Annotated in this window: 53 protein-coding genes and 1 tRNA gene; 17 read left to right on the forward strand and 37 right to left on the reverse strand. The window is 61.6% G+C overall.

What is annotated here, in order from left to right; translation table 11 throughout:
- On the reverse strand, nt 1–332 hold a 332-nt coding region (locus CSC73_RS16630; RefSeq protein WP_211840915.1), incomplete at its 3' end, for a CDP-alcohol phosphatidyltransferase family protein.
- A gap of 90 nt (nt 333–422) precedes the next feature.
- On the opposite strand from CSC73_RS16630, the gene CSC73_RS16635 reads away from it, so the two are divergent.
- From CSC73_RS16635 to CSC73_RS16650, 4 genes are all read left to right on the forward strand, one after another.
- A complete protein-coding gene (locus CSC73_RS16635; RefSeq protein WP_163842673.1) occupies nt 423–827 on the forward strand; it encodes a DUF4124 domain-containing protein in 405 nt (134 codons plus the stop codon).
- Between the two features lie 3 nt (nt 828–830).
- Nucleotides 831–1,109 (forward strand): DUF4124 domain-containing protein, encoded by a 279-nt coding sequence (locus CSC73_RS16640; RefSeq protein ID WP_163842675.1) that lies wholly within the window; start codon nt 831–833, stop codon nt 1,107–1,109.
- Between the two features lie 71 nt (nt 1,110–1,180).
- Nucleotides 1,181–2,875, forward strand: a complete 1,695-nt coding sequence (locus tag CSC73_RS16645) for a proline--tRNA ligase (protein ID WP_163842830.1) — start codon at nt 1,181–1,183, stop codon at nt 2,873–2,875.
- A 503-nt stretch (nt 2,876–3,378) separates the two neighbouring features.
- On the forward strand, nt 3,379–3,675 hold the full coding sequence (locus CSC73_RS16650) for a hypothetical protein (protein ID WP_163842678.1): 297 nt from the start codon (nt 3,379–3,381) through the stop codon (nt 3,673–3,675).
- A 46-nt stretch (nt 3,676–3,721) separates the two neighbouring features.
- Here the strand turns inward: CSC73_RS16650 and CSC73_RS16655 are convergent, their stop codons facing one another.
- Entirely contained in the window at nt 3,722–4,981 is a 1,260-nt protein-coding gene (locus CSC73_RS16655; RefSeq protein WP_163842680.1) for a threonine/serine exporter family protein, read from the reverse strand.
- A 132-nt stretch (nt 4,982–5,113) separates the two neighbouring features.
- Between CSC73_RS16655 and CSC73_RS16660 the strand changes: the two genes are divergently transcribed.
- The 4 genes from CSC73_RS16660 to CSC73_RS16675 all read left to right on the forward strand — a co-directional run bounded on the left by CSC73_RS16660 (nt 5,114) and on the right by CSC73_RS16675 (nt 8,723).
- The gene (locus CSC73_RS16660) at nt 5,114–6,229 is read left to right on the forward strand and encodes an ABC transporter permease (protein WP_163842683.1); all 1,116 of its coding nucleotides are present in this window, start codon (nt 5,114–5,116) and stop codon (nt 6,227–6,229) included.
- 81 nt (nt 6,230–6,310) lie between these two features.
- Nucleotides 6,311–7,150, forward strand: coding sequence for an ABC transporter ATP-binding protein (locus CSC73_RS16665; RefSeq protein ID WP_163842687.1), 840 nt, complete (start codon nt 6,311–6,313; stop codon nt 7,148–7,150).
- Between the two features lie 2 nt (nt 7,151–7,152).
- Nucleotides 7,153–8,079 (forward strand): MlaD family protein, encoded by a 927-nt coding sequence (locus tag CSC73_RS16670; RefSeq protein ID WP_163842690.1) that lies wholly within the window; start codon nt 7,153–7,155, stop codon nt 8,077–8,079.
- A complete protein-coding gene (locus CSC73_RS16675) occupies nt 8,076–8,723 on the forward strand; it encodes an ABC-type transport auxiliary lipoprotein family protein (protein WP_163842693.1) in 648 nt (215 codons plus the stop codon). The genes CSC73_RS16670 and CSC73_RS16675 overlap by 4 nt, the downstream gene beginning before the upstream one ends.
- 172 nt (nt 8,724–8,895) lie before the next feature.
- Here CSC73_RS16675 and CSC73_RS16680 read toward each other — a convergent pair whose 3' ends face one another.
- A complete protein-coding gene (locus CSC73_RS16680) occupies nt 8,896–9,510 on the reverse strand; it encodes an alpha-ketoglutarate-dependent dioxygenase AlkB family protein (RefSeq protein WP_163842696.1) in 615 nt (204 codons plus the stop codon).
- A 68-nt stretch (nt 9,511–9,578) separates the two neighbouring features.
- On the opposite strand from CSC73_RS16680, the gene CSC73_RS16685 reads away from it, so the two are divergent.
- Nucleotides 9,579–11,198: an electron transfer flavoprotein-ubiquinone oxidoreductase gene (locus tag CSC73_RS16685; protein WP_163842698.1), complete on the forward strand. Its 1,620-nt coding sequence runs from the start codon at nt 9,579–9,581 to the stop codon at nt 11,196–11,198.
- A gap of 7 nt (nt 11,199–11,205) precedes the next feature.
- The gene (locus CSC73_RS16690) at nt 11,206–13,281 is read left to right on the forward strand and encodes a glycoside hydrolase family 99-like domain-containing protein (RefSeq protein ID WP_163842701.1); all 2,076 of its coding nucleotides are present in this window, start codon (nt 11,206–11,208) and stop codon (nt 13,279–13,281) included.
- 119 nt (nt 13,282–13,400) lie between these two features.
- Here the strand turns inward: CSC73_RS16690 and CSC73_RS16695 are convergent, their stop codons facing one another.
- The 3 genes from CSC73_RS16695 to CSC73_RS16705 form a co-directional block, all read right to left on the reverse strand.
- Nucleotides 13,401–15,743: a reprolysin-like metallopeptidase gene (locus CSC73_RS16695; protein ID WP_163842703.1), complete on the reverse strand. Its 2,343-nt coding sequence runs from the start codon at nt 15,741–15,743 to the stop codon at nt 13,401–13,403.
- Between the two features lie 145 nt (nt 15,744–15,888).
- Nucleotides 15,889–16,515, reverse strand: coding sequence for a CoA transferase subunit B (locus CSC73_RS16700; RefSeq protein ID WP_163842706.1), 627 nt, complete (start codon nt 16,513–16,515; stop codon nt 15,889–15,891).
- A complete protein-coding gene (locus tag CSC73_RS16705; protein ID WP_163842709.1) occupies nt 16,515–17,261 on the reverse strand; it encodes a CoA transferase subunit A in 747 nt (248 codons plus the stop codon). The genes CSC73_RS16700 and CSC73_RS16705 overlap by 1 nt, the downstream gene beginning before the upstream one ends.
- Before the next feature lie 111 nt (nt 17,262–17,372).
- Between CSC73_RS16705 and CSC73_RS16710 the strand changes: the two genes are divergently transcribed.
- The 3 genes from CSC73_RS16710 to CSC73_RS16720 all read left to right on the forward strand — a co-directional run bounded on the left by CSC73_RS16710 (nt 17,373) and on the right by CSC73_RS16720 (nt 20,069).
- Complete coding sequence (locus CSC73_RS16710; RefSeq protein WP_163842711.1) at nt 17,373–18,275, forward strand: ATP-grasp domain-containing protein; 903 nt, start codon at nt 17,373–17,375, stop codon at nt 18,273–18,275.
- Nucleotides 18,276–18,384: 109 nt separating this feature from the next.
- Complete coding sequence (locus tag CSC73_RS16715; protein ID WP_163842714.1) at nt 18,385–19,131, forward strand: electron transfer flavoprotein subunit beta/FixA family protein; 747 nt, start codon at nt 18,385–18,387, stop codon at nt 19,129–19,131.
- Nucleotides 19,131–20,069, forward strand: a complete 939-nt coding sequence (locus CSC73_RS16720) for an electron transfer flavoprotein subunit alpha/FixB family protein (protein WP_163842717.1) — start codon at nt 19,131–19,133, stop codon at nt 20,067–20,069. Before CSC73_RS16715 ends, CSC73_RS16720 begins: the two co-directional genes overlap by 1 nt.
- Before the next feature lie 119 nt (nt 20,070–20,188).
- On the opposite strand, the gene CSC73_RS16725 is transcribed toward CSC73_RS16720, so the two are convergent.
- The 14 genes from CSC73_RS16725 to CSC73_RS16790 all read right to left on the reverse strand — a co-directional run bounded on the left by CSC73_RS16725 (nt 20,189) and on the right by CSC73_RS16790 (nt 40,025).
- Nucleotides 20,189–20,755, reverse strand: a complete 567-nt coding sequence (locus CSC73_RS16725) for a methyltransferase domain-containing protein (RefSeq protein WP_211840916.1) — start codon at nt 20,753–20,755, stop codon at nt 20,189–20,191.
- A gap of 50 nt (nt 20,756–20,805) precedes the next feature.
- The gene (locus CSC73_RS16730; protein WP_163842722.1) at nt 20,806–21,438 is read right to left on the reverse strand and encodes a CmcI family methyltransferase; all 633 of its coding nucleotides are present in this window, start codon (nt 21,436–21,438) and stop codon (nt 20,806–20,808) included.
- A 40-nt stretch (nt 21,439–21,478) separates the two neighbouring features.
- Nucleotides 21,479–23,608, reverse strand: a complete 2,130-nt coding sequence (locus CSC73_RS16735; protein ID WP_163842725.1) for a glycosyltransferase family 2 protein — start codon at nt 23,606–23,608, stop codon at nt 21,479–21,481.
- Between the two features lie 98 nt (nt 23,609–23,706).
- Complete coding sequence (locus tag CSC73_RS16740; RefSeq protein WP_163842728.1) at nt 23,707–24,135, reverse strand: hypothetical protein; 429 nt, start codon at nt 24,133–24,135, stop codon at nt 23,707–23,709.
- 35 nt (nt 24,136–24,170) lie between these two features.
- On the reverse strand, nt 24,171–25,916 hold the full coding sequence (locus tag CSC73_RS16745; RefSeq protein ID WP_163842731.1) for a methyltransferase domain-containing protein: 1,746 nt from the start codon (nt 25,914–25,916) through the stop codon (nt 24,171–24,173).
- A gap of 30 nt (nt 25,917–25,946) precedes the next feature.
- Nucleotides 25,947–27,740: an asparagine synthase (glutamine-hydrolyzing) gene (gene asnB, locus CSC73_RS16750; RefSeq protein ID WP_163842733.1), complete on the reverse strand. Its 1,794-nt coding sequence runs from the start codon at nt 27,738–27,740 to the stop codon at nt 25,947–25,949.
- 10 nt (nt 27,741–27,750) lie between these two features.
- Nucleotides 27,751–32,526: a class I SAM-dependent methyltransferase gene (locus CSC73_RS16755; RefSeq protein ID WP_163842736.1), complete on the reverse strand. Its 4,776-nt coding sequence runs from the start codon at nt 32,524–32,526 to the stop codon at nt 27,751–27,753.
- A gap of 79 nt (nt 32,527–32,605) precedes the next feature.
- Entirely contained in the window at nt 32,606–34,009 is a 1,404-nt protein-coding gene (locus tag CSC73_RS16760) for an ABC transporter ATP-binding protein (protein WP_343042741.1), read from the reverse strand.
- Nucleotides 33,999–34,832, reverse strand: coding sequence for an ABC transporter permease (locus CSC73_RS16765; protein ID WP_246197552.1), 834 nt, complete (start codon nt 34,830–34,832; stop codon nt 33,999–34,001). The genes CSC73_RS16760 and CSC73_RS16765 overlap by 11 nt, the downstream gene beginning before the upstream one ends.
- Nucleotides 34,833–34,896: 64 nt before the next feature.
- On the reverse strand, nt 34,897–36,078 hold the full coding sequence (locus CSC73_RS16770) for a cystathionine gamma-synthase (RefSeq protein ID WP_163842739.1): 1,182 nt from the start codon (nt 36,076–36,078) through the stop codon (nt 34,897–34,899).
- 99 nt (nt 36,079–36,177) lie between these two features.
- Nucleotides 36,178–37,548, reverse strand: coding sequence for a pyridoxal-phosphate dependent enzyme (locus tag CSC73_RS16775; RefSeq protein WP_163842742.1), 1,371 nt, complete (start codon nt 37,546–37,548; stop codon nt 36,178–36,180).
- A gap of 629 nt (nt 37,549–38,177) precedes the next feature.
- A complete protein-coding gene (locus CSC73_RS16780; protein ID WP_093286560.1) occupies nt 38,178–38,396 on the reverse strand; it encodes an HP1242/YdcH family protein in 219 nt (72 codons plus the stop codon).
- Nucleotides 38,397–38,742: 346 nt separating this feature from the next.
- The gene (locus CSC73_RS16785; protein ID WP_163842745.1) at nt 38,743–39,633 is read right to left on the reverse strand and encodes an OmpA family protein; all 891 of its coding nucleotides are present in this window, start codon (nt 39,631–39,633) and stop codon (nt 38,743–38,745) included.
- Complete coding sequence (locus tag CSC73_RS16790) at nt 39,630–40,025, reverse strand: DUF4398 domain-containing protein (protein WP_163842748.1); 396 nt, start codon at nt 40,023–40,025, stop codon at nt 39,630–39,632. Before CSC73_RS16790 ends, CSC73_RS16785 begins: the two co-directional genes overlap by 4 nt.
- 94 nt (nt 40,026–40,119) lie before the next feature.
- On the opposite strand from CSC73_RS16790, the gene CSC73_RS16795 reads away from it, so the two are divergent.
- Complete coding sequence (locus tag CSC73_RS16795; RefSeq protein ID WP_163842751.1) at nt 40,120–41,262, forward strand: PilT/PilU family type 4a pilus ATPase; 1,143 nt, start codon at nt 40,120–40,122, stop codon at nt 41,260–41,262.
- A gap of 162 nt (nt 41,263–41,424) precedes the next feature.
- Here the strand turns inward: CSC73_RS16795 and maiA are convergent, their stop codons facing one another.
- From maiA to rplM, 6 genes are all read right to left on the reverse strand, one after another.
- Entirely contained in the window at nt 41,425–42,093 is a 669-nt protein-coding gene (maiA, locus tag CSC73_RS16800; protein ID WP_163842754.1) for a maleylacetoacetate isomerase, read from the reverse strand.
- A gap of 101 nt (nt 42,094–42,194) precedes the next feature.
- On the reverse strand, nt 42,195–43,184 hold the full coding sequence (locus tag CSC73_RS16805; protein WP_163842757.1) for a fumarylacetoacetate hydrolase family protein: 990 nt from the start codon (nt 43,182–43,184) through the stop codon (nt 42,195–42,197).
- Between the two features lie 156 nt (nt 43,185–43,340).
- Nucleotides 43,341–44,078 carry a 2OG-Fe dioxygenase family protein gene (locus CSC73_RS16810; protein ID WP_163842760.1) on the reverse strand — a complete coding sequence of 246 codons (738 nt, stop codon included), beginning with the start codon at nt 44,076–44,078 and terminating at the stop codon, nt 43,341–43,343.
- Between the two features lie 113 nt (nt 44,079–44,191).
- A tRNA-Gln gene (locus CSC73_RS16815) sits at nt 44,192–44,266 on the reverse strand.
- A gap of 21 nt (nt 44,267–44,287) precedes the next feature.
- Nucleotides 44,288–44,680 carry a 30S ribosomal protein S9 gene (gene rpsI, locus CSC73_RS16820; protein ID WP_163842762.1) on the reverse strand — a complete coding sequence of 131 codons (393 nt, stop codon included), beginning with the start codon at nt 44,678–44,680 and terminating at the stop codon, nt 44,288–44,290.
- Between the two features lie 2 nt (nt 44,681–44,682).
- On the reverse strand, nt 44,683–45,111 hold the full coding sequence (gene rplM, locus CSC73_RS16825; protein WP_093286536.1) for a 50S ribosomal protein L13: 429 nt from the start codon (nt 45,109–45,111) through the stop codon (nt 44,683–44,685).
- Nucleotides 45,112–45,378: 267 nt separating this feature from the next.
- Between rplM and coq7 the strand changes: the two genes are divergently transcribed.
- The gene (gene coq7 / locus CSC73_RS16830) at nt 45,379–46,020 is read left to right on the forward strand and encodes a 2-polyprenyl-3-methyl-6-methoxy-1,4-benzoquinone monooxygenase (protein WP_163842765.1); all 642 of its coding nucleotides are present in this window, start codon (nt 45,379–45,381) and stop codon (nt 46,018–46,020) included.
- 98 nt (nt 46,021–46,118) lie between these two features.
- On the opposite strand, the gene sugE is transcribed toward coq7, so the two are convergent.
- Nucleotides 46,119–46,436: a quaternary ammonium compound efflux SMR transporter SugE gene (gene sugE, locus CSC73_RS16835; protein WP_163842768.1), complete on the reverse strand. Its 318-nt coding sequence runs from the start codon at nt 46,434–46,436 to the stop codon at nt 46,119–46,121.
- Between the two features lie 171 nt (nt 46,437–46,607).
- Nucleotides 46,608–47,402, reverse strand: coding sequence for an adenosylmethionine decarboxylase (gene speD / locus CSC73_RS16840; protein WP_093286533.1), 795 nt, complete (start codon nt 47,400–47,402; stop codon nt 46,608–46,610).
- Between the two features lie 142 nt (nt 47,403–47,544).
- Between speD and crp the strand changes: the two genes are divergently transcribed.
- On the forward strand, nt 47,545–48,231 hold the full coding sequence (gene crp, locus CSC73_RS16845) for a cAMP-activated global transcriptional regulator CRP (protein WP_163842771.1): 687 nt from the start codon (nt 47,545–47,547) through the stop codon (nt 48,229–48,231).
- 223 nt (nt 48,232–48,454) lie between these two features.
- The gene (locus tag CSC73_RS16850) at nt 48,455–48,829 is read left to right on the forward strand and encodes a TFIIB-type zinc ribbon-containing protein (protein WP_163842774.1); all 375 of its coding nucleotides are present in this window, start codon (nt 48,455–48,457) and stop codon (nt 48,827–48,829) included.
- 107 nt (nt 48,830–48,936) lie between these two features.
- Here CSC73_RS16850 and CSC73_RS16855 read toward each other — a convergent pair whose 3' ends face one another.
- From CSC73_RS16855 to CSC73_RS16895, 9 genes are all read right to left on the reverse strand, one after another.
- Complete coding sequence (locus tag CSC73_RS16855; protein ID WP_163842777.1) at nt 48,937–49,674, reverse strand: HAD-IB family phosphatase; 738 nt, start codon at nt 49,672–49,674, stop codon at nt 48,937–48,939.
- Entirely contained in the window at nt 49,667–50,464 is a 798-nt protein-coding gene (gene trpC, locus CSC73_RS16860) for an indole-3-glycerol phosphate synthase TrpC (RefSeq protein WP_163842780.1), read from the reverse strand. The genes CSC73_RS16855 and trpC overlap by 8 nt, the downstream gene beginning before the upstream one ends.
- Before the next feature lie 145 nt (nt 50,465–50,609).
- Entirely contained in the window at nt 50,610–50,948 is a 339-nt protein-coding gene (locus tag CSC73_RS16865) for an antibiotic biosynthesis monooxygenase family protein (RefSeq protein WP_163842783.1), read from the reverse strand.
- Nucleotides 50,949–51,093: 145 nt separating this feature from the next.
- Nucleotides 51,094–52,125 (reverse strand): anthranilate phosphoribosyltransferase, encoded by a 1,032-nt coding sequence (trpD, locus tag CSC73_RS16870; protein WP_163842785.1) that lies wholly within the window; start codon nt 52,123–52,125, stop codon nt 51,094–51,096.
- A gap of 107 nt (nt 52,126–52,232) precedes the next feature.
- Nucleotides 52,233–52,811, reverse strand: coding sequence for an anthranilate synthase component II (locus CSC73_RS16875; RefSeq protein WP_163842789.1), 579 nt, complete (start codon nt 52,809–52,811; stop codon nt 52,233–52,235).
- A gap of 3 nt (nt 52,812–52,814) precedes the next feature.
- Nucleotides 52,815–53,594 carry an SIMPL domain-containing protein gene (locus tag CSC73_RS16880; protein WP_163842792.1) on the reverse strand — a complete coding sequence of 260 codons (780 nt, stop codon included), beginning with the start codon at nt 53,592–53,594 and terminating at the stop codon, nt 52,815–52,817.
- Nucleotides 53,595–53,707: 113 nt separating this feature from the next.
- Nucleotides 53,708–55,210, reverse strand: coding sequence for an anthranilate synthase component I (gene trpE / locus CSC73_RS16885; protein ID WP_163842794.1), 1,503 nt, complete (start codon nt 55,208–55,210; stop codon nt 53,708–53,710).
- Between the two features lie 282 nt (nt 55,211–55,492).
- On the reverse strand, nt 55,493–56,167 hold the full coding sequence (rpe, locus tag CSC73_RS16890) for a ribulose-phosphate 3-epimerase (protein ID WP_163842796.1): 675 nt from the start codon (nt 56,165–56,167) through the stop codon (nt 55,493–55,495).
- Between the two features lie 32 nt (nt 56,168–56,199).
- Nucleotides 56,200–56,532 carry a J domain-containing protein gene (locus tag CSC73_RS16895; protein ID WP_163842799.1) on the reverse strand — a complete coding sequence of 111 codons (333 nt, stop codon included), beginning with the start codon at nt 56,530–56,532 and terminating at the stop codon, nt 56,200–56,202.
- Nucleotides 56,533–56,568: the final 36 nt, after the last annotated feature.

A 56,568-nucleotide genomic window follows, 5' to 3' on the forward strand; every position in this document is an offset into this window, starting at 1 on the left:
CAACCCACCCGGCCCATCACGCTGCCGTCGAATTTCAGCGCAGAAAGCGCCCAGTGGTACATCACCAGCGCCGGCGCCATGCCGAAGCTCACCAGATCGGCCAGCGAGTCGTACTGCACGCCGAATTCGCTGCTGGTACCGGTCAAACGCGCCACCCGGCCATCGATGCCGTCCATCACCGCCGCGATGAACACCGCCACCGAGGCCTGCACGAACTGGCCGTTGGCCGCCGCGATGATGGCGTAGAACCCGGCGAACAGGCCCGCCGTGGTGAACAGGTTGGGCAGCAGATAGATCGTGCGCGAACGCGGTGCTTGCTTGTTTTCGTCCATGCGTCGCAGTTTAGCCCAAGCAGGCGGCTTGCCAGCCCGGCCCGGCGGTGCTGCAATCGCATCCTTCCCCTGATCCCCCTGGAGACCGCCATGCGCGCTCTGTCCACAAGCACGGTCCTGATCCGCACCTTCGCCCTGCTCGCCCTGGCCGGGGCCTGCACGACCGCCCTGGCCGGCAAGATCTACCAGTGGAAGGACGCCAAGGGCGTGACCCACTACTCCGACAGCCCGCCGCCGGAAGGCCAGGCCAAGGACCGCCGGATCGACAACCGCGGCGAACCGGCGCCTGCGGCGACCGTAGCCGGCAAGTCCGTAGAGAATCCCATGTGTACCACCGCCAAGCGCAATCTCCAGGTCCTTAGCGGCAAAAACGCGGTGCAGCAGGACAGCGACGGGGACGGCAAGCCCGACAAGACCCTGACCGAAGACGACCGCGGAAACCAGCGCAATCTGGCCGAAGCGGCGGTCAAGGCCTACTGCACTCCCGCCACCTGAACCATGCGTCTGGCCTGGGCCATCTGCGCAGGCCTGTTGCTGGGCATCGGCGTGGCCTGGTGGCTATCGCGCGAAGCGCCCGGAAAAACCGAGGCGAGGCAGCGGCGCGCCGAGCAGGCCGCCGCCGCCCAGGCCCGCGACGCCAGGCCCTCGCTCTACCGCTGGCGCGACGCTGCCGGTGTACTGCAGATCACCGATAAACCTCCCCCGGACCGGCCTTTCCAACGCATCGACCGCGAGCCCGACCGCGCCATCAAGGTCGAAGGCGACAGCGCCGACTGAGCGCAATCCCGCAATGTCCGGCCGCAGCTGGCAAAATGCCCGCTTCCCCACGCCGTGAAGAACCTTCCCCGATGCGCCTGTCGCAATTCCATCTCCGCACCACCAAGGAAACCCCCGCCGACGCCGAAGTGGTCAGCCATCAGCTGATGCTGCGCGCCGGTATGATCCGCAAGCTGGCCTCCGGACTCTACACCTGGTCGCCATTGGGGCTACGGGTACTGCGCAAAGTGGAAAACGTGGTGCGCGAGGAAATGAACCGCGCCGGCGCCATCGAGATGCTGATGCCCACGGTGCAGCCGAGGGAACTGTGGGAGGAAACCGGGCGTTGGGAGAAATTCGGCGGCCAGCTGCTGAAGATCCGCGACCGCAAGGACGCCGAGTACTGCTTCGCGCCCACCGCCGAGGAAGTGATCACCGATTTCGCCCGCAACGAACTGGCCAGTTACAAGCAGCTGCCGGTGAACTTCTACCAGATCCAGACCAAGTTCCGCGACGAAATCCGTCCGCGCTTCGGAGTGATGCGCGCGCGCGAATTCCTGATGAAGGACGGCTACTCGTTCCATCTGACCGAAGCCGACCTGGTGCGCGAATACAACAACATGCACGCGGCCTATAGCCGCGTGTTCACCCGCCTAGGCCTGAAGTTCCGCGCGGTGCAGGCCGACTCCGGCGCCATCGGCGGCGACGCCTCGCAGGAATTCCACGTGCTGGCCGATTCGGGCGAAGACGCCATCGCCTTCTCCACCGGCTCGGACTACGCGGCCAACGTGGAAGCCGCGCGGGCCGCCGAACCCGCACCGCGTCCGGCCGCCGCCGAAACAATGCGCAAAGTGGAGACGCCGACGCAGAAGACCTGCGAGGAAGTGGCCACGCTGCTCTCCATTCCTCTGCAACGCACGGTCAAGTCGGTCGCGGTGATGACCGAGGCGGGCTTCGTGCTGGCGCTGGTGCGCGGCGACCACGCGGTCAACGAGATCAAGCTGGCCAAGGTGCCGGGCCTGGCCGACTACCGCATGGCCACCGAAGCGGAGATCAAGGAATACCTGGGCAGCGAACCCGGCTTCCTGGGTCCGCTACAGCCGGCGAAAGAGATCCGCGTGGTCGCAGACCGCGAGGTGGCGGCGATGGCCGACTTCGTCGTCGGCGCCAACGAAGCCGGTTTCCACATCGCCGGCGTCAACTGGGGCCGCGACCTGCCCGAACCGCACACTGTCGCCGACATCCGCAACGTAGTGCATGGCGACCGCGCGCAGGACGGCGGAGAACTGCAGATCGCACGCGGTATCGAAGTGGGCCATGTGTTCCAGCTGGGCCGCAAGTACACCGAAGCGCTCAAGGCCACGGTGCTGGACGAATCGGGCAAGGCCGCCACCATGCTCATGGGCACCTACGGCATCGGCGTGTCGCGCATCGTCGCAGCGGCGATCGAACAGAACCACGACGAGGCCGGCATCATCTGGCCCGAGCCGATGGCCCCTTGGGCGGTCGCCGTCTGCACCATCAACCCGAAGGGCGATGCGGCGGTAAGCGACGCCGCGCAGAAGCTGTTCGACGATCTTCAGGCCGCGGGCATCGAGGCGGTGATAGACGACCGCGGCCTGCGCCCGGGCCAGATGTTCGCCGACATCGAACTGATCGGCATCCCGCACCGCGTGGTGATCTCCGAACGCGGCCTGGCCGCCGGCACCTTCGAGTACCGCGCGCGCCGTGCCAGCGAGGCGGAGAATTTGGGCCGCGATGAACTGCTGGCGAAACTGATCGGCTGAATCAAGCGCGGACCGCCAAATGTAACCCTTCCCCTGCTTGCGGGGGAAGGTGCCGAAGGCGGATGGGGGCGCTCTTGGCGCCATCTGTCTGAACAAAGCAAAAGCGTTTCGCGCTACGCGCGAGTCACTTTTCTTTGAACGGCAAAGAAAAGTAACCAAAAGAAAGCCGCCCTACGGCGCGCCCAACGATGAAGCCGTTGGGTTCGCATGCGAATCGGGAATTTCCGTAAGGCGCATCCTGCGCCTACGGAAACGGCGCACATCCCTGTGCGCCGCCCTTCGGGTTTACCCAATTCGCATGCCGCGCCTCACGGGGCTTGAGAATCAACGGCAACGGCAACGGCAACAAGCATTGCTTCCACTGTGGGTTGCTGCCAAAACACCAAATCCATCAGCAGACAGCTTTTTTGCTCCTGATCCCCATCCCCGTGAGTCGTGGCAAGCAGGTCGGGTAAAACCCCGAAGGGGCGGCGCACACGATGTGCGCCGTTTTCGGACGGCACATGGATGTGCCTTCCGAAAATTCCCGGCCTGCTTGCGGACCCGGCGGCTTTATCGCCGGGCGCGACGTTAGGGCGGCTTTCTTTTGGTTACTTTTCTTTGCCGTTCAAAGAAAAGTGACTCGCGCAAGGCGCGAAAGCTCTTACTCTAAGCCAAAGCCAAAGCCAAAGCCAAAGCCAAAAGCCAAAAGCCAAAAGCCAAAAGCCAAAAGCCAAAAGCCAAGAGCCAAAAGCCAAGAGCCAAAAAGCCAAAAAGCCAAAAGGCAAAATCAAGATGGATCCCGGCTTTCGCTGGGATGACGATTCATTTGTTAGCGGGTACCCACCTTCGCCTAGACCGCAAATTTCAAAGATTCTTCCGTGCCGGCAGCAGCAAATTTCCGAACAACAGCCCCGCGATCAGCGCCATCACGATATTGATCACCGTCAACAACGCCGAATTGCCGACCGCCAGATCCTGCTGCTGCACCAGGCTCAGCACACCCCGCAAACTATTACTGCCCGGCACCAGCATGATGATGCCCGGCACCCGGATGATCGCACCGGGCTTGTTGGCCCAGCGCGCGAAAACATTGCCCGCCGCCGTCAACACCAGCGCCGACAGGAATATCCCGACCTCCGTCCCCCAGGCCTGCCCCGCGTAACGCGAAATCAGATAGCCGCAGATCGCCGCCGCCATCACCCAGCCATAATCGCGGCGGTGCGCCTTGAACAGCACGGCGAAGGCATAGGCCGCCAGCACCAGCGACGTCCATTCCACCCATTCCGGCTGCGGGCGCAACGCGCGCACTTCCGGATACAGGCCCAGCAGCTGCGCCAGGGTCAGTGCGATCAGCGTACCCACCGTCAGCTTGAGAATGGTGGCGATGGCGCCGGCGAAACGCGCCGTGCCCGAGACCAGATGCTGGCTGGTCAGTTCGTTGACCGCGTTAGTCAACGTCATGCCGGGCAACAGCACCACCAGCGAAGCGATGATCACGCTGTTCAGATTGAGCGGCTGGATGAAATTGGAAACCAGCACCGCCACCATGCCGGCCATCAGCGCCGATACCGCATCGCTGGCTTCCTTCAATCGCGGACGCCGCTCGTTCAGAAGCGCCTGCACGCCGATCAGCAGGCCGATGAACGTGGCCGTGCCGATATCCAGCCACGGCAACCGCCATAACCCGGCCACCGCACCCGAGGCCAGCGCGAACGCCAGCAGCTGCGTCGCACGCCAACGCAGGCTGGGCTTGCGGTCCAGCGCGCGCAGCGCGGTGTGGCCCTGCGCGATGCTCATCGCCCCGCCGGCCACGGCTTCGGCGATGCGGTCGGATTCGCTCAGCTTGTAAAGGTCGTTTTCGCCCGGCGCCAAGCGGATCACCCGGGTGGTGTCGCTGGCTCCCAACGGTCGGGACGGATCGCTGAAGCTGAGGATCAGGCCAGTCGGATTCGACCAGGGTTCGCATTCCAGTCCCAGCCGGGTCGACAGCGCCACCACCGCCCCTTCCAGGCGCTGAGCCGTAGTCCCATAGGTATGCAGGCGGGCCGCCGTTTCGCATACGAAAGCGATGCGCTGGGCATAAGTAGCAGTGCTCGTGGCGGAGTTGGTTGCGGTTTGCGGCATGCGGCTAGTCTAGGGCCTGGGAATGGTGCGGATGGATGATGCCCGGCTCTTGCTGGCTATGCCACGATTCAGGAGGCCGGCTCCTCGCTTCTCCCGGCATGGGTAGACTGTATGCTCACCGATACGAGCGCTATGACCCAGACCGACGCCCGCCCCCGCTTCGAAACCGATGACGCCGATCCCTCGCGGGTACGGCTGGCGGGGCAATGGACCATCGCGACCGCACTGCAGGTCGCCGAGCGTCTGCGCGAGATCCCGGCCGGCGCCAAGGCCATCGATGCTACCGGCATTTCGCGCATCGACTCCGCCGGCGTACTGCAACTGCTGCGTCACGCCGCGCGCAACGACATCGCATTGGACGACCTGCAGTTCCGCGAAGAGCATCAGGCGCTGGTTTCCACCATCGAAGACGTGGCCGATGACCGTCCGAAGAAGAAGCGCGACTACGGCTTCGTGGCCGCGCTGGCGCGCCTGGGCTACCGGGTGCAGGACAACGGCAAGGAAATCGTGGCCCTGGTCAGCTTCACCGGCGAGAACCTGGTGAAGATGCTGCGCACCTTGAAGGAACCCAGGCGCCTGCGCGTCACCGCCACCGTCTTCCATATGGAACAGGTGGGCCTGGACGCGGTACCGCTGGTGATCCTGTTGTCCTACCTGGTCGGCGCGGTCATCGCCTTCCTGGGCTCGACGATCCTGCGCGACTTCGGCGCGGAGATCTACGTGGTGGAACTGGTCAGCATCGCTTTCCTGCGCGAGTTCGCGGTCTTGCTTACCGCCATCGTGCTGGCCGGGCGTACCGCCAGCGCCTTCACCGCACAGATCGGCGCCATGCAGAGCCGCGAAGAGATCGACGCGATCCGCACGCTCGGCCTGGATCCGATCGACCTGCTGGTGATCCCACGTCTGCTGGCCCTGCTGATCACCCTGCCGCTGCTCACCTTCATCTCGATGATGGCCGGTCTGGCAGGCGGCATTACCGTCGGCGCCTTCGATCTGGGCATTCCGCCGCAGATGTACCTGGCGCGCATGCACGAAACCCTGGAAGTACGGCACTTCTTCGTGGGCATGTCCAAGGCGCCGGTCTTCGCCCTGATCATCGGCCTGATCGGCTGCCTGGAAGGACTGCAGGTGGAAGGCACCGCGCAATCGGTGGGCGAGCGCACTACTTCGAGCGTGGTGCAGGCCATTTCGCTGGTCATCGTCCTGGATGCGTTGGCGGCGCTGTGGTTCATGAACATGGATTGGTGAGATGGAGCCGGGAATCGGGAATCGGGAATCGGGAGTGGAAACAGCCAAGCGTTTCACGGCAACGGGCGAGGGGCTTGCGTCTTGACTATTGCCGATTCCCGATTCCCGATTCCCGATGATCGCGAAGCGGTCATCCGCGTGCGCGGACTGGCCAACAGGTTCGGCGAGCAGACCGTGCACGAGAATCTTGACCTGGACGTGCGTCCCGGCGAAATCCTGGGCGTGGTCGGCGGTTCGGGCACGGGCAAATCGGTGTTGATGCGCTCCATCCTGGGGCTGCGCATTCCCAATGCCGGCGAAATAGAAGTGCTGGGCACCGATGCGCGATCGACCCGCCTGCAGGACCGCCAGCACATAGAGCGCAACACCGGCGTCCTGTTCCAGGACGGCGCGCTGTTCTCGTCTCTGACCGTGGGCGAAAACGTGCAGGTACCGCTGAAGGAACACCACGGCGAATTGCCCGACAGCTGGCGCTACGAGCTGGCGCTGCTGAAAGTGAAGCTGGCCGGGTTGCCGGCCGATGCGCTGAACAAGCTGCCGTCGCAGCTCTCCGGCGGCATGCGCAAGCGCGCCGGCCTTGCGCGCGCGCTGGCGCTGGATCCGCCGCTGCTTTTCCTGGACGAGCCCACCGCCGGGCTGGACCCGATCGGCGCAGCCGCCTTCGACCGGCTGATCCGCACCCTGCAGCAGGCGCTGGGCCTTACCGTCTTCCTCATCACCCACGACCTGGACACCCTGTACGCTATCTGCGACCGGGTGGCGGTGCTGGCCGACCGCAAAGTGGTGATCAATGCGCCGATCGCCGAAGTGGAGAAGCTCGACCACCCGTGGGTGCAGGAATATTTCCACGGCCCGCGCGCACGTGCCGCGCGCCAGGGCCGCGATGCCTACCAAGAACGAACCAAGCAAGAGGCGTCCTGAACATGGAAACCAAAGCCAACTACGTCCTCATCGGCGCTTTCACCATCATCATCGCGGCTGCTTTGTTGCTGTTCGGACTGTGGGCGGCGAAATACTCCTCCGAGCGCAGCTGGCAGGAGTACCAGGTGGTGTTCCGCGAAGCCGTCACCGGCCTGTCGGTGGGCAGCCCGGTGCAGTACAACGGCATCGCGGTGGGCTCCATCACCAAACTGTCGCTGGCGCCCAACGACCCGCGCCAGGTGATCGCCAGGATCCGCCTGGAAGCGACCACGCCGGTCAAGGCAGACACGCGCGCCAAACTGGCCATCACCAGCCTGACCGGTCCTTCCATCATCCAATTGAGCGGCGGCACGCCGCAGGCCCCGGCGCTCACCTCGGTCGACACGCGCGAAGCGCCGGTCATCCAGACCGCACCCTCGGCGCTGCAGAACATCACCGACACCGCCAACCGCATCGTCGAGCGCCTGGATCAGGTGCTGAGCGACCAGAACGTGGCGCACATCGCCACCACGCTGCAGAACCTGGAAACCATCAGCGGCGACATGGCCAACCGCGAAGAAGGCCTGCAGGCGCTGATCGCCAGCGCCCGCGATGCGGCCACCAACCTGGACCGCACCCTGGATACCACCAACGGCACCATCCAGCGCCTGGACCAGAACCTGGTGAAACAGCTTCCGCCGATACTCAACAAGCTGGAAAGCACTTTGGCGCGGCTGGATTCGGCGGCCGGCAACGCGGACGCGATCCTGGGCGAGAACCGCGCGGCCATCAACAGCTTCGCCAGCGACGGACTGGGGCAACTGGGCCCTACCCTTTCCGAACTGCGCAGCCTGATCCGCGACCTGCGCCAGGTCAGCGACCGGCTTGAAGGCAATCCCGCGCGCTACCTGTTGGGTCGCGACGCACCCAAGGAGTTCGAACCGAAATGAAATCGATGCGACTGCCCTTTCTTCGTCTTCTTTCCGTCGCCATGCCGCTCATGCTGCTGGCCGGCTGTTCGGTGCTGGGCAACGGCAAGCAGCGCGATCCGGTGACCATCTACGCGCCACAGGTGAAGGTATCGCCCGATCCTTCCTGGCCTTCGGTGACCTGGCAGCTGGCGGTGGCCAAGCCCACGGCCGCGCGCGTGGTCGACAGCCCCCGCATCGCGGTGCGCCCGGTACCCGGCGAGCTGCAGGTCTACAAGAGCGTGACCTGGTCGCAGCCTTCCACCGACCTGATCGAAGCCACGGTGCTGCGTGCGCTGGAGGACTCCGGCAAGATCCCCGCTGTCGCCCGCACCGGCAGCGGCATCCGCGCCGACTACCGGCTGATCATGGACCTGCGCCGCTACGAAGCCGATTACGCGGGCAATGCGGTTCCCTCGGCCACCATCGAACTCACCGCCAAGCTCCTGCACACCAGCGAACAACGCATCGTCGCCTCGCGCACGTTCCTGCAGGTGGAACCCTCCAGCGGCACGGAGGTGGCGCAGGTGGCTGCCGCTTTCGATCAGGCGCTGGAGAGATTGGGTGGCGAAGTCGTCGGCTGGGTGCTGACCACGGGCGAAGCGGACGCCAGCCGCAAGCGCTGAAGTCCGTACCCCTGCACTGCCCGGTGGGCGAACGAGCACATTTGAACCCGTTCGTGGTGAGCCTGTCGAACCACGCTTTTCGCTGGATATCCGATTCATTGAGGTCCGAAGCAAACCGCATAGAGCGTGGTTCGACAGGCTCGCCACGAATGGAATTGCGGAGGGTCGCCCTTCACTGCTTCAGGATCAGGCGAAACGTCAGATTGATGCGTTCCCCCACCGGTCGGGCCGTACGCGGCAACGAGTGCCTGTAGTTCGCCTGCGTGTCCCCGCGCATCACCAGCAGACTGCCGTGCGCCAACGGCAGTTCCAGTTTGCGCGACGGTTCCCGGCGATGCTTCAGCACGAAGCGCCGTGTCGCGCCCAGACTCAGGGAAGCGATCACCGGCTGCGGCCCCAGTTCGGATTCGTCGTCGCTGTGCCAGCCCATGTAATCGCGCCCATGGCGGTAGCGGTTGGCCAGAACGCTGTTGAACCGGCAATCCAACTCGCGCGCCAGCCGCCGGCGGAGCTCTGTCAGCGGCAGCGGCCAAGGCCTCGGTTGGAAACGGGTACCCGAATATGTGTAGGCCGCGTCTTCGTCGCCTATCCAGCAGCTCAGCCTGGGAGAGTCCACCTCACGGCCGAACAGGCGTATGCGGTGCGTCTCCCATTCGATCGCATCCCGCAACTCCGCAAACAGCGCATCGGCCTGCCCGGCCTGCAGCCAGTCCGGCGCGAACCAGAGTTCCGCGCCGGGCAGAGCCTGATCGTTACCATTCGTTGCAAGGGGACGCAGTACGGACATGGAGCCATGCTGGCGGATTTGCCCCTTCCTCCGCAAACGCCGAAAATAGCCGCAGCCGCAAGCCAGCCATGGAAACCCCGATGACCGATGCAGAACGCGATGTGATGGAGTACGACGTCGTCACCGTCGGCGCAGGCCCCGCGGGTCTGTCCTTCGCGATCCGGCTCAAGCAGATCAATCCGGACATCAGCGTCTGCGTGATCGAGAAATCCAGCACCATCGGCGCGCATATCCTGTCCGGCGCGGTGATCGAACCCGGTCCGCTGGATGCCCTGCTGCCCGGCTGGCGCGACGCGCCTCCGCCGATCTGCGTGGCGGCCAAGGAAGACGAGTTCTGGCACCTGAACAAAACCGGCGGACGCAAGTTCCCGTTCGTCCCGCCCGGCATGAACAACCACGGCAACTTCATCGTCAGTCTCGGCGCGATGTGCGCGTGGCTGGCGCCGCAGGCCGAGGCGCTGGGCGTGGAGATCTACCCCGGCTTCGCCGCCGCCGAAACCCTGCACGACGACCAGGGAAAAGTCATCGGCGTACGCATCGGCGACATGGGAGTGGCGCGGGACGGTTCCCATAAGCCCGGCTACACCGCAGGCATCGACATCCATGCCAAGGTCACCGTGCTGGCCGAAGGCGCGCGCGGGCATTTGACCAAGCGCCTGGTCAAACGATTCGCCTTGGACAACGACAGCGATCCGCAGGGCTATTCGATCGGCATCAAGGAACTGTGGCAGGTACCGGAAGGCCGCGTGTCCGCAGGAAAAATCGTGCACACGCTGGGCTGGCCCGCCGACAACCGTACCTATGGCGGCAGCTTCCTGTACCACCTGGAAAACAACCAGATCGCACTGGGTTACGTGAGCGGCCTGGATTACAAGGATCCCGGGTACAAGCCCTGGGAAGCTTTCCAGCAGTGGAAGAACCATCCGCTGATCGCGCCCCTGCTGGAAGGCGGCACGATCCTGTCGGCCGGCGCGCGCGCCATCGTCACCGGCGGTTGGCAATCGCTGCCCAAAGTCGAGATGCCCGGCGCGCTGCTGATCGGCGATACCGCCGGCCTGCTCAACGTGCCCAAGATCAAGGGCACCCACCAGGCCATCCGCAGCGGCATGCTCGCCGCCGAACACCTGGCGCAATCGATGGATCCGGCCGGCTTCGACGCGAAGCTGCGCGCTTCCGATGCGATGAAGGAACTGAAGCGGGTGCGCAACATCAAGCCCGGCTTCAAGAAAGGCTTGTGGTTCGGCATGTTGAATGCGGGCTGGGAAACCGTCACCGGCGGCCTGTCGCCATGGACGCTGAAGATGAAGCCCGACTGGTCCTCGCTGGACAAGCTGGGCGAACACGAGCAGCCCAAGCGCGACTACGTGCAACGCACCCTCGCCCCGCGCGACCGCCTGCAGGCCGTCTACTACGCCGCCACCGAGCACGACGAAGACCAGCCCGTGCACCTGAAGGTCGCCGACACCTCGATCTGCATCACCCGTTGCGCCGAGGAATACGACAACCCCTGCACCCGCTTCTGCCCCGCCAACGTCTACGAGATCGTTGCGGACGAAGCCGGAAAACGCCTGCAGATCAACGCCGCCAACTGCGTGCACTGCAAGACCTGCGACATCAAGGACCCGTACGAGATCATCACCTGGGTGACGCCGGAAGGTGGTTCGGGGCCGAACTACCAGAATCTGTAACCGTCCGATGGTTCCGACCCGCAATCAGTTCGCGAATACGCTCTTCAATGTATTGCGCTTCTCTTTTCGATTGCTGCCTCTTTCCGATGCACGCCGCGACTACGTGCGCCAGCGGTTCCTGACCAGGTTCTCCGGGTGGGTCCCGCAGACGCCACGCGGCTCTTGGACCGACTCTGGCGATAAGCACCGACCGTACTCGCGAGCCGACGCGCCTGCGATCGGCCACGTGCCTTACACAAGCAACAGCCTTCCCGAATTACTGCCCGCGAGGTTGGTTGCGTTCTTCTTGCCGCAATTCCACGTCATTCCGGAGAACGATGAATGGTGGGGAAAGGGATTCACCGAGTGGCGGAACGTAACGCGAGCACTGCCGCAATTCGAAGGACATGCACAACCCCGACTTCCAGGCGACCTGGGTTACTACGACCTAACCGCCCCAGGCGTCATGCATGAGCAAGCCCGCTTGGCACGCGAATACGGCATCGCTGCATTCTGTTCTTATTTCTACTGGTTCGATGGGAAAACCCTGCTGGACGCGCCGCTGCAGAACTGGCTGCATGACCCCGCGCTGGAGCTTCCGCTCTGTCTGTGTTGGGCGAACGAGAACTGGTCCCGGCGATGGGACGGCCGCAACGACGATATCCTGATCGAGCAAAATCATAGCGCGGCCGATGATATCGCCTTCATCAGCCATGTCGCCGAATATTTGCGCGACCCCCGCTACTTGCGTGTCGACGGCAAACCGATGCTGCTTGTCTACCGTCCCGGCTTACTGCCAGATGCGGCGGCGACCGCGGAACGGTGGAGGAATTGGTGTCGCGACAATGGAATCGGCGAGATCCACCTGGTTTACGTCCAAAGTTTCGAACGTCCCATTCCGGGGCGGATAGGCTTTGACGCAGCGGTAGAGTTTCCGCCCAACCTGCATCAACCTACCTCGATCGTAATGAAACAGCGCCTGATCAATCGGCACTACAACGGCCAAGTCGTCGATTGGCGCGAGCTTTCCAGGCAATTCCAAGAACGAGACCGGGCAAACTATCGCTTATATCCCGGCGTCAATTGCGGTTGGGACAATGAGGCCCGGCGATCCGGCAAGGGCCTTGTATATCTGCATGCGTCTCCGCGCAGATATGGCGACTGGCTGCAGCACGCCATCCGCCGTGTCCAGGACCATCCCGCCTCGGAACGCTTGGTCTTCGTCAACGCTTGGAACGAATGGGCTGAGGGAGCGGTGCTTGAACCCGACGCGCGTCTTGGTTACGCCTACCTCGGCGCCACCAGACATGCGCTTGCAGCATCGGTGAACGAGCAGGGCCTCGCGTCGAAAAGCACGGCAAGGAACCACGTCGTCGTCCATGCGTGGTATCTGGATGCCTTCGACGAAATAATGGAATCATTGCAGTCCAGCGGCGTCGATTGGCACATCACAGTGACCACGGGCGCGCATATAGCCGAAGAAATCAAGCAACGTCTTTCGGAAATGGGGATGTCTTTCGACCTCTTCGTCAGCGAGAATCGCGGGAGGGATATTCTCCCCTTCCTCAAAGTCGCCAACCGCTTGATAGACGAAGGTGTCGACGTAGTTCTCAAGCTTCATACGAAGCGATCCACGCATCTTGAAAACGGCAACCAATGGCGACAAGAAATGATTCGCCGGCTCATCGGCGGCGATCGTGCCCGCTCTATCTTGCGCGCCTTCGACAAACAGCCTGGGCTCGGCCTCGTCGCTCCAGAAGGACATGTGCGAACTCTTTCTGCACATGTGGGAAGCAATACCGAAACTGTTCAGTTTTTGGTGACGCGCCTTGGACTGGCAGCATCGGCGCCCGAAGCCGGGGCATTCGTCGCAGGCAGCATGTTTTGGGCTAGGCTCAGCGCATTGAGACCCTTGCTGGACGCCCATCTCGACGAGTCCGACTTCGAAAACGAAGATGGACAGATCGACGGAACAATGGCTCACGCCATTGAACGGATATTCACTTGCGTTTCGGCGGATGCCGGTTATCGCATGACGTGCGCGGACGACCCCGACGGTCCGGATGCCGTACCCGGTTCCTCCAGCTATCCTTACGCGAGTTGAAGCACCCTGAATACGTCTTCACCGACGCGACGCGCTTCTTCTCTCCATCTTTCCGGCTTTTCTGCGGACAAAAGAAAGCCGGGCTGAATAACCCGGCTTTCTTCATCGCTTACGCTCGGTCAGGTTGGCGGCGCCAACTCGAATTCCCAGGTCAGGTCAGTGCCAGTGGGATATAGCGCAGTGGCGATCGAGGCCAAGTAGGTTTGGAAACCGTCCGCACCGTTCATGACGAACACCTCCGTTTTACCCGACCCACCCTGCTTGTAGATGGCATACACATCCAACTTGCCATCTTTATTGTAGTCGCCAACCTTGAAATTCCACACGTTGCTCGAACCGGTAGCGTAAAGCACGGAAGCCGTATTCAACAGATAAGATTGGAAGTTGGTTGCACCATTGAGTACATGGACTTCGGTCTTGCCCGAAGCGCCGTTCTTGAAGATCGTATAAAGGTCGAGCGTGTTATCGGCGTTGTAATCGCCCAAGGCAAATTCCCAGGCGTAATCGGTGCCCGTGTTGGCCAGGGTCGTCGCAGTGTGGGCCAGATAGGTCTTGAAATTGTCCGCGCCATTCAAGACATGGATTTCCGTTTTTCCGGAAGCGCCCACTCGCAATATGGCATAGATATCCGGCTTGCCGTCCTTGTTGTAATCGCCAGCCTTGAATATCCAGCGATTGTCCGAGCCGGTCTGCGCGAGCGGCGTAGTGCCGTGATAGAGGAAAGTCTTGAAACGATCAGCGCCACTCAGGACGTGCACTTCCGTGGTATTGGAGGCGCCCACCTTGAAAATCGTGTACAGGTCGGACTTGCCGTCTGCGTTGTAATCCGCGAACTGGAAATTCCAAGCCTTGTCGATACCGGTGCGCGCCAGACCGGTTGCCGTTCCATAACTGAATCTGGAGAAATTATTGGCGCCGTCCAGCGGGAATACTTCGGTGAAGTTCGAAGCACCCATTTTGAAGATGCTATACAGATCAAGCTGGTTCTCGAAAGGCACTACCGCCTGCCGGAAGGTCGCCACTACCGGAATTGTCTGATTCAGGCTGCGTGCGTTGTCGGTCTGATCGGCCACACCGCAGGCCAGATTACCAGCCGGCCCACACTTCAGAACCAGCGGATTGGAGAAGGTGCGGTAGAAATTCTGGTTGTTATCCCCATACGCCATGATGGTGTAGAAGTTGCCGTTGGCCTCGGTCGTCTTCATACCGAACGAATACGGATAACGGCCGTACAACAGGCTTCCGTCCGTCTTCTTGGAGTTGTCGCGATCGTGGGCAGAGCCCATCAGGTGGCCAAGTTCATGGACCAGCGTTTCCGCAGCACAAAAATAGCTGTTGCCATCGGTGCCGGTGTCGTTGCCGTCGCTGATCACCGCGAATCCGAAATCGTCGTCTGTCGTTGGATTGATCGGAGTCTGATCGGATCCATTCAACCAGGCGATACCGCAGCCATCGTTTTCCGGAGTCTGAAACTTGCGAACCAGCACTGCCAGATCGGCACCGTACTGATCGCGCGCCGTCCGGATCGGTGCTAGCGATGCCGGAACCGTCACAGTCGTTGTTCCGTTGTGGCCGGTAAGCTCACCAAGTGCGGCCTTGTTGGTCGTGGTATCCGTGTAGTCGACCTGCACGGCATTCACCAAGCGCAAAGCGCCGGTTATCAAGCTGTTGGTGAACGCCTGATTGCCCACGTCGATCAGGAAGGCCAGACGCGTTACCGCTGCCGACTGGCTGCCCTGTGCAGTTGCGAATCCTGCGGTATATCCAATCGCGACATCAACAGTACTGGCAGGTGTGGCAGCCTTCGTTTCAACCGCCGACTGAGACACCTGCGCTTTCGTGGCCGATGCCAACAGCGCCGAGCGCAGAGCCAGCGCCGGTGGCACCATCATGTCGGTTCGGCTATTGGGGTTCTTGACCTTGGAAAGGTCGGTCTGCACTGCGTACAGCTGGCCGCCGCGCGTCTGCAGACTGAGAGGAGCGCCCGCTTGCTGCGGAATCGAGCCGTAGACCGCGTCTTCACCGAAGGTCAGGATGGCTTCCTGCTTCTGGTCGCCGCCTATGACGCGGCCGATCCAGGTCCAGTTGCCATCGGGATGTTCGACATGGCGCTCATAACGCACCTTGACCTGCGACCCATCCGGGGACGGAATGGACATGACGCCATCAACGACGGCCTTAAGCGCATGCGCTTCGCTGATTGCGACCGGGTACCAGGTGTAGGCGCCTTCACGCTTGATCGCGGCGCCTTTGTTCTTGTAGCTGATCAGTTCGCCGCGATCCGGGGCGTTGGCGACCGACCGGGAAGCTTGGCGTCCCGTCTGCACCGAAGGCAGTCGTTGGGCAGTGCGGGCAGCAGCCGAGGCGGCGCCCCGCTGATCGCCGAACTTAGTATCGGGAGCTTCGGCAGTGCAGCCGGCCAGACATACCAACAGAGCGCAAGCGCCTACGCGAAACTTCATGAGAACCCTCAACCCGACTGAATTTATTGCCCCTGATGGCAAACTATAACCCGCGACCCCGCTTAACAATAGTGAGAGCGGTCGCGGTTATCCGGCATATTTGGGCCTTATACAGGTTAAGCCGACGCGGGGCTTATTGTTCCTTTCAGGTGAAACCGACGCCCGTTTTGGCTTCCAGATCGTCTCGGGTCACTCCTTCGGCCGATTCCACAAGCACCAGCCCTTTGGGGGTTACGTCGAATACCGCCAGGTCCGTGATGATCCGGTTCACCACCCCTACCCCGGTCAAGGGAAGATCGCATTCGGGAAGAATCTTGTGGCTGCCGTCTTTCGCCACATGCTCCATCAACACCACGATGCGCTTGACCCCGGCCACCAGGTCCATGGCGCCGCCCATGCCCTTGACCATCTTGCCGGGCACCATCCAGTTGGCCAAATCGCCCTTGTCGGTGACCTGCATGGCGCCCAGCACGGCCAGATCGATGTGGCCCCCGCGGATCATGGCGAAGGAGTCGTGGCTGCCGAAATAGCTGGCTCCCTTGCGGGCGGTGACGGTCTGCTTGCCGGCATTGATCAGGTCGGCGTCGATTTCGTTTTCGGTCGGGAACGGGCCGATGCCCAACAGCCCGTTCTCGGACTGCAGCCATACATCCATACCCTCGGGTATGTAATTGGCCACCAAAGTCGGCAGGCCGATACCCAGGTTCACATAGGCGCCATCGGTCAATTCCAGGGCGGCGCGCTGGGCCATCTCGTCGCGGGTCCAGGCCATCAGCGGGTTCCTCCGGTCACGGTACGGTTTTCTATGCGCTTTTCAGGATGGGGGTTGTGCACCAGGCGGTCCACGTAGATGCCGGGCGTATGGATCTGGTCGGGGTCCAGTTCGCCCACCTCCACGATGATTTCCGCTTCGGCGATGCACACCTTGCCCGCGGTGGCCACGGCTGGATTGAAGTTGCGCGCGGTCTTGCGATAGATCAAGTTGCCAGCGGTGTCGGCCTTCCAGGCTTTCACCAGCGACACATCCGCCTTCAATGCGGTTTCCATCACATAGTTGAACCCGTCGAATTCCCGCGTTTCCTTGCCCTCGGCAACGATGGTGCCGTAACCGGTGCGGGTGAAGAACGCCGGGATTCCCGCCCCGCCGGCGCGCAGGCGTTCGGCCAGCGTGCCCTGCGGGTTGAACTCCAGTTCCAGTTCGCCGGAAAGATATTGCCGTTCGAATTCCTTGTTCTCGCCGACATACGAGGAAATCATCTTGCGGATCTGGCGCGTGGAGAGCAGTTGGCCAAGGCCGAAACCGTCTACGCCGGCATTGTTGGAAATGGCGGTCAAGCCTTTGACCCCACTGTCGCGCAAGGCCAGGATCAATGCTTCGGGAATGCCGCACAAGCCAAAGCCGCCAACCGCCACGATCTGATCGTCGGCGACGACGCCCTTCAGGGCCGCATCGGCGCTGGGATAGAGCTTGCTCTTGGCTCCGCTACGCGAAGGCGAGGAGGCGACCGCTTCGACCATGACCTTATCCGTTCGGGAAATTGCCGGTCATTTTAACCGGCTGCCCGCAACGCACACAGGTACTTTCGGCCAATACCCACCGGCGAACGCGGCCGCCCTTAAACTTGGGCCATGAAGACACTCGCTCTGATCACCGCGGTCGCCGCCACCGGTCACGATGAAGACCTTGCCCCCATGCTTGAAGCCTGTGCCCGTGCCGGCCTGCGGGCGCGCGCGGTCGCCTGGGACGACGCCACGGTCAGTTGGAGCCGCTTCGATGCGGCGCTGCTGCGTTCTCCCTGGGACTACACCGAACGCTTGGCGGAATTCCTGGACTGGTGCGACCGCGTGCAGCAATCCACCCGGCTGCTGAATCCGCTCGATGTCGTTCGCTGGAATACGGACAAACACTACCTTGCCGATCTGCAAGCGGCCGGTGTGCCGGTTGTACCCACCCTGTTCGTGGAGCCGGACGCCGAGCCCCTTGAGGCGTTGCAGGCCTTCCTAGCAGCGGAAACAACAGAAGAATTCGTGGTCAAGCCTGCTGTCAGCGCGGGCTCCCGCGATACCCAGCGTTATTCCCGCGCACAGGATTTCGCAGCCGGCAACCATATCGCCCGGCTGCTTGAGCAGGGGCGCAGCGTGATGCTGCAGCCCTACCTGTGTTCGGTAGACAGCGCGGGCGAAACCGCATTGATCTACTTCGACGGGCAATTCAGCCACGCTATCGGCAAAGGTGCGCTGCTGCGGCCCGACCAGCCCGCCACTACCACGCCCCACGCCACCGGCCAGATAACCCCGCGCGAAGCCGACCCGGCAGAACGTCGACTGGCCGAAGGCGTCCTCGTGACAATGCAACGTGTGCTGCAACTCGCCCGGCCGTTGGCCTATGCCCGCATCGATCTGATCCGTGACGACGCAGGCACCCCCCGGCTACTGGAGCTTGAGTTGACCGAGCCTTCCTTGTTCTTCGCCCAGGCTCCCGGCAGCGCCGAGCGATTCGCGGCCAACCTGGCCCGCTGTTTGAACGCCTGAACCGTACGCACTCGCACGGCCTGCCCCCGACCGGTAAAATCCCCGGCCTGCCCTCGGCCAGCCGCCGCGATGCCGGGCCTCCCCCTCCCAGCCCAGGAATTCCCGCAGGATGAAGATTCTCGTCGCCTACAAGCGCGTGGTGGACTACAACGTCCGCGTCCAGGTCAAACCGGATGGTTCCGGCGTGGTCACCGAAGGCGTCAAGCTTTCGGCCAATCCCTTCGACGAAATCGCCCTGGAAGAAGCCCTGCGGCTACGGGACAAAGGCATCGCCACCGAAGTGGTCGTGGCCACCATAGCCCCGCCCGACGCCCAGGCGCACCTGCGCAATGGCCTGGCCATGGGCGCCAACCGCGCCATCCACGTGGTCGTCGACGGCCCCATCCAACCGCTGACCGCTGCCCGCACCTTGCTCAAGCTGGTGGAAAAGGAACAGCCGGACCTGGTGATCCTGGGCAAACAGGCCATCGACGACGATTCCAGCCAGACCGGCCAGATGCTGGCCACGCTGTGGGGCCGCCCGCAGGCCACTTTTGCCAGCAAGCTCGAGATCGCGGATGGCAAGGCCACCGTGACCCGCGAGGTCGATGCCGGCCTGGAAACCCTGGAAGTGGACCTGCCGGCCGTGGTCACCACCGACCTGCGCCTCAACGAGCCCCGCTTCATCAAGCTGCCCGACATCATGAAGGCCAAGAGCAAGCCGCTGGAAAGCATTCCTTTCGCCGACCTGGGCGTGGATAGCGGCGACACCCTCAAAACCACCCACTACGCCGCCCCCGCCAAGCGCGGCAAGGGCGTGATGGTCAAGGACGCGGCCGAACTGGTCGCCGCACTCAAGCAGAAGGGGTTGCTGTAATGAGCAAGGTATTGGTCATCGCCGAACACCTGGACGGCAGACTCAACGCCGCCACGGCCAAGACGGTCAGCGCCGCGCTGGCGCTGAAGCCCGATTCCATCGACGTCGTCGTGCTGTCTGCCGATCCGGCCGCGGTCGCCGCCGAAGCCGCCCAGATCGCCGGCGTGGCCAAGGTGCTGACCGTGGCCAACCCGGCCAATGCGCACGCCCTGGCCCAGGTACTGGCGCCCCAGATAGCCAAGCTGGCGGCCGGCTACACGCACGTTTTTGGGCCCTCCACCACTTTCGGCAAGGATCTGATGCCTTGCGTGGCCGCCCTGCTGGGCACCGCCCAGGTTTCGGACGTGATGTCGGTGGAAGGCAGCCACACCTTCAAGCGCCCCATCTATGCGGGCAACGCCATCATCACTGTCGAAGCGCCGACCGATCACCCGGTGGTCGCCACGGTTCGCACGGCCTCCTGGCCCGAAGCGACCAAGGGTGGCAATGCAACCATCGAAGCCGCTTCGGTGGCAGCCACGCTACCCACCCACACCCGCTTCGTCGGCCTGGCTGCCGGCAAGTCTGACCGCCCTGACCTGCAGAGCGCCAAGCGCGTGGTTTCCGGCGGCCGCGGCGTGGGCTCGGAAGAGAACTTCAAGATCATCTACGCCTTCGCCGACAAGCTGGGCGCGGCGGTGGGCGCTTCGCGAGCTGCCGTCGATGCCGGCTATTGCCCCAACGAAATGCAGGTGGGACAGACCGGCAAGATCATCGCCCCCGAGTTGTACGTGGCCGTCGGTATCTCGGGCGCGATCCAGCATTTAACCGGGATCAAGGACGCTGGCACCATCGTGGCAATCAACAAGGATGCGGAAGCGCCGATTTTCGAGATAGCGGATATCGGATTGGTGGGCGATTTGTTCAAGCTGCTGCCAGAACTGGAAGCGGCACTCTAGCGCGATCCTGATACCGAGCAGAGGCCGGCTCTGACCGGCCCCTACTCGTGGGCGCTGCAGCATTCTGCCGGGCTCAACTCACATTGCCACGAGAAGCACGAGGACATACACGCGCTTTGCTACTTGCTGCTCGGGTGCAGATTGAAGGCAAAACGCATGGCGAAACTCGCCAACCGCGCCCTCACAGACGCTTTCTTCTTCCGGAAAACGCCTACGGTGTCACCCCAGTGACTGCTGCCTGGATCTGCGTGCGGCTCCCAATCGGTATGAACTTCCACAAGTTCGCAATCGCCCAACTTCGCCAATGCCGCATATCCATCCGGGTAGAAACGCCAGCAATCCTGCGGATATCTATGCTCGGGGCCTCGGGACGGCGCGATGAGAAACACCAATGCGCCCGGTTTGGCAATCCTCAGCATTTCCAACCATGTCTGCCAGAAATATTCGATGTGTTCGAACGCCTGCCCGGACAGCACAAGGTCCGATGACGAAGAGGCAATAGGCAATCGGTAGGGGCTGGTCAGCACAATGTCCACGCCAGGCCCGGCTGCCAAGTCCACACCCAGATATTTCCATTCGGGACTGTTGAATATAGTCCGGTACGAGCCGTTCACATCGTAGGAACCGATATCGACGATCGAAAGCCTGGACGCCGGGTCCAGATACTTGCCGGACAGGCGCTGCATGTGTTCGTAGGAACTATTGTGCACGGTGAGACCCTGAAATGAGGAACAGGTTAACTTCTTAACAGGAATCCCTTGGGATTCCAGGTGACCACGAACGATTCCATTTCGCGGTCCGATTCAAAATCCTTGTTTTCGGCCAGGAATGTTTCGATAGCTTCGTAGGCGCCGGGCTTGGGGCCCGTGTCCAAGCCATGATGGCAAATCGAATCTTCCACGACGAAGTAGCCACCAGACTTGACCAACTCCGCGTACTCACGCAGTACCGCAAGGGTGTTCTCGTAAGTATGCGAACTGTCTTCGATGACCAGCACATCCTCATTGCTGGCGATCAGGGATTTCACTTGGGGCCCCAGCGCAACGGCATCGCCTTCGATGAATTGGATACGGGGATGCCGGATTGCCGTTGCATGCAGATTGCTGTGGTCGATATCAAGGGCAATGATGCGCCCATGTCCCACCAGATCCAGCAGATGCGCCAATGCCAGCGTACTGCCGCCGAACTTATTCCCGATCTCCAGGATAACGTCCGGACGACGCGCGGTGACAAGCTCCTGGTATACCCAGAAATCAAGAGGGTTCTTCTGGGTGGGAACTCCGAAATAGGAGGTCTTGGTCACTATGCGATTTTGCATGGCGATCAGGACATCCTTCAGCGGAACCGCTTCGCTTTCTTCAAGAAACATCTGTATGCATCCTTTTTCCTGGCACGCCATTATAAGGGCCTTAAGTGAATCGCAGTTCCCCGCTCGACATCGGCCGCGACGCTTCTTGCCAGCGTCGCCGTCTTGCCGTGTCCCGCTCCACCAGACGGTCCACCTCTCCATCCCACCGCGGAACTCCACCGGGCACGGGCAGGCCGCCTAGGTCATCTTCGCAGTGGTCGACGAATTCTGCGTATGGCGTCCACACCGTAGACAAGCCTGCCGCATTGGCCCGCAAGCAAAAATCGACACTGCAATAGGGCTCCGCCAAGGTCTCATCGAAGCCTCCCAGCATTTCAAACACCGAACGGCGCACTGCCATGCAGCAAGACGGGACGCCGGAAACGTTCTGAGCAAGGCGCGCCCTATTCGCATGTCCCAGATGCTGACCCGACATCCCCTGATGGGGCGCATGTATCGCGCCTTCGCGGTCGACGACATAACCTCCATTGCGGATTCGTCCATCGCGTCCGTACAGCTTTCCGCCCACCACTCCCACATCCTCGCGCGCCGCCTGCGAGACGATCTCTTCGAGCCAACCCGAAGATATTCCTTCGACCGTCGCATCCAGAAACACCAGCACTTCAGCCTGCGCGCGGGAGGCGGCGATGTTTTTCGCCTGACCCTGGCCTCTGATCGTTTCACCGATGATGGCCGCCTCAAGAAACTCCAAACTTATCCGGCTCGCACTGGCTGCGTCCAGGCATTGCTGCCGGAATGCTGCCGATAGTCGGCTACCCGTCAAGACGATCAACGAAACCCTCACTCCCCCCTCAGCGATAGGAAAAACGACACGTAGGCTCCCCGGCAATCGCAAAAGCGGCGTCACGTAGGCATCGCGACTTCCTTTTCGACCAAGAGCGTCTTCGACAGCCCGTATCGCAGAATCCAACGCATAAGGCTTGGCCTCCGCAGAGACGGCGGTCGAAGTGCTGGTCGTCCTCCAGTGATACATGATTTTGGGTATGTGGCCGATGCGATTCGCACCCGAATGATCAGCCACTCTGAGCGCTAGGTCCCAGTCCTGGCTTCCCTCGTAACCTTCGCGGAAACCTCCAAGCCGCTGGACGATCGCCCGCTTGTACGCAGCCACGTGGGAGACGCAGTTCTGGGCACGGATAAGCTCCGGATTGTAGCCAGTCTTCAGGAATGGGCTCCTGCGGCACCCCTTTACGTCGATTTTGTCCTCGTCCGTGAATACCAGATCCAGTTCCGGCCGCAACGCGACAGCCGTGGCCAATTCGGCAAGCGCCATCGGGTGCAATTCGTCGTCATGGTCCAACGGCACTATGTAGATGCCCGTTGCAAGCGACAGTGCCGTATTCGTGGCCACGGAAATATGGCCATTCGACTCGCGTGCCACGAACTTGATGCGCGCATCTTTGAGCGCGAAGGCGCGAATCGTCTCATTCACCCGCATATCCGTGCTGCAATCGTCGACGATGCAAAGTTCCCAATCGGGGCAGGTTTGGGACAGCACGCTCTGGAGGCATGCACGCAAGAACGGCACATCGGGGTTATAACTAGGTACCAGAACGGAAAACAGTGGCTGCCCGGGAACCGCATCGGAGCGCGGAACGGCAGTGGGATAACGACTCTGCGACTCGGCCAATTCGAGGTTGGATTCTGCGGCTTCGAAACCCGTACCCGCGTATCGTCCATAAAGCCAGTCTCCCAACCCGCGTCGCCCACGACGATGCAGAATGACGATCATGCAAGACAATGCGTGCATCGGACGTGGGCGAAGCTCGCGCACTAGCAAGAAGAAGGAAATGCGCGCCAAAGATGCTCTGTGCAAACCAATTACGACAGGCTGTGGAATCCCTTTCGATTGCCAGCCGATCCTGATCCTAGTCGGGGCTACCGGGAGCAGCAGTATGCCCGACAAGACTCCGGTCGCACTAACCGTCATCCTCTCCAGCGAAATGCGGTCCGCCTCCCAGAATCCATCGCCATAGTCCACATGCACCACGACATTTCGCTCCTGCCACGGCCCGGATAGTTGGATCCGGAACCAGCCGGGCCCCAGTAACGACACGCCCGTGCTGTCCAAAACGACATGGTTTTCGAAGAGAGAAGGTTCGCAATCCGCCAAAACACCCGCAAGCAGCATCCCGGCGTTCTCAACTGATTTGTAGGCTTTCGATCCCATCCGCTTATGGACCGCCGGCGCATGAAGGATTCATTGTGGGAATAAAATCGAAGCCGCACATTCGGCGGCTTCGGTTCTCAGAAACTCAGAGATGCGAGTCAATGCGTCTCAGGCGGGCTTGTGGCATCCGCTGATGACGGCGCAACGGCAGGCTCTGTTTCCGGAAGCGGCCTGGGATCCTCCGGAATGGCGTTGAATTCTTCGCTGGTGATGTATATGACATCGGTAGCCTTGTAACCGTTGGCTTCGAGCCAAGTGGCCTCCGTTATCCAACGGCGCTTACCGTCCTTGACCAGAAACCAGCCATCATCCTTTCCACGACCCGCATCCGGTTGATGGACGATCTTGCCGTCGTACTTCGTGGCCGCATCGACAGGCGCTGGTTCCGGGGCCGCTACAGGCTCGGTCGCCGCCGTTGCCTGGTCCGCAGGCGCCGGAACCGTTTCCGCGTCCTTCTTACAGCCGCCTGCGGCAACCATTATGCCCACCACAAGCGACGCGATTGAAACCTTGCTCAATGTACGCATGGATTTACTCCTCATTAAATAGGGTGTGAACCGTACTACTGTAGCCGCTGTCCGGTTAATGTCATTTCAACAATGAACTCGTTAGCCCCAACCTTGGTGTCCTCGACGATTACGGACTCGAAAGCGGGTATGTATTCGTTAACGACGTAACCGAGCAACGTCTTCATGCTGTCCGGAGTGAACGTGAAGCAGTGCACATCGGCAGTGGACAAATCCGTGCTGTCGGCGATCTCGGTTGCGTGCTCCAACGTGCGCGCAGGCTTTGGCTCGTAACTCCCTTCCCATATGCCCGTGGTGTCCGCCTGGAAATCGGAGTTTGCATACGCGTCGATGAACATCGCACGGTTCGGACACCTCAAGCGAGCCTCATGGGCCGCAACGATATCCCCAACACTTGAAACCGCACGGAGGACGTCGAATGTGTAACGCTTGTCTGGCACGTACATGACGATCTTTCCGCCAGGCTTCAGCAGGCGGGACGATGAAATGAAGAACTGGATGAAGTCCGGGACATGTTCGATAACGTGGCTGGACACGATGTAGGAAAGGCTGCCATGAGGCAGAACCTCATCTATGAGCCGATCGCCCAATACGACATCGACTGGGACAGGGGTCCCACTCAGATAGGTCGCTATGGTGCTATGGTCCATCTTGTCCAGATAAGTCACGTTGAACTGCGATTTCTCGAGCATGGGATGCGAACCGGGAGACAATTCAATGCCAGGTTCGGACTTCAAACCCTTCAGCCTATCGGTTATCTCGGACTTGCGGTCCCTGACAGGCGCATCGATCTCCTTCCCGATCAGTCGCGGATCCATACCCCCCGTCTCCAGATAGGTGTAGTCCATGTTGGACAACCCCCTCTCCTCGAGCGTAACCGGCGAACGCACCCAACGGAGTTTGCCTTCCTCGACCGCAAAGATCTTTCCGCGATCCTCGCGCGACAATGCGAACGTAGCCTTACCTTCCAGACCTTCAACGGCCAATTCGTTGATCAGCCCCCTCATTTCCTGCTTGATCTCCATCAACCTCTTCATGCGTGCGCTCTGCGCGTCGGCCGACTTTCCGACTCTGAAGACCCCCCGGTGCTCGCTCCCGCTGCGATAACCATCATGCAGGTAAAGCGCCTCGGCGGACAATCCCAACACCGCAGCCGCCGTGCGCACGACGAACTCCAAGGTATCGGCATTGAACGTATGCCAATGCAGATCGTTCTGCTCGCTATGCAACGCCGCGAAGACCAGCGAGGCGGATTCCATTTTGGTCTTTCCTTCCAGGCCGCCTACGTCGATCCAGCTCCAAAGAAAACTGCAGATGTGCTCCCTGCTCTCATAGTCGTCTTCGGTGACTCCATACGAGTAGTCGAGCAGGAAGTGTGTCGGCGGGGTCAGTAATCTGAGATTATCGGGTGTCTGATGTCGGTTCGGCAGGCTCAGGAACAAAGTGCCGCCATCCTCAATCATCCCCAACCATTCCACCAGCGTTGCGATCACGTTCGCGCTGTGCTCCAGCACGTGGTGTGCGATCAGGAAATCGAACTTCTCATGAGATATGCCCGACAGGCTTTCGACGCCAATGGCTTGATCGGAACCGAAATAGGCCCGCAACTCTTCGTCGCTGCGCTTGTCGGCGTACCTGACGGACGAACCCGGCGCGGTCCTGGTGGGAACCAAACCTGCGCCTATCTCTAGTCCCTTGCCCTTGCAGAATAACTCCCCGAGCTGGTCGCGTGACGGGTTCGCGGGCACGTTGTATGAAGGCAAGTGCGCGTCTTGTTTCATGGGTTCGTCTCCGGAATCCGACTTAGCATGTCAAATGGCCACGTTGATGGGTACGTCTGCTTCATGGATCTGCTGCAATGACCGACCGAGGCCGCTCTGCCACTGTAACAGCACGAGAACCGTCCATAACCAAAGGGATTGCTCCCTTCTGCCGGAAAAGTGATCGTTGAAGTCTTCGATCAATTGACCGTAATCGATATACTCCGAGAACGGCCCTTCCTTGCTCTCGAGGAGATAGCGGAATCGATCTTTGAGGCGCCCGAGAAGTTGCGAGACCGGCACCGAGAACCCCATCTTCTTTCGGCTGATCACCGAGGGCGGCAAGGATTCGGAGAACGCTTTCCGGAGCACGGATTTACCGCCAATAGCGTCCATCTTGAGTGCGTCGGGCAGGCTGGCGGCGAACTCCACGATCCCGGTAGTAAGGAATGGGAAGCGTCCCTCCAGCGAGTGCGACATCAATATCTTGTCGGCCTTTGCCATCAGGTTTTCCGGCAACCAGGTCTTCTGATCGAAGGCAAGCATTCCACTCAATGGCGCCCGCTCGTCATAGTAGATTTTCTGCAATAAGTTGCGGCTTGGATCCTGCTGGAAATTGAGCGGCAAGTGACGGCCATGGAAGTACCAGCTGGACGCCATGAAATGGCCGAACCGGTCTAGTGGGCGAGTCCGGTCAGAACCCATACCCAGTGCGTACTGCGGATATCCTGCGAACATCTCGTCGCTGCCCTCCCCCGACAGCACGACCGTGACTTGGCTCTTGATCGACTCGCAAAGGATATGCAAAGGAAAGCATGCGGGATCGGCGATAGGCTCGTCCATCGCCGCCACCACGCGATCGAACCGGTTGACGATTTCGTCAGGTGTCGTTTCCACAGCGACGTGGGGCAGCCCGAACCTGACTGCGACTTCCTCGGCGTATTGGAATTCGTTCAGATCAGGAAAACCGATACTGAAAGACGTCATGGACACACCGATGTCCGCGCAAAGTGAAGCGATGGCGCTCGAGTCCAGGCCACCGCTGAGCAGCAGGCCCACCGGGACTTCCGACATTTGTTGCTGCTTGACCGACTGACGCAACATCAATCGCAGTTCGTCAGCCGCGTCTTCGAGCGACAGTGGACTGCCCCCCGTATCCTCAGGCAGATCCCAATACCTCCAGGTCGTCGCCAGCTTGTTTTTGATGCGGACGTAGCACCCTGCTTCTATCCGGCGTATGCGCTTGAAGAACGTCCTGGGCGCGGTGACGTAGCGATAGGTGAAATAAGAAGCAAGGCCGACGCTGTCCACTTCAAGGTCCAGGCCCCGGACATTCAGCATAGGGCTCAGCTCGCTGGAGAAAAGCCACTGAGACTCGTCCTCGTACAGATAAAGCGGCTTGATGCCCAGCTGGTCGCGAACCAGGTGGAATTCGCCCTCATCAGACGTGCGGTAGTCCCAGATGAAAGCGGTGAACATGCCGTCCAGACGCCTGAAACAGTCCGCCCCGTCCCGTTGGAACAAGGCCAGCAAAACTTCCGTATCGCAGTCGGTGAGGAATTTTACTCCCTGGTCGACAAGTTCGCTCTGCAGCGTCTTGAAATTATAGATTTCACCGTTATAGGCCAGTCCGAGCTTTCCGTCCGCAGTGAACATGGGTTGCTGCCCATGGGCCGCATCGATGATGGAAAGACGTCTGTGCACGACGGCGAAATGCTCTCCCACCCGAACCCCGCCATCGTCCGGTCCACGGTGAAAGAGCATTTCTCCCAGCTGCGTCAAGGATTGGACGGCGACGTCCGAAATGCCGCCGGCCTTGGATACATAACCCGCAAATCCGCACATATTTCAGTCCTTATCCTGCTATCCGTGCCAGCAGTTCGCTCCACTCGGAGAGGTAGCGGTCCTGGTTGAATATCTCCCGTGCGGTGCGCAGGGAGGCTCTTCCCATCCGTCTCCTGCCGGCTTCGTTCGATTTCAACCAATTCAATTGCTCGGCCAACTCTTCGGCGCTATCGCCATAGAATCCATTGACACCGTTCTTGATGAACATGTCGATATCGTGGTTTCTGAGCGAGACCGAAACCGCGCCAGTGAGCATGGCTTCCGTACGCGACCGCGGCATCGGCGATCGCACGCTCGTATTCAGATATACGGGGTACCGACCGATCTGGCGCACGTAATTCTGATATTTGGCATGCGCCCATCGCTCGGCGCCTACTGAAAACTCCATATCCGGATCAGGCGTCCTCATGCACTCGAGGGCTATACGCTCCCCGACCAATCGACTAATCGCCTCGTAAATGCGCAAGCCATTGTAGTGAGGGCGATTCTTCATGGCCTGGTACTGCATGACCAGAACCTCCAGATCATGCGTGCCGGGATTGAACTCGCTTGGCGCCAAGCCGTGCCAGATGGTCTGGCTATTCTCGAAACCCCATTCATGCCTGGCCTGATGGCTGTTGCAGACGACGAACACGTCCCGCAGCCGGTCCACCAGTTCAATCCGATTCGACTCAAGCATCCTGCCCAGGTCCGGCAACGCATAGTCATTGTCGTATTGGCCTGCGAACTGCGGAGTGCCATGACAAATCGCAATCTTGGGCAGGTCGACGTTGTCCAGGAACCACGCGAGCGTATTCCCCCAGTCCATCGGTACCAGTCCATGACACAGCTCGGGATGCAGCACGTTTTCGTCGAAATGCAGGATAGCTACGTCGAATTCGCGTGGATCCACTTTGTCGTACGGCAACATCCGGCAGTTGCCGGGCATCGGTCGCTTCTCCCATTCCCAGTGATCGCAGAGCCCGGTGCCGGTTCCGGTCAACAGAGTGAAGTCATGGCCGCTCTTGTAGAGCTCGTATTGATGCGGGACATGCCAGCGATGCGTCAGCACTCGCAGTCGCCGCTTGCGCTCGATCAGAACGGGTGCCTGCCTATAACGTATGAATCTCCGGTCAAGCCAACGGAAATCTTCGTTGTCTTCCAGCTGCGAACCAACGGACCTTGCCCATCCGACGATCGCTTCATAGGTCCTTACGCTCCAAGTCCTGGACGTCAATAGAATGTCGGGATGCTTTTCGAACAACCGTCTGTAGTTGCGCAAGGAACGGAGCGGCTTCTCGGCTTCATTTGCCGAGGACTCATGGCTGACATGAATAGAAACGGTATCCGGAAGATAGTTGATCCTTGCACCGGCGAGATACAGCCGGTAACCCATCTCGACGTCTTCCCAGCCAAAGCCGGAATCAGGGCTAGACGAGTAGCTGAAGTCCTCGTCGAACAGTTCACCCTTGAGCCTGTCTTGCACGAACTGCTTCTTGATCGAGAAATTGCGCGTGATGCAATTCACGAAGGATTCCCGGTTCAGCTCGTCTTGCGGCAGTCCATTCTCCTCCGCCAGGTGGACGGCCGTCTCGTACCGGGTCAGGACAGACAGTGCCGGATCCCCGTTGGTCTCTATGTTGATCGGGCCAATGGCGACGTCACAACCGTCCACCGTATGCGCCGAATAATGCGACTGAAGGAAGTCCTCATTAAACATGCAGTCTGCGTCGACGATCACGACCACTTCGCCCCGGGCCAAACCGAGACCCTTGTTCCTGCTCCCACAATTCCCTATGTTGCCGTCGTTTGTCACTATTTGCAGATCGAATTTCGATTTCTTTTCCTCGCCAAGCCACGACATGAAGTCCGTAACCACTTGAACCGAATCGTCCGGACTTACGTCGTCTATAAGAAGAACTTCGAAGCGGCCATCGAAATTCTGGCGGGAAAGCGCCTCCAGGAAATATCGGACTTCGTTCTGTTTGCGATACAGGATGGACACGACCGTGACCAACGGACGGGCATCAGCTGGCGCAACGTGGCTGGCCGTTCGTGTCGACTGCCTGAGCAGGCCTAGCCGGGCCGCCTCGTAAATCGCCTTCGCTTCCTGCACGGTCGTAGCGACATCGAAGCGAGGTGCGATCTCGTCACGCGCAAGTTGCCCCATGCGCACGCGCCTGTCCTGATCCTGTACCAAGATTTCAAGACATTGGTACCAATCATCGGCACTTCCCGCCAACATCCCGTTGCGGCCGTGCGATATCACTGTTCGATACGGATCCGTGGGTGAGGCAATCGTCGGGACAGCAAGCATCGCAGCCTCGAACACCTTCAGTTCGCTCTTGCATTGCGTGAATGCGTTGGATGGCTCCAGCGGAGCCAAGTTGATATCGACCTCCGAAAGCAACTCCAACATCTTGTCGTGGGGCATCAGTGGCAAGGCGCGTATGCGGTCCTTGAGCGAACTCAGGATTTCGGGCAGCTCTAGATGACCGACGATCTGAAGCTCCACGTTCGGATAGCGGTCCAAAATACCGCCGAGTGCAGCTGCACATACCGCGAAATCCGCTTCATGCGTCTTGGTTCCGCTGAAATAGCCGATTCGAACGGCGCCATCCGCTTTCTTGGCGCCGCGCGCTTTAATCAACCTTTCCGCACTCCTCGATTGCTCGATGCCGATGCTGTTGGGAAGCACGTATGCCGACGCTCCCGCTCGCACGACCTCCTCCTTTAAGGCCGCAGTCGACACGGTCACGGCATCGCAAAGCAGCATCGTTTTCCGAATGCGATCAAGGAATGACAAAGTCTGCTGCCTGGACACATCATCGATCGACTGAGTGAAGCGGAGCAGGTCCGCGCGCGAGGCATCGAATACAAGATCGTCAATATCGAAGATAACGACCGACCCTTTGGCTTTGCACTCTCGGATCAATCCATCCAGCAAGGGCGTCCATGCGACTCTGTTAAGAACGAGGATGTCCGCATCGATTACGCTTTCGGTGGAAAGCTCGGAATCGAGATAGACCCCGGATGCGAAACCATATTTCGCCAAGGCCTCGGCATAATTGTCTACGCGATAGTGCTGCGTCATCGAATCATGCGCATTGATGACATAGGCAATTCTGCAACTTTCCTGCACTGCACTCGGATACTGACGGACCGGGACAGCCTTCACGCCTGCCTGCGCCAGTCCTTCGCCACCATCAGGGCTCTGGGGAGGCGGGAGCGGCTGTCTTGCGGATACCCCTTCTCGTCTCGTGCGGTAATTGGACCTGGATTGCGCCACCGGGTCCAAATGCATTCGAGGCTGGTCGCGAAATTGTCTGAAAGCGAGCGCCTTGTATAAGACCCGCGCGGCACCGCCTTCTCTATAGGCACGGCGAATGCGTCCCGCGAATCCACGCGGACCCCACTCCTTGATGCCAGCGTATGCGTCGACTACAGCCACATAGGAAGCACGTATTCCCTTCTTGGTTCGCTCGACGACGAAATTCCTACGCAGACTCCCATCTGACGACGGCTTCCTGCCACGCGCAGCGCGCGCTTCGACTTCGGACCTGAAGTGCTGAAGTTCCAGGTCACGGGCCTGCAGCATCAAGTCGCGCGACGAGAGAGACTGCTTCAGCTGAGCGGTCCTGGCATCCTGCTCAGTCTGATCTTGGCGCGCTTTGGCAAGGAGTCGCGTGAGGTTCGCGATGCCACTGGCTGCAGTCGTGGATGCCGCCACCAGTTCTTTAATCTGTTCTTCGCGCTCAAGGAGCGCCGCGTCCTTATTAGCCAAGCTACGGCGCATCCCTTCCATGGCTTGGTCATATGCTGCTTGCATACTCGCCATCTGAACGCCGCAGGTTTCCTGCAGCTGCGCCATGTCTAGCTTGAGCATCTCCAGCGCACCCGTGGTCGCTTTGTAAAGCTCATTCAACGCCGCGTGCTCTGCCGACTGCGCGGCACTCTGGCGCGATATTTCGGCGTGCTCGCCCTGCCAATGAGCCGCATTCGACTGACCAGCTTCGGCGGCCGATTTCGCCGTCTCGACACTCTGCGCCAGAGCCGTCACTTCTTGTCGACGCTGCTGCAATTCCACTTCGGCGGCGTCAAGCAGGTATCGCTGGACAACGCTCTGTCCCAACTGGGCGAAGATGCGCTTGACTAGCGTGCCACGCGCGGCCGAACCCCATTCCTCGACCAGAAGCGAGGACTCTCGTGCAGCCTCCGGGCCAACGAACAAAACGCCAAGCCCATGCGAATGAATGAACTCGATGTGGGGATGGAGCGCGCGAAGCTCTTCCCACAATTTCCATACACCAAACCCCCTTTCCCTGACATTGATGTCATGGAAAAGAATCACGCCACGTTCCGACATCTTGGGTAACCAAGTCGTATAGTCGTGGCTAACCGCTTCGTATGTGTGCAAGCCATCGATGTGCAGCAGGTCCACAGTGCCGTCGGCGAAGTAGCCGAGGGCATCGTCGAAGGTCATCCGGAGCAGGCGCGAAAAATCATAGTACTTGCGGTCGTTATAACGACTGAGTTCGATGAAGACATCTTCGCCGTACAGGAAGGAATGCTCGTCTCCCACCCACGTATCCACGGCAAAGCACTTTGTATCGATATTGTTCTCGGCGACCGATTGACAGAACGCCAGGTACGAATTTCCGGAATGGGTGCCGAGCTCGACAAGCACCCTTGGTCGTAGTGCGGCAACCAAGCTTGCGCCGAATGGTATGTGCCCAGTCCATGCGGATAGTTCAAGCCGGTCAGGCTTGATAAGCGCCGCGTCGTTGAGCAAATTATCCAAATTCATCCGCAAAGATCCTCGTCTTTCTTGTGCAAAGCGCACTTTCGTTGCATAAAAACACGTGCCGGGAACAGCCCGGACACGCTCAAATGATGTCAGCCGTTATCCGGGCGGTCACGCTTTCGAACGGTATGCCCACAAGCCCATAGCGCAGCTTGGGCGAAGACACGCGGATCAGAACTGCATCGTGCAACCAGTGATGCTGGATATTCACCCACGGATCGCCATCGGCGACGGAAACCGTCATCGAATAATCTCCGTTGGGAAGAAGCGGCAGCGAAAACGCGAAACTGGCCTCGAAGACCTGCCCTTCGTCCAACTCCAATCCAGGAGAATAGGTATAGGTATGCTCCCCGAACAAGGACTGTCCCAGTCTATCTTTAACGAAGAAACCAATAATGGCGCTTTCTATCCTCTTGAACGCCTTCGCACGCACTGTCAACATCACCCTCTCGCCGCCAGAGAACACGGCAATGGGTTGCTGATCTGCGCTGGAAAGGTTTACCGAGATAATCTCGGCGGCGTCGGACTTCCAGCCATCGGAGTTCGCAATATTGTCGAACAACTCAAGCCGCGTATCCTCATCGACCCTGGCATGCCCCTCCGCCTCCGTAGCCGCACCGACTTTCTGCAGCTTCACGATGTCGCCATAAACCTCGTCTGCGGTGTATTTTAGATAGGCATTCGCCACTTCCAACGCGGCACCCTGCTGACGAACCGTCCCTTGGTCCAACCAGAGCGCTTCGTGGCAGAGATTGATCACCGAACTCGTGTCATGGCTTACAAAAATTAACGTCCCTCGCTCGCGGAAGCTGCGCAGGAAGCGCATGCATTTCTGGGAGAACACCGCATCCCCGACGGAAAGAGCCTCATCGATCACGAGGATGTCCGCGTCGACATGCGCGATCACCGCGAAGGCCAACCGCACGTACATGCCGCTTGAGTAGATCTTCACCGGTTGATCGATGAAATCTCCGATGTCGGCGAATGCAATGATGTCCTGCAACTTCGAATTGATCTGGGTCTCGGTAAGACCGAGCACCGTGGCGTTCATGTAGATGTTTTCGCGGCCGGTGAATTCGGGATTGAATCCTGCGCCAAGCTCGAGGAGTGCAGCGACCTTTCCGTTAACCTCTATCGCGCCGCTGGTAGGAGTCAAGGTTCCGCAGATCATCTGCAGCAAAGTCGATTTTCCCGAACCGTTTCGGCCGATGATTCCTAGGGTGTCGCCCACCCTCACCTCCAGCGACGCTCCCTTGACCGCCCAGAACTCGCGGAAGTACTTCTTTTCTGGCCTGCGTAACAACTTACGTAAACGCGGATAGATGGCCTGCTTCAGCCGGTCCTGCGGGGCCTCGTAGATCTGGTAGCACTTCGTCACATCCGTCAACCGGATCATGACCTTCTTCGAACGAGGCGCAACGACGGCCGAGCCGGTATCGCCATCGGTTCCGTCCAAGGTCGGAGCAAGAGTCATATCAGAGGACATCGGCGAATGCCCTTCTCGATTTCTGGAACCACGCAAACCCAAGCCACGCAACGAAAGCGCTTATGCATGTGGCGACGATCCAGTTGCTCAGGTCCGGAACAACGCCGTAGATGAGCGTATTCCTCGCCTCATCCAGAAAATACACCAGCGGATTCAATGTCATCCATATCTTCAGCTCTGCGGGCATAGCGGAAGCAGGAAAGAAGATCGGCGACAGGAAAAGCAGCATCGTGGTCAACATCGCGGTGACCTGAGTGATATCGCGTACGAAAACGCCGAGAGCGGAAAGAAACCACGAAATACCCGCGACGCCCAGCAGCAGCGGTACCAGCACAACGGGGAACAGCAGCACGGTCCAGGGCAATTGGTGGGCAAACAACAATTCCGCCAGCAATAGGACGACCACGCTGACGAGCATGTGGAAAAGCGCCGATCCACAGGCGACCAGCGGGAGTATTTCAAGCGGGAATACGACCTTCTTAACGTAGTTCACGTTGGATACCACGATCGTCGGCGCGCGGTTTACGCACTCGGCCACGAGCCCGTAAATGATGAGACCGGCAAAGAAGATGATCGCAAAATCGGTGCGGCTCTGCTCCTCGCCTATGCCTGCCCATCGTGTCTGGAAGATCACCGAAAAAACAAAGGTATAGATTGCCAACATCAACAAGGGATTAAAGAAGGACCAAGCCAAACCGATCATAGAACCGCGGTATCGGCCGATCACTTCTCGCTTCACCATCTGCACGATCAGTTCGAAATTGTCACTGACGCTTTTGACTGCCACCAATGGGGAAATCGAATGATTCGGATTGATCAGCACGCCGAATCCTCGCCAATCGTCACGGTGGCGTCAGGATGCCCGGCGCCGGCCTGCCTGCACAGCATCATGCGATCGCTGCCCATAGGTCCTCCCGAAGATCATCGACGGCTTCAATTCCCACGCTCAGCCTGACCAACCCCGGCGTGATACCCAGCTGGCTTCGGCGTGCTTCCGGAATGGAAGCGTGCGTCATGACGGCCGGATGGTTGATCAGACTTTCAACACCCCCCAAGGACTCAGCCAGCGTGAACAGGCGAGTCCGCTCACACATGCGGACAGCGGCTTCAAAGCCACCTGCCAGTTCGACGGAAATTATGCCGCCGTACCCATGCATCTGTCGCGATGCCAGCGCGTGGTGCGGATGCGAAACAAGTCCCGGGTAGATGACCCTGCGGACGTGAGGGTTGGCTTCCATGCGCTCCGCCAACGCCATCGCATTCTCGCAATGCGCCTTCATCCGCAAATGCAGCGTCTTCAACCCGCGCAACGCCAGAAAACTGTCGAACGGTCCCTGCACCGCGCCAATGGAGTTTTGCAGGAACGCCACCTGCTCGGCCAATTCGGTATCGCCGCCCACCACCACCATGCCGCCGACCATGTCCGAATGGCCATTGAGGTACTTGGTGGCCGAATGCATGACTATATCGGCACCGAGCAGCAAGGGGCGCTGCAGGATGGGCGAGGCGAAGGTGTTGTCCACCACCACGCGCAGCCCGTGCTTGCGGGCGATGGCGCAGACCGCTTCGATGTCGACGATCTTCAGCATCGGGTTGGTGGGGGTTTCCACCCAGACCATTTTCGTCTCGGGACGGATGGCGGCCTCGAACGCTGACAGGTCGGTCAGATCCACGAAGCTGAAATCCAGGCCGGCGCTGCGCCTGCGCACGCGCTCGAACAGGCGGTAGGTGCCGCCGTAGATGTCGTCCATGGCGATGACGTGGTCGCCGCTGTCGAGCAGTTCCAGGACCGTCGAAGTGGCGGCCATGCCCGAGGCGAAGGCGAAGCCGCGGCTGCCGCCTTCCAGCGCGGCCACGCAACGCTCGTAGGCGAAGCGGGTGGGGTTGTGGGTCCGCGAGTACTCGAAGCCCTGGTGCACGCCGGGACTGCTCTGGGCGTAGGTCGAGGTGGCGTAGATGGGCGGCATGACCGCGCCGGTGCTGGGGTCGGGCGACTGCCCGCCGTGGATGGCCAGCGTGCCCAGGGCGAGTTGCTCGTCTGCGGCGGGGTGGGTGGGGGATACCGACATGGCCTAATCCTTTTAGACAGCCGGCGATTTTAGCAGCTGGGCCTTAACCAATCGTCCATGCGAGGAAAGGGACACGGCCGTCTCATTTCGGACTGCGACTTATTGAACCCGGCGCCGCAGGAAATTCAGCAGGTCGATACGGGTGATCAGGCCCAGAAAGGCCTCCCCATCGGTGACGATGGCGACCTGGCCGCGGTCGAATACCGGTAGCAGCGCCTCGATGGGCGACTTCATGTCCAGCCGGTCCAGCTTGCTGACCATGGCGGTGGAAACCGGATCGCGGAAACGGGCTTCGTCGCCGTAGACGTGCAGCAACACGTCGCTTTCGTCGACGATGCCGACCAGCTTTTCGCCCTCCATCACCGGCAATTGTGAGACGTCGTACAACTTCATGCGCTGGTAGGCGGTGGTCAGCAGGTCGGTCGGGCTGACCACCACGGTGTCCTTCTGGCTGTACGGGCGCAGGATCAGGTCTCGCAGGTCGCCATGCTGGGCGCGTTCGATGAAACCGTTGTCCAGCATCCAGTAGTCGTTGTACATCTTCGACAGGTACTTGTTGCCGGTGTCGCAGACGAATACCAGCACCTTCTTGGGCGTGGTCTGCTCCTTGCAGTATTTCAATGCCGCCGCCAGCAGGGTGCCGGTCGAGGAGCCGCCCAGGACGCCCTCCTTGGCCAGCAATTCGCGCGCGGTCAGGAAGCTTTCCTTGTCGCTGATGGAATAAGCCTTTTTCACCCGGGTGAAGTCGGAAATCTGCGGCAGGAAGTCCTCGCCGATGCCTTCCACCATCCAGCTGCCCGACTTCTCGCTGATCGTACCCTCGTTGATGTACTGGGTGAGGATGGAACCGACCGGGTCGGCCAATATCAGCTCCACATCCGGCGCATGTTCGGCAAAAGCGCGCGACAGGCCGGTCATGGTGCCGGAGCTGCCGCAGCCGAACACCACGGCGTCCAGCTGCCCGTCCATCTGCCGCAGGATTTCCGGGCCCGTGCCGAACTCGTGCGCGGCCGGATTGTCGGGATTGCCGAACTGGTTGATGAAATAGGCGCCCGGGGTTTCGTTGGCGATGCGCGCAGCCAGGTCCTGGTAGTACTCGGGATGGCCCTTGGCCACGTCCGAACGGGTCAGGATGACCTCGGCGCCCATGGCCTTGAGGTTGAAGATCTTCTCCCGGCTCATCTTGTCCGGCACCACCAGCACCAGCTTGTAGCCCTTCTGCTGCGCCACCAGGGCCAGGCCGATGCCGGTATTGCCGGCGGTGCCTTCCACCAGGGTCGCGCCCGGCTTGAGGTCGCCGCGCTGCTCGGCCGCCTCGATCATGGACATGCCGATACGGTCCTTGATCGAACCGCCCGGGTTGGCGCTTTCCAGCTTCAGGTACAGCTCGCACAGGCCCGCATCCAGGCGCTGGGCCTTGACGATGGGCGTTTCGCCGATGAGTTCCAGGACAGAAGAATGGATGGCCATGCGGAAAGGCGCTCACGTGCGGCTTGGAAGGGACCGGATTATCGCACTGCTCGACGCGGACAGGTTTTAAAAGCTTTGCTCCATCGAACCCGTGAGGGGCGGCAAGCGGATCGGGATAAACCCGAAGGGCGGCGCATAGGAGATGCGCCGTTTCCGGACGGCACATGGATGTGCCTTCCGGAAATTCCCGATCCGCTTGCGGACCCAGCGGCTTCATCGCTGGGCGCGCCGTAGGGCGGCTTTCTTTTGGTTACTTTTCTTTGCCGTTCAAAGAAAAGTGACTCGCGCGTAGCGCGAAACGCTTTTGACCTTTGAGGGGAGAGGGAAAAGAAAAGCCGGGAGCGGTTCCTGCTTCGCGGGCCGACGGCAAAAAGACAAAGCAAGATCAAGATGGATGACCAGCCATTCAGCTGTTGAAGAGCACTTCCAGCTTGACCAGCTGCGCTGTTGAAAACCGCTGGGATGACGACTATGAGGACTATGACGGAGATGGCTTGCTCGAAAGTTCGTTCGCGCCACAAAAAAGCCTGCGAATCGCTTCGCAGGCTTTCATGTTTCGAGTGACGCGGACGGCGACAGCCGACGAGGAGGCTGTCGCCGCCCGCGACAATGGAACGGCGGGGGAGACGTCAGTGGGGTTTGGCGTCGTAGATTCGTATAAGTCGTTCTTTCGCAGCGAGTTTCTCGCGTTTCATCTGACCCAGTGTGGTGTCGTCGATGGGCAGGACGCCCAGCTCGGCATCGGTCACCTTCTTGTTCAGCTCGCGGTGTCGCTGGTAAAGCTGCTTGAACTCGGGGTCGGCCTTCATAAGTGCGTCGATTTCGGTTTGCGGTTGTCCTTCGAACATTTCGTAACCTCCTTCAGCGGAAATACGAACGCCCCGACCTTTGCAGGCACGGGGCGTTGGCTTGGGAGCGGAATATCGGGCGGCGGCGGGCTGCGCATTCCCCGGAATCACCCGCACTGACCTGTCGGCCTGGCGTGGGGTCCTCTGGGTTGTGGGTCAGCGTCATCGGCTCGATCCTCCGGTGAGCCAAGCGATGGGGGTCGCTTGGGTATACGACCCTACTCTTCGAAACCGGGCCCGGCAACCCTCTTTCCAAGTGCTTGATCGGATTGGAAAAGACAGACGACAGCGCGGGAGCCCGGGAACGCAACAAAACAGGTGCAACCCATTGTTTTAAAACTATTTTCTACTGCGCAATCACCACATCGACGGCACGGCTTTTGCTGCCCTCGCCCTTCCCTGTCGATTGAATCCTGGCCTTGGGAATCCCAGCCGCCAGCAGAGCGTCGCGGACCGCATCGGCGCGGCGCTGGCCAGGGGTCTGTTTGTCGCCGAAGCCTTCGATCCTGGCCTTGGCCTTGGGATTGGCCTGCAGGTAGGCGGCCAGCGCGGAAACGCTGGCGGAACCGGCGCTGGAAAGCTTCGCTTGGCCGGCATTGAACGCCGAAGCGGCCAAGGTGAACACCTCGCCCCGGTCCTCGAATCTGGAAGCCGGCAGCTTGGCACCGGACATCAATTCGGCTTCCTGACGGGCCAGCCGCGCTTCTTTCTGGCGCGCGGCGCTGAGCTTGGCGGTCTGCTGGCCGGCAACCGAGCTCAGCATGTCCTCGGCATCCTGGCGGGCCAGCGTCTCGGCCTCGGCGGCCAGGCGCAGGCGTTCGGTCTCTTCGGCCTGGATCTGCGCCTGTACGCGCAGCCGTTCGGCTTCCTGCCGCGCGCGCGCAGCGTCGCGGCGGCTGGCTTCCACCAGCAACTCGCTGCGGGTGCGGTCGAGCCGGTCGGCCTCGCGCCGCGCCGCTTCGGCGCGGGCGGCGGTTTCGGCGATTTCGACGCGACGGTCGGCCAGATACAACGCGCCGTCGCGCTGCTTGCCGCGCGCCTTGGCCAGCACGGCCACGGCTTGCTGCGCCTGCAGTTTTTCGTAGGCGGCGAATTCGGCCAGCTGCGGGTCGGACTGCAATGCGACCAAACGCTGGTTCAACGCGATCACTTCGGGGCGTTCGGCCGCTTGCCCCGGCAACGAAGCCAGCAACAGCGCGCAGGCGAGCATCTTGGCGCTCATCGCATTGGTGCTCATCGCGCGCCCTCCCCCAGCGTGCGCTGAAGTTCGCCGATTTCCTGGCGCCTTTGCTGCACCTGCGCGTTGGCCACCGCTTCGTTGCTGCGCGCGCGGGCCAGATCGGCATCGGCGCTGGCGCGCGCGGCGAGCTCGGGCGCCAGCTTGCGATCGCGGCGCGTGGCGGCGGCGGCTTGCGCCTGGGCCAATGCGCTGCGCGCCGAATTCAGCAGCTCGGGGGCGTACTGGTCGGCATCGGCCTGGTCGGCGCGATTGACCGCCTGCTGCGCGGCGGCCAGCTCCGGCATGGCCGCCACCTGGGCCTGCAACGGTACGGCGAACCCGGCCAGCAGCACGAATGCGCCAACCATCACACACAGGAATCGGCGGAATTGTGCGAAGCTACGATGCATAGGAGTGCCGTGGCGTAAGGGGAATGCGCGGCCATTGTCGGAAGCCTGCGTCGCACTTGCAACGGTGCGGCGCCAATGTTGGGGAACATCGCACATGGATATCGGCTACTTCCTGAAGCTGATGACGGAAAAGAACGCCTCGGACATGTTTTTGACCACCGGGGCGCCGGTCTACATCAAGATCGAAGGCAAGCTGTATCCGCTGGGCAATACCGGCCTGCCCGCCGGCATGGTGAAGAAGATCGCCTATTCGCTGATGGACGAAGGCCAGGTGCCGATCTTCGAGCGCGAACTGGAACTGAACATGGCCCTGGCCCTGCAGGACGCCGGCCGCTTCCGCATCAACGTGTTCAAGCAGCGCGGCGAAGTGGGCATGGTGATCCGCGCGATCCGCAGCGTGATCCCTTCCATCGAAGAGCTGAACCTGCCGCAGGTGCTGAAGGACATCATCATGACCCCGCGCGGGCTGGTGCTGCTGGTCGGCTCCACCGGTTCGGGCAAGTCCACCTCGCTGGCCTCGATGATCGACCACCGCAACAGCACCACCACCGGCCACATCCTCACCATCGAGGATCCGATCGAATACCTGCACAAGCACAAGCAGTCCATCGTCAACCAGCGCGAAGTGGGCCTGGACACGCACGCCTTCCACAATGCGCTGAAGAACGCGATGCGCGAAGCGCCGGACGTGATCCTGATCGGCGAGATCCTGGACGCCACCACCATGGAAGCGGCCATCGCCTTCGCCGAAACCGGCCACCTGTGCCTGGCCACGCTGCACTCCAACAACGCCGACCAGACCATCGAGCGCATCCTCAACTTCTTCCCCGAAACCGCGCACAAGAACGTGCTGATGAACCTGGCGCTGAACCTGCGCGCGGTGGTGTCGCAGCGCCTGGTCAAGGGCGTGGACGGTCGTCGCCTGCCGGCGGCCGAGGTGTTGATCAACACGCCGATGATCCGCGACCTGCTGCGCCGCGGCCAGGTACACGAGATCAAGTCGGCCATGGAAGCTTCGCTTGAGGACGGCATGGAATCCTTCGACCAGTGCCTGTTCCGGATGGTCAAGGAAGGCCGTATCGAGCAGGAAGAAGCGCTGCGCGCAGCCGATTCGCGCGACGGTCTGGCGCTGAAATTCCGCTTGTCCGAAGGCAGCAGCGGCGAACACGACCCTTATGCCGATTACGATTCGGCGTCGTCCGGCAGCTCGCCGCGGATCACTCAGGGTTTCGGTTGAGGCCGTAGAGCGCTCTTGCTTTGCCCCCTTTGGAAAAGGGAGCTACGGGGGGATTTGCTCTGGATCCTTCTTGCGCCGCGCGAAAAGCAAATCCCCCTCAATCCCCCTTTTCCAAAGGGGAGGCCGCTGTGCAGGAAATGTGGAATTGCCAGACTTGCTCGGCTAGGCGATCTGCTGCTGCGCGTCCGGCTGTTTGTCCGGCTGCGCCTCGGTGAAGGCCGGCAGCTCCAGGCAGGCTTTCTCGATGCGGGAAATGGTCGGGAACGCCGCCATGTCCACGCCGAAGCGGCGCGCGTTGAACGCCTGCGGGATCAGACAGCAATCGGCCAGCCCCGGCGTCTGCCCGTGGCAGTACGTCCCTGTGGCCGGATCGCCTTCCAGCAGTGCTTCCATCGCGGCGAAGCCCTCGACGATCCAATGCTTGACCCAGTCGTCGCGCTCGGACTGCGGCACCCGCCAGGTGTGTTCGAAATAGCGCAACACGCGCAGATTGTTGAGCGGATGGATGTCGCAAGCCACCAGTTGCGCCAGGCTGCGTACCCGGGCGCGGTCGCGTGCGGTCATCGGCAACAAGCGCGGCGAGGGCCAGGCTTCGTCCAGATATTCCAGGATCGCAAGCGACTGGCGGATCACGCGTACGCCGTGCAACAACGTGGGCACCATCTGCTGCGGATTCATCTCCACATAGTCGGGCCGATGCTGTTCGCCGCCGTCGCGGAGCAGGTGCACCGGCAAGGTTTCGTAGCTCAGGCCTTTCAGGTTCAGGCCAATGCGCACGCGATAGGCCGCGCTGGACCGCCAGTAGGAATACAGACGCAGTTGCTCGCTCATCCGTAGCTGACCCCATGGTTCAAGGCGATGGAGGGTGCGCGTAGCTGCATGGGTTCAAGCCTGCGGGACCACTGTGACCACATTTGCGCCCGCGCCGGCGTTCAGGGCAAGGGCTGCTGTTCGATCCGCTGCTCAATCGCGCCGAATATGTGACTTCCATCACTATTTTTCATTTCAATCCGGACCACATCGCCGAATTTCATGAAAGGCGTACTGGGTTTGCCGTCCCTGAGCGTCTCCACCGTGCGCTTCTCCGCAAAGCACGAGGCGCCCTTCGAAGTGTCCTCGTTGGCGATGGTGCCGGAACCGACGATGGTGCCGGCGACCAACGGCCGGGTCTTGGCCGCATGCGCCACCAGTTGCGCGAAATCGAACTGCATGTCGACCCCGGCTTCGGGCGCGCCGAACCATTCGCCGTTGATGTGCGTAAGCAGCGGCAAGTGCACCTTGTTGTCGCGCCAGCTCGCGCCAAGTTCGTCGGGAGTGACGAACACCGGCGACAGCGCCGAACGCGGTTTGGACTGCAGGAAGCCGAAACCCTTGTTCAATTCCCCAGGAATCAGGTTGCGCAGCGACACGTCGTTGACCAGACCGATCAGCTGGATGTGCGCGGCGGCCTGTTCCGGCGTCACCGCCATCGGCACGTCGTCGGTGACCACCACGATCTCGGCTTCCAGGTCGATGCCGTAGTCCTCGCTGACCACGCGCACCGGGTCACGTGGGCCGTAGAAGCCGGCGCTGGTGGCCTGGTACATCAGCGGATCGGTGTAGAAGCTCTCGGGCACTTCGGCCCCGCGCGCGCGTCGCACGCGTTCGACATGCGGAAGATAGGCGCTGCCGTCGACGAATTCGTAGGCGCGCGGAAGCGGCGCGGCCAGTGCGTTGAAATCCAGCTCGAACACGCCGTCGGCATCGCCGCTGTCCAGCGATTCGGACAGCGCGTTGAGGCGCGGGGCCAGATTGGACCAGTCCTCCAGCGCGGCCTGCAGGGTCGAGGCGATGCCGGTGGCCCGCACCGCGCGCGCGAGGTCGCGCGAAACCACGATCAGGGTGCCGTCGCGGCCGCCTTCCTTCAATGAACCCAGTTTCATCCGAATCTCCGATAGCTATGCGAACGACTCATTTGTTTCAATTGTAACTAAATAGATTGCCGCCTGCTTCCTTGTAGAGCCGAGCTTGCTCGGCTGCTTTTGATCTCCGCGAGGAGCAAGCCGAGCAAGCTCGGCTCTACAAACCGGTGGCGAGTTTTATTCGTCGCCCTGGAAACTGCCGGCGCGGTAGGTCAGCACCAGGGTATCGCGGTAACCATAGTCGCCCATCGGCCGGATCGGCGTGGATTCGTGGATCACGCGCGCATCGTCCAGCAGCATCAGCGTCCACGGCTCGGTCAGGGTGAAACGCTGGCCATCGGGGCCGTTGGCGTCGAATACGCGGGTTTCGCCGCCGCTGATTCCATGGCGCCCCACCAGCAGCACGGCCACCAGATCCACGCCGTCGCGATGCGCGCCTTCCGGGGTGGGACGGCCGATCCCATCGGCGGTATCGATGCGGAACTGGTGCGCTTCCACGAACCACGGCTGGGGGCCCTTCAACGCGGTGCAGACTTCGGCCAGGCCCTGCAGCAGCTTGCCCCAGGCCGGCTGCGCGACGGTATCGGCCTGCACCGGTTCGAACCAGCGGCGCATGCCGCCGTGCAGCGCGTTGTATTCCACCGACTGCCAATGCGCGCGGTGCGGCGCCTGGGTCAGGCGCCCATGGTCGGACACGAAACAGGAATGACGGCGTTTGCGATAGCTGCCGCCGTCCTTGAGATAGCGGTCGGGTTGCAGGTCTTCCCAGGCCGGCTTCAATGCGTCCAGCGCGCCGGCTTCCAGCGCGCACAGCGTCTGGACGGCGGCGGGCGTAAGCACCGCATAGCCGCGCTCCCGCAACTGCGGCAGCAGCGCGCCCGGTTCGGTGAAAGGGGGAAGAAAGGTGGCGACCATGGATCAATTCACTCCCGACGACATCGACCAGAAACGCAAAAACCCGCACGGGGCGGGCTTCTGCTGCGGAGACGTTTCGCTTGTCTCCGCGTGTGCTGCTTGCGACCTTGAAGTGGCTGCCCCGGATGGATTCGAACCACCGAATGCCTGAGTCAGAGTCAGGTGCCTTACCGCTTGGCGACGGGGCAGTATTGCTTTGAAGCCTGCTATTAACGCTTCGAGAACTGGGTGGCGCGGCGTGCCTTGTGCAGACCGACCTTCTTGCGCTCGACTTCGCGGGCGTCGCGGGTCATGAAACCGGCCTTGCGCAGTTCGGTCTTCAGCGTTTCATCGTACTCCACCAGCGCGCGGGCGATGCCCAGGCGGATGGCGCCGGCCTGGCCGGTGGTGCCGCCGCCGGAGGCGGTGACCTTGATATCGAAGCTTTCGGTGTTCTTGGTCAGCTCCAGCGGCTGGCGCACGATCATGCGCGCGGTTTCACGGCCGAAGAACTCGTCCAGCGGACGGTCGTTGACGGTGATGTTGCCGGTGCCCTTGCGCAGGAACACGCGGGCGGTGGAGGACTTGCGACGGCCGGTGCCGTAATTCTGGGTAATTGCCATGATCAGATATCCAGGACTTGCGGCTGCTGGGCGGCGTGCGGGTGATTGGGGCCTGCGTAGACCTTGAGCTTGCGGTACATCTCGCGGCCCAGGGTGTTCTTGGGCAGCATGCCCTTGACGGCAATCTCGATGACGCGCTCGGGGTGGCGCTCAAGCGCCTGGCCCAGTGTTTCGGTCTTCAGGTTGCCGATATAGCCGGTGAAGCGGTGATACTTCTTGTCGGCCAGCTTGTTGCCGGTCACGTGGATCTTTTCGGCATTGATCACCACCAGGTAATCGCCGGTATCCACGTGCGGGGTGTAGACGGGCTTGTGCTTGCCGCGGAGGCGGCGGGCCAGCTCGGTGGACAGGCGACCCAGGGTCTTGCCTGTGGCGTCGACGAGGTACCAGTCGCGCTGGACGGTCTCGGACTTGGCGCTAAACGTATTCATGAAGGAGCTCGATGTTGTTTGGTCGGGCTGATTGCGCCGAAAACTCCCGGCGGAACTTTGCCACGCGTTGTAAGGGCGGAACGAAAGAGGCGGGATTGTACGTACCGCCGTGCCGCATTGCAACCTCGTAGGTCGGGGCTACGTCCCCGACGCCTGCGCGTCCAGCACCCCGAACGCCCGGCGCGTCGGCCATGTAGAGCCTGCCCCGCACTTGGCATATGGGAGCCGACCTACCGCCCCAGGGGCAAGCCCGGCACAATGGGGCATATGACTTCCCGAGCCCTTTCCCCCCTCGACCGGCTGCTGGTCGACGCCCAGAACGCCCTCGGCACCCTGGCTGGCAAACCCCTGGCCCGCCGACCCAACCCGGCCGCCGACACCGCCGACGTGGAATTGGACGCCAGAGAGCGCCGCCATGCCGCCGGCCTGATGCGCATCAACCATGTGGGCGAGGTCTGCGCCCAAGGACTCTACTTCGGCCAGGCCGCGGTGGCACGCGACCCGCAGACCCGGGAACAACTGCTGGAAGCCGCCCAGGAAGAGACCGACCACCTGGCCTGGTGCGCGGACCGCCTGGAAGAGCTGGACAGCCGCCCCAGCCTGTTCAACCCGTTCTGGTACGCCGGCAGCTACTCACTGGGCGTGCTGGCCGGCTTGCGCGGCGATGGCTGGAATCTGGGTTTCGTGGTGGAAACCGAGCACCAGGTCGAGGCGCACCTGGACGAGCACCTGCAGACCCTGCCCGAAGCGGACCTACGCAGCAGGGAGATCATCAAAGTGATGAAGGCCGACGAGGCCCGCCACGCCGAACACGCCGAACAAGCGGGCGCGCGGGTTCTGCCGCAGCCCATCCCGGCGCTGATGACCGCCGCCTCCAACTTCATGAAAGCCGTGGCTTACCGGCTCTGAGGCCCAGTGCCTTTGTTAGGTAGGAGCGACGCGAGTCGCGAAACTCTTGGCAATTGAGCATCAACGGTTTCGCGACTCGCGTCGCTCCTACGACGGCCCTATGCCGAGGTTAGCTTGAGGCCGATCACACCGCTGATGATCAACGCGATGCACAGCAACCGCGCAGGCGAAGCGCTTTCGGAAAACAGCAGCAAGCCCAGCGTGGCCACGCCCACCGCACCAATGCCGGTCCAGATGGCATAAGCGGTGCCCACCGGAATGGTGCGCAACGCCTGGGTCAGCAGCCACAGGCTTATCGCTGCGGAAACCACGGTACCCACGCTGGGCCACAGACGGGTGAAGCCTTCGGTGTATTTCAGGCCTATGGCGAAGCCGATCTCGAAAACGCCGGCGAGCAGCAGATAGATCCAGGACATGTCGTTCTCCTCGAACGGGTGCGTGAAACGAAAAACGGCCCGTGGCTTTCGCCACGGACCGCCGTCGGTCTTGGTAGTGCAGGCAATGGATTCCTGCGCGCGGGTCGTCCCGCCTTTGTGTGTGATGGCATGCAGGATAACGGGGAGTTCCCGAATCCCGCGTAACCCGGCCTATTCGACCAGGTTGCGCCCGTGGAACAGCTCTTCGATCTCGCGCTTGAGCAGCGCTTCGATCTTCATGCGTTCCTTGAACGACAGGTTCTTGGCCTTTTCCTCGAACAGGTACTGGTCCAGGTCGAAGTCCTTCAGGTGCATCTTGGTGTGGAAGATGTTTTCCTGGTAGACGTTGACGTCGAACATCTCGTAGCGCGACTTGATGTTCTTGGCCAGGAAGTCCTGGATGGAATTGATCTTGTGGTCGATGTAGTGCTTCTTGCCCTTCACGTCGCGGGTGAAGCCGCGCACGCGGTAGTCGGCCACCACGATGTCCGACTCGAAGCTTTCGATCAGGTAGTTCAACGCCTTCAGCGGCGAGATCACGCCGCAGGTGGCCACGTCGATGTCGGCGCGGAAGGTGGCGATGCCGTGCTGCGGATGCGTTTCCGGGTACGTATGGACGGTGATGTGGCTCTTGTCCAGGTGCGCGACCACCGCGTCGGAGATGATCTCCTTGCCGGCCAGCTTCTTGTCGATCACCGGCTCCTCGGAAATCAGGATGGTCACCGAGGCGCCCTGCGGATCGTAGTCCTGACGGGCCACGTTGAGGATGTTGGCGCCGATGATCTCGGCCACATCGGTCAGGATCTGGGTCAGCCGGTCGGCGTTGTATTCCTCGTCGATATAGGCGATGTAGCGCTGGCGCTCCTCTTCCGAGACCGCGTAGCAGACGTCATAGATATTGAAACTCAGCGCCTTGGTGAGGTTGTTGAAACCCTGGAGCCTGAGACGCGGGAGTGGTTTGACCACGGCGGTGATCCCTCTGGGGGAAGCGGCGAGGGGCGCGATTATGCGGCAAACGGGGTGACAGCGAAATGTCCATCTGGCCGGGGTTTGCCGTTGCGTACATATTCAGACTAAGCTTGCAGAACTCACATTTGAATTCCCCCGAATGAGCCTAGGTACACCCATTTCCAACCCTGCGCGCATCGCGTCCAGCCCCCTGACGCCCGATGCCGCCACTATCGAACGCTTCCTGGCCCACTGCCATCGCCGCCGGTACCCGGCGCGGGCGGACGTGTTCCGCCCGGGCGACCCGGCCGGCACCCTTTACTACGTGGTCAGTGGCTCGGTCAGCATCATCACCGAGGAAGAGGACGACCGCGAGCTGGTGCTGGGCTATTTCGGGGCCGGCGAATTCGTCGGCGAGATGGGCCTGTTCATCGAGTCCGACCGCCGCGAAGTGATCCTGCGTACCCGTACGCAGTGCGAACTGGCCGAAATCAGCTATGAGCGCCTGCACCAGCTGTTCGCCGGCACCCTGGTCGCCGACGCGCCGCGCCTGCTTTACTCCATCGGATCGCAGCTTTCGCGCCGGCTGCTGGATACCAGCAGGAAAGCCAGCCGCCTGGCCTTCCTGGACGTCACCGACCGCATCGTCCGCACCCTGCACGACCTGGCCCGCGAGCCGGAAGCCATGAGCCACCCGCAAGGCACCCAGCTGCGCGTTTCCCGGCAGGAGCTGGCCCGCCTGGTCGGCTGCTCGCGCGAGATGGCCGGCCGCGTACTGAAGAAGCAGCAGGCCGATGGCGTGCTGCATGCCCGCGGCAAGACGGTGGTGCTGTACGGCACGCGTTGAAAGCACCAGTTTGGGGATTGGAACAGGCGGGCTTCGGCCCGCCTTTTCTTTGCCTGATCGCCAGCGCTTGCTCTTGCAGGAGCGGGCCTTGCCCGCGACGCTCTTTCCTGAACCCTGTAGGGAAAAGCGTCGCGGGTAGGGCCCGCTCCTACAGGGGGCGCCTCTCGCTTGCGCTTGGGCAACTCGGGTATCTTCGCGCCGTCATCCTACTGAGGTCCCCTGCATGCAATGCCCCAAGTGCGCCGGCACGATGGAACGCGTCACTCATTTGGCCTGGCACGCCCAGCGCTGCACCGAATGCAAAGGCCTGTGGTTCGACATGGGCGATTACGAGCGCTTGAAGGACTACGCCGAAGAAATCGACACAGGCGACGCGCGACGCGGCGAGGCCACCAACGAGATCGACCACATCGACTGTCCGGTCTGCGCCGGCAAACGGCCGCTGATCCGCATGGTCGATCCGCAGCAGCCGCATATCTGGTTCGAGAGCTGCAAGAACTGCTACGGGCGCTTCTACGACGCCGGCGAGTTCCGCGATTTCGCCGAACACGATTTCCACGACCTCATCCTGGACTGGAAGGCCAAACCCCGCGATTGACATAGGGTGGGCCCTGGCCCGCCATTGCCATCTTCACGCTTGCGATGGCAAGTCGCGAACAGAGCAAGGCAACCGTACCGCGCCGCAATGGTGGGCCAGGGCCCACCCTATAAGGGCGAGGCGACCGGATCCCCAGCGCGGTCCTTGCATCCCCAGTTGAGGATCGGCGTCCCCGGGGGCAACGCGCTCCGGAACATCGCCACGCGCTTGGCCTTGGGATTCACCACCACCGGCGCGCGCGCGGCCTGCAGCAACGGCAGATCCGCGCTGCTGTCGGAATAGGCCACGGCGATCTCGCCATAGCCGCGTTCCTGCAGCATCCGGACTTTTTCTTCGTTGTGGCAATGACGCCGGGCGCCCATCGCACCGAAGCGCGGACCGACTGCGGTGCCGATCACCGGCACGTCCTGGTGGGTGACGCAGGCCAGGATGGCGCGTGCCAGCTCCGGCGGCGCGCCGGTGGCGATGACCACGCGGTCGCCCGATGCCCGGTGTCCGCGCAGCACTTCCAAAGCGATCGGCAGCAGGCGTTGGCGGATTTCTACCTGGTGCGTGGCCACATACAGGTCGATCATGGAATCGAAGCTGCGGCGTCCATGCAAACCGAACGTACCGATCCAGACATAGCCGGTGATGCCGCGGCGCCTCGTCGGCAGGAACGCGACCATCGGCCCCAGCAGCGGCGTCGCCAGCAGCGCGACCAGGATCCGCAACGGGTTGCGCTTCAACAGCCAGCCCAGTACGTGGCTGAAGGAGTCGCCGTCGTACAGGGTGTGGTCGAAATCGAACACCACTACCGGCGCTTCGTCGCGCGGCGTCGGGAATTTCTGTGCAGCTTCACTCATAAGGGAAGAATAACTGACGCAACGCCTCGCCCGGTTCATCGGCGCGCATGAAAGTCTCGCCGACCAGGAACGCATGCACGCCGGCCGCGCGCATCCGGGCGATATCGTCGGCTACGACTATCCCGCTCTCGGTGACCAGCAGGCGGTCCTTGGGCACCGCGTCCTTCATCGCCAGCGTATTGTCCAGCGACACTTCGAAGGTGCGCAGGTTGCGGTTGTTGATGCCGATCAACGGCACCGGCACCTGCAGCGCGCGTTCCAGTTCGTCTATGTCGTGCACTTCCACCAGCACATCCATTTCCAGCTGCATGGCCAGGCCCGAAAGGTCGACCAGCTGGCTGTCGTCCAGCGCAGCGACGATCAGCAGGATGCAGTCGGCGCCCAGCGCGCGCGCTTCATATACCTGGTAAGGGTCGATGGTGAAATCCTTGCGCAGCACCGGCAGGGTACAGGCGTCGCGCGCCTGCTGCAGGTAGGCGTCGGCGCCCTGGAAGAAATCCACGTCGGTCAGTACCGACAGGCAGGCCGCGCCGCCGAACTCGTAGCTCATGGCGATTTCGGCCGGCCGGAAATCCTGCCGGATCACGCCCTTGGACGGGCTGGCCTTCTTGATCTCGGCGATCACCGCTGCGTCGCCGGTGACGATACGCTCGTGCAGGGCATCGGCGAAACCGCGTACAGGCGAAGCATCGTTCGCGCGCGCGACCACTTCGGCCAACGGCGCGCGGACGCTGCGTTCGGCGATTTCTTCGGCCTTGCGGGCGAGGATGGTGTTGAGGATGTCGCTCATTCAAAGTCCTGTTTTATGCCCCTCCCCTTGCGAAGCAGGGGGAGGTTGGGAGGGGGTTGCTCTTGGCGGAATGTCGGAAGCCCAGGAGCAAGATCAAGAGCAACCCCTCCCCAACCCTCCCCTGCTTCGCAAGGGAGGGGGTGACCTACTGCCTGTCCCACCCATATGCACGTTCCACCTTGGCAACGCGCAACTCGAAATGGTCGTACCAGTCGCTGCGTCCTCGCTCGCGCGCGGCGGCATGTTCGGCGTGCCGCCGCCAAGCCAGGATGGATTCCTCGCTTTCCCAGTAAGCCACGGTTATGCCGAAGCCGTCGGCGCCACGCGTGGACTCCACGCCAAGGAACCCCGGCTGCTCACGCGCCAGCTCGACCATGCGCTGCGCGGTGCTGCCGTAGCCTTCCTCGTCGTGCGCATTGCGCTGCGAGGAGAAGATCACCGCGTAGTACGGTGGCTTGGGAAGTTGTGCGAACCCATCATTCATATGCATATCTCTCAGCCGTCATTCCCACGAAGGCGGGAACCCAGCGACTTTCGCCCTTCTCGATTAACTTTAACTGCAAAAGCAAAGTCGTTGGATTCCCGCCTTCGCGGGAATGACGGTCTGAAGAATTGCGTCTGTACCTTATTCACTGAACCAGTCTCCTGGTCGTCGCCACGAACTCCTCCAGCTTGGCCAGCGCCGCACCGGTGGTGATGACCTCGCGCGACATCTCGATCCCCGCCTCGATGGAGTCAGCGACACCGGCGACATACAACGCAGCGCCCGCGTTCAACACTACGATCTCACGCGCCGGGCCGGGCCGGTTGTCCAGCACGCCCAGCAGCATCGCCTTCGATTCCGCCGCATCGGCCACGCGCAGATTGCGGCTGGCCGACATGGCGATGCCGAAATCCTCCGGATGAAGCTCGTACTCGGTGACCACGCCGTTGCGCAATTCGCCGACCAGAGTAGCCGCACCCAGCGAGAGTTCGTCCATGCCGTCGCGGCCCCACACCACCAGCGCGCGCTCGGCGCCCAGTTCGTGCAGCGCGCGCGCCTGGATGCCGACCAGATCGGGGTGGAACACGCCCATCAGTATGTTCGGCGCGCCGGCCGGATTGGTCAGAGGGCCCAGGATGTTGAAGATGGTGCGCACGCCCATCTCGCGGCGCACCGGGGCGACCACTTTCATCGCCGGGTGGTGCACCGGCGCGAACATGAAGCCGATGCCGGTGCTGGCGATGGACTGGGCGACCTGCTCGGGTTCCAGTTCGATGGATGCGCCCAGCGCTTCCAGCACATCGGCGCTGCCGGATTTGGACGACACGCTGCGGTTGCCGTGCTTGGCCACCTTGGCGCCCGCCGCCGCGGCGACGAACATCGAGGCGGTGGAGATATTGAAAGTGTGGGAACCGTCGCCGCCGGTGCCGACGATGTCGACCAAGTGCGATTTGTCCGGCACGTCCACCGTGCGGGAGAACTCGCGCATCACCGTGGCCGCGCCGGCGATCTCGCCGATGGTCTCCTTCTTCACCCGCAGCCCGGTGAGGATGGCCGCAGTCATGACCGGCGAGACTTCTCCGCGCATGATCAGGCGGAACAGGTCCACCATCTCGTCGTGGAAGATCTCGCGATGCTCGATGGTGCGTTGCAGGGCTTCTTGGGGAGTCAAAGGCATGTCATGTTCTCTGTAGGAGCGGGCCCTGCCCGCGACGCTTTTCGTGCATCGCGCCTGGGGCGTCGCGGGCAGGGCCCGCTCCTACATGGGGGCGAGGTTATGCGGGATTATCCCTCAAGGAAATTCTTCAGTAGTGCATGTCCATGTTCGGTCAGGATGGACTCGGGGTGGAACTGCACGCCCTGCACCGGGAACTGCCTGTGCCGCAGGCCCATGATTTCCTCGAACGAGCCGTCTTCCAGTTCGGTCCAGGCGATGATCTCCAGGCTGTCGGGCAACGTGCCGCGATCCACCACCAGCGAATGGTAGCGCGTGGCTTCATAGGCGTCGGGCAGGTGGGCGAACACGCCCTTGCCCTGGTGGCGGATGCGCGAGGTCTTGCCGTGCATGATGGTCTTGGCGCGGATCACGTCGCCGCCGTAGGCCTGGCCGATGCTCTGGTGGCCCAGGCACACGCCCAGGATAGGCGTGCGCTGGCCCATGCGTTCGATCAGCTCCAGCGATACGCCCGCTTCGTTGGGCGTGCACGGACCGGGCGAAATGACGATGCGCTCGGGGGCGAGCTTTTCGATCTCGTCCACCGTCAGCGCGTCGTTGCGCACCACCTTGACCTCGGCACCCAGCGATTGCAGGTACTGCACGAGGTTGTAGGTGAAGCTGTCGTAGTTGTCGAGCATCAGAAGCATGAATTAGTCCGCCAGCAGGAATACTGCGTAGATCTTGTCATCGAAAGATACATAGCCCGTTTGCAAGGACTCGGGGGCGGCGGCGGCGCGATCCATACGACTACCGGTCACCTGGATGCGGTCGAGGGATCCAAAGCCGTCGGACACTCTCCACTGGTACAGCGCAGGCCAGTTTCCTTCCTGGATACCGTATTGGAATTGCGGCGCCACATCGGAGACGCTGTATACGCCCGCGATTCTCGCCCCATAAGCCTTGGCGATCACCTCGGCCTTTTCACGCGAAGATTCGATGCTTTTCTGACGAAGCGCGGCGCGCAGTTTCTGCTCATCGGACAGCTCGGTCGTAACCGCCGAGATCGTCAGCTCCTTGGACGTCTTGATACTGGCAAGAAATGTCTGCAGATCGGACTGTCTGGCGAATCTCGCGGTAAGCGATCTGGCAACGCCCGTTCCGATGAAAACCTGATCTTGCTTGCTTTGGTCGTAACGATGGCGCGGCCCGATCTGCAGCGAAGTCGCCACGACCCCGCCTTCTGTCACGTTTGCCGCCTTCAACTGGCTGAGCACTTCCTTCACATCGGCTTCGACGCGCTGCCGCGCAACCTCCGGCGCCAGGTCGACCGCCTCGAAATTCAGCGAGATCTTGAAGCGGTCGGGGATGGCGCGCGCCTGCGCGTCGCCGTAAACCAGGATATGGCGGGTCGGCGGCAGAGCGTTCACTTGCGCGAATGCGTCGGTTGCCAATAACGAAAGCAACAGCAGTCCTGCGGTCTTGAAAGTCATGGGGCGATCTCCTGGAGATGAGCGGGTCGATAGCGGGCGGTCCGCTTTCGGAGCGCCTCCCTGCATCGAACGGCTCGACCTGGCCGACGGGGTTTGCAATACCGGATCTTCCATCACAACCCCTTCGCCGCTTCCGCCACCGCGCGGAACAACGCCCTGCCCTTGTTCATCGTCTCGTCCCACTCCTTCTCCGGATCCGAGTCATAGACGATCCCCGCCCCCGCCTGTACATGCAGCCGCCCATCCTTGATCACCGCGGTACGGATGGCGATGGCCGTATCCGCATCGCCGTGCCAGCCGATGTAGCCGATGCTGCCGGCGTAGACGTTGCGCTTGATCGGCTCCAGCTCACGGATCACTTCCAGCGCGCGGATCTTGGGCGCGCCGCTGACCGTGCCGGCCGGGAACGTAGCGCGCAACACGTCCGCATAGCTCAGGCCCGGCAGCAGCTTGCCGGTGACCTCGCTGACGATGTGCATGACGTGGCTGTAGCGTTCGATCACGAATTGCTCGCCCACCTGCACCGTGCCCGCTTCCGATACCCGGCCCGCATCGTTGCGGCCCAGATCGATCAGCATCAGGTGTTCGGCGCGCTCCTTGGGGTCGGCCAGCAGTTCGGCTTCCAGCGCCAGGTCTTCCGCATGCGTGTGCCCGCGCGGGCGCGTGCCGGCGATGGGACGCACGGTGACTTCGCTCTCGCCTTTATCGTTATGTTCAAGACGAACGAGGATTTCAGGCGACGAACCCACCACCTGCACATCGCCCACGTCCAGGAAATACATGTACGGCGAGGGATTGAGCGCACGCAGCGCCCGGTACACATCCACCGGGCGCGCATGGAACGGCACGCTGAGGCGCTGCGACAGCACCACCTGGAAGATGTCGCCGGCGCGGATGTATTCCTTGGACTTCTCGACGGCCGCGATGAAACCGTCACGGGTGAAGCCGGAAACGAAATGGCTTTCGTCCAGCACGTTGCGAGTGATCGGCGCTGGGTACGAACCGGGCTGGCGCAGCTTGGTGGTCAGTGCGTCCAGACGCGATTGCGCGTTTTCCCAGGCGTCGGCTTCGCGCGGATCGGCGTGGACGATGAGGTACAGGCGGCCCTTGAGGTTGTCGAAGACGGCCAGTTCTTCGGACAGCATCAGCAGGATGTCGGGCGTGTTCAGCTCGTCCGGCTTGTCGCCACCGGCCAGGCGCGGCTCGATATAGCCGATGCACTCGAAACCGAACCAGCCGACCAGTCCGCCGGTGAAACCAGGCAGGCCTTCCAGCTTGGGCACCGAATGTTCGGAGCGTAGCGCTTCGACTTCGGCGAAGGGATCGTCCACCTGGCGCGATTCGACCAGTTGGCCATGGTCGCGGATTTCCATGGCGTGGCCGCGGAAAGTGACCACGCGCCTGGCGGGCAGACCGATGATGGAATAACGGCCGAAGCGCTCGCCGCCTTCCACCGATTCCAGCAGGTAGGTGTGCGGGGCGTCGGCGAGCTTCAGGTAGACCGAAAGCGGCGTGTCCAGGTCGGACAGCACTTCGCGCACCACGGGGACACGGGTGTAGGAGCCGGGGGTATGGCTTTGCTCAGCGTGCTGCTGGAATTGCTGGGGCGTGATCAAAACAGGTTTCCTTCCGAATCGCGGGAGTCAGGCGGACGACGGCAACAGGCCACCATCGCCAGCTGGGGCGAGCGGAAGAAAGGGCGCGGGAGAGGGTCTGTGTGGTCACGAGGGGTACTTTAACCCGAGGCGGCGGCTTTTTCCCTTCCCTGCTGTCATCACCCCGTCATTTGCGACGTTTAGCGTGATAGGCCATAGCAGGGACGACTGGCGGAGGCAGGATAAGCCTCCAATTTTCCGGGGACGGGGGGCGAAGGCTTTCCGTCCCCTTTCTATGGGACCTTACCGGCCCGAGGCCGCGACCGCCGCACGCATGCTGGCGATCACCTGCCGGTAGTCCGGCGCATTGAAGATGGCCGAACCGGCCACGAAGGTATCGGCGCCGGCGGCCGCGATTTCGCCGATGTTGTCGGCCTTCACTCCGCCATCGATTTCCAGGCGGATGGCCTTGCCGGTCGCATCGATTTTTTTCCGCACCGCCCGCAGTTTGTCCAGCGCCGAAGGAATGAAGGCCTGCCCGCCGAATCCCGGATTGACCGACATCAGCAGCACCATGTCCAGGTCTTCCAGCACCCAGTCCAGCGCATCGACCGGCGTGGCCGGGTTCAGCACCAGCCCGGCCTTGCACCCATGCGACTTGATCAGCTGGATGGTGCGGTGCACGTGGTTGCTGGCCTCCGGGTGGAAGCTGATCAGCGTGGCGCCGGCCTCGGCGAAGTCGGGAACGATGCGGTCCACCGGCTTCACCATCAGGTGCACGTCGATCGGGGCGGTCACCCCGTGCTTGCGCCGCGCGCTGCAGACCAGCGGGCCGATGGTCAGGTTGGGCACGTAATGGTTGTCCATCACGTCGAAGTGCACCCAGTCGGCGCCGGCCTTCAGCACGTTGTCCACTTCCTCGCCCAGGCGGGCGAAATCGGCGGAGAGGATGGACGGGGCGATGATGCAGTCGGACATGGAGGGCTTCCGTTGGCGATCCGGTGTGGAGGTCAGCGCTTGCGCAGCTTCTTGATGCGGTCGTAGGCGGCGTTGATTTCGCCGGCCTTCTTTTCGGCCTGGCGGCGCAGATCGGCGGCCGCGCCGGTCATCTTGTCCGGGTGGTACTGGGAAATCAGCCGGCGGTAGGCCTGGTCGATTTCCGCATCGCTGGCTTCGCTGGTCAGGTTGAAGATGCGATAGGGGTTGTCCCGGCTCAGTTTGAACCAGTCCTGGTCGAAGGCATGGCCGATGATCAGGCCTATCAGCGCACCAAAAACGGGATTGGGGCGGAACAGCAAAGCGCCGGCGATCAGGCCCAGCAGTTTTCCGTACCAGCGGTTCATCGGCGGCCCTGTTCCCGTATTACCTGCATTTTACGG

This window comes from Pseudoxanthomonas sacheonensis, assembly GCF_010093305.1.
In the GTDB taxonomy this organism is placed as follows: domain Bacteria; phylum Pseudomonadota; class Gammaproteobacteria; order Xanthomonadales; family Xanthomonadaceae; genus Pseudoxanthomonas_A; species Pseudoxanthomonas_A sacheonensis.

What these genes read in the sequence shown, in the direction of transcription:
- CSC73_RS16670 (WP_163842690.1), top strand. Translation starts at nt 7,153, where the DNA reads ATGGAAACCAAAGCCAACTACGTCCTCATCGGCGCTTTCACCATCATC.
- CSC73_RS16695 (WP_163842703.1), bottom strand. Translation starts at nt 15,743, where the DNA reads ATGAAGTTTCGCGTAGGCGCTTGCGCTCTGTTGGTATGTCTGGCCGGC.
- CSC73_RS16645 (WP_163842830.1), top strand. Translation starts at nt 1,181, where the DNA reads ATGCGCCTGTCGCAATTCCATCTCCGCACCACCAAGGAAACCCCCGCC.
- CSC73_RS16725 (WP_211840916.1), bottom strand. Translation starts at nt 20,755, where the DNA reads ATGCAGCGCCTGTCCGGCAAGTATCTGGACCCGGCGTCCAGGCTTTCG.
- CSC73_RS16805 (WP_163842757.1), bottom strand. Translation starts at nt 43,184, where the DNA reads ATGAAACTGGGTTCATTGAAGGAAGGCGGCCGCGACGGCACCCTGATC.
- CSC73_RS16770 (WP_163842739.1), bottom strand. Translation starts at nt 36,078, where the DNA reads ATGTCGGTATCCCCCACCCACCCCGCCGCAGACGAGCAACTCGCCCTG.
- CSC73_RS16810 (WP_163842760.1), bottom strand. Translation starts at nt 44,078, where the DNA reads ATGGTCGCCACCTTTCTTCCCCCTTTCACCGAACCGGGCGCGCTGCTG.
- CSC73_RS16720 (WP_163842717.1), top strand. Translation starts at nt 19,131, where the DNA reads ATGAGCAAGGTATTGGTCATCGCCGAACACCTGGACGGCAGACTCAAC.
- CSC73_RS16730 (WP_163842722.1), bottom strand. Translation starts at nt 21,438, where the DNA reads ATGTTTCTTGAAGAAAGCGAAGCGGTTCCGCTGAAGGATGTCCTGATC.
- CSC73_RS16735 (WP_163842725.1), bottom strand. Translation starts at nt 23,608, where the DNA reads ATGGGATCGAAAGCCTACAAATCAGTTGAGAACGCCGGGATGCTGCTT.
- CSC73_RS16795 (WP_163842751.1), top strand. Translation starts at nt 40,120, where the DNA reads ATGGATATCGGCTACTTCCTGAAGCTGATGACGGAAAAGAACGCCTCG.
- CSC73_RS16635 (WP_163842673.1), top strand. Translation starts at nt 423, where the DNA reads ATGCGCGCTCTGTCCACAAGCACGGTCCTGATCCGCACCTTCGCCCTG.
- CSC73_RS16755 (WP_163842736.1), bottom strand. Translation starts at nt 32,526, where the DNA reads ATGAATTTGGATAATTTGCTCAACGACGCGGCGCTTATCAAGCCTGAC.
- CSC73_RS16705 (WP_163842709.1), bottom strand. Translation starts at nt 17,261, where the DNA reads ATGGTCGAAGCGGTCGCCTCCTCGCCTTCGCGTAGCGGAGCCAAGAGC.
- CSC73_RS16700 (WP_163842706.1), bottom strand. Translation starts at nt 16,515, where the DNA reads ATGGCCTGGACCCGCGACGAGATGGCCCAGCGCGCCGCCCTGGAATTG.
- CSC73_RS16760 (WP_343042741.1), bottom strand. Translation starts at nt 34,009, where the DNA reads ATGTCCTCTGATATGACTCTTGCTCCGACCTTGGACGGAACCGATGGC.
- CSC73_RS16745 (WP_163842731.1), bottom strand. Translation starts at nt 25,916, where the DNA reads ATGAAACAAGACGCGCACTTGCCTTCATACAACGTGCCCGCGAACCCG.
- CSC73_RS16895 (WP_163842799.1), bottom strand. Translation starts at nt 56,532, where the DNA reads ATGAACCGCTGGTACGGAAAACTGCTGGGCCTGATCGCCGGCGCTTTG.
- trpC (WP_163842780.1), bottom strand. Translation starts at nt 50,464, where the DNA reads ATGAGCGACATCCTCAACACCATCCTCGCCCGCAAGGCCGAAGAAATC.
- CSC73_RS16675 (WP_163842693.1), top strand. Translation starts at nt 8,076, where the DNA reads ATGAAATCGATGCGACTGCCCTTTCTTCGTCTTCTTTCCGTCGCCATG.
- sugE (WP_163842768.1), bottom strand. Translation starts at nt 46,436, where the DNA reads ATGTCCTGGATCTATCTGCTGCTCGCCGGCGTTTTCGAGATCGGCTTC.
- CSC73_RS16655 (WP_163842680.1), bottom strand. Translation starts at nt 4,981, where the DNA reads ATGCCGCAAACCGCAACCAACTCCGCCACGAGCACTGCTACTTATGCC.
- CSC73_RS16685 (WP_163842698.1), top strand. Translation starts at nt 9,579, where the DNA reads ATGGAAACCCCGATGACCGATGCAGAACGCGATGTGATGGAGTACGAC.
- CSC73_RS16715 (WP_163842714.1), top strand. Translation starts at nt 18,385, where the DNA reads ATGAAGATTCTCGTCGCCTACAAGCGCGTGGTGGACTACAACGTCCGC.
- CSC73_RS16850 (WP_163842774.1), top strand. Translation starts at nt 48,455, where the DNA reads ATGCAATGCCCCAAGTGCGCCGGCACGATGGAACGCGTCACTCATTTG.
- CSC73_RS16740 (WP_163842728.1), bottom strand. Translation starts at nt 24,135, where the DNA reads ATGCGTACATTGAGCAAGGTTTCAATCGCGTCGCTTGTGGTGGGCATA.
- CSC73_RS16785 (WP_163842745.1), bottom strand. Translation starts at nt 39,633, where the DNA reads ATGAGCACCAATGCGATGAGCGCCAAGATGCTCGCCTGCGCGCTGTTG.
- CSC73_RS16660 (WP_163842683.1), top strand. Translation starts at nt 5,114, where the DNA reads ATGACCCAGACCGACGCCCGCCCCCGCTTCGAAACCGATGACGCCGAT.
- CSC73_RS16640 (WP_163842675.1), top strand. Translation starts at nt 831, where the DNA reads ATGCGTCTGGCCTGGGCCATCTGCGCAGGCCTGTTGCTGGGCATCGGC.
- CSC73_RS16865 (WP_163842783.1), bottom strand. Translation starts at nt 50,948, where the DNA reads ATGAATGATGGGTTCGCACAACTTCCCAAGCCACCGTACTACGCGGTG.
- asnB (WP_163842733.1), bottom strand. Translation starts at nt 27,740, where the DNA reads ATGTGCGGATTTGCGGGTTATGTATCCAAGGCCGGCGGCATTTCGGAC.
- coq7 (WP_163842765.1), top strand. Translation starts at nt 45,379, where the DNA reads ATGACTTCCCGAGCCCTTTCCCCCCTCGACCGGCTGCTGGTCGACGCC.
- CSC73_RS16855 (WP_163842777.1), bottom strand. Translation starts at nt 49,674, where the DNA reads ATGAGTGAAGCTGCACAGAAATTCCCGACGCCGCGCGACGAAGCGCCG.
- CSC73_RS16680 (WP_163842696.1), bottom strand. Translation starts at nt 9,510, where the DNA reads ATGTCCGTACTGCGTCCCCTTGCAACGAATGGTAACGATCAGGCTCTG.
- CSC73_RS16875 (WP_163842789.1), bottom strand. Translation starts at nt 52,811, where the DNA reads ATGCTTCTGATGCTCGACAACTACGACAGCTTCACCTACAACCTCGTG.
- rpe (WP_163842796.1), bottom strand. Translation starts at nt 56,167, where the DNA reads ATGTCCGACTGCATCATCGCCCCGTCCATCCTCTCCGCCGATTTCGCC.
- crp (WP_163842771.1), top strand. Translation starts at nt 47,545, where the DNA reads ATGAGCCTAGGTACACCCATTTCCAACCCTGCGCGCATCGCGTCCAGC.
- CSC73_RS16650 (WP_163842678.1), top strand. Translation starts at nt 3,379, where the DNA reads ATGGATGTGCCTTCCGAAAATTCCCGGCCTGCTTGCGGACCCGGCGGC.
- CSC73_RS16780 (WP_093286560.1), bottom strand. Translation starts at nt 38,396, where the DNA reads ATGTTCGAAGGACAACCGCAAACCGAAATCGACGCACTTATGAAGGCC.
- trpD (WP_163842785.1), bottom strand. Translation starts at nt 52,125, where the DNA reads ATGCCTTTGACTCCCCAAGAAGCCCTGCAACGCACCATCGAGCATCGC.
- CSC73_RS16690 (WP_163842701.1), top strand. Translation starts at nt 11,206, where the DNA reads ATGGTTCCGACCCGCAATCAGTTCGCGAATACGCTCTTCAATGTATTG.
- rpsI (WP_163842762.1), bottom strand. Translation starts at nt 44,680, where the DNA reads ATGGCAATTACCCAGAATTACGGCACCGGCCGTCGCAAGTCCTCCACC.
- CSC73_RS16790 (WP_163842748.1), bottom strand. Translation starts at nt 40,025, where the DNA reads ATGCATCGTAGCTTCGCACAATTCCGCCGATTCCTGTGTGTGATGGTT.
- rplM (WP_093286536.1), bottom strand. Translation starts at nt 45,111, where the DNA reads ATGAATACGTTTAGCGCCAAGTCCGAGACCGTCCAGCGCGACTGGTAC.
- maiA (WP_163842754.1), bottom strand. Translation starts at nt 42,093, where the DNA reads ATGAGCGAGCAACTGCGTCTGTATTCCTACTGGCGGTCCAGCGCGGCC.
- CSC73_RS16710 (WP_163842711.1), top strand. Translation starts at nt 17,373, where the DNA reads ATGAAGACACTCGCTCTGATCACCGCGGTCGCCGCCACCGGTCACGAT.
- CSC73_RS16880 (WP_163842792.1), bottom strand. Translation starts at nt 53,594, where the DNA reads ATGACTTTCAAGACCGCAGGACTGCTGTTGCTTTCGTTATTGGCAACC.
- CSC73_RS16775 (WP_163842742.1), bottom strand. Translation starts at nt 37,548, where the DNA reads ATGGCCATCCATTCTTCTGTCCTGGAACTCATCGGCGAAACGCCCATC.